Here is a 55,360-nt window from a genome sequence, read left to right on the forward strand (position 1 = left end):
CACCCGCCCCCACCCCGGCCCGCAAACCGGCCCGCAGGCCGAGGAGGAGAAATGACCCCCCGCCATGTCGCGGTGGTCGGCGCGGGGCCGGCCGGGCTGGCCGCAGCGCACGCCGCGTTGGCGGCAGGCGCCCGGGTGACGCTGATCGACTCCGCGGAGCAGCCCGGCGGCCAGTACCACCGCATGCTGCCCGACGCGTACGCCGCCGAGCGCCCCGGCGAACTCCAGCACGGCTGGGCGGCGTTCGAGCGGCGCCGCCACCAAGTGCTGACCCACCCGCGCTGCAGCTGGCTGCCGGAGACCTCGGTCTGGGCGCTGGAGCAACCCGAACAGGGCCAGGAACCGCTCGGCTCGCCGCCACGTGTGCATCTGCTGTGCGGCGGGCCCGTGGACGGCTCCGGCCGTACGCGGCGCACCCTCGACGCCGACGCACTGGTGCTGGCGACCGGCGCCCACGACCAGGTACTCCCTTTCCCCGGCTGGCAGTTGCCGGGCGTCTTCACCGCGGGAGCCGCTCAGGCGCTGGCGAAGGGTGAGCGGATGGTCGTAGGCGACCGGGTCGTGGTCGCGGGCAGCGGCCCGTTCCTGCTCCCCGTGGCGGCCTCCCTGCTGGAGGCGGGTTCCCGGGTGCTGGAGGTGCTGGAGGCCAACACCCCCGGCACCGTGGCGCGTGGCTGGGGCCGCCGCCCCGGGGAGCTGGCCGCGCAGCTGGGCAAGGCGGCCGAACTGGCCGACTGCACCGCCGCGCTGGCCCGGCACCGGGTCCGTTGTCGGCTGGGCCGCGCGGTCGTCGAGGCGCGGGGTGCGGGACGTCTGGAGGAGGTCGTCACCGCGCGGCTGCGCCCGGACTGGTCGGTGGTGCCGGGAACGGAGCACACCGTGCCGGTGGACGCGCTGTGCGTCAGCCACGGTTTCAGCCCCCAGTTGGAGCTCCCACTGGCTGCGGGGTGCGCCCTGCGCGGCGAACAACCCGGGGGGACGGGAGAGTTCGTGGCGGTCGACGGTGAGCAGCGCACCAGCGTGCCCGGCGTCTTCGCCGCCGGGGAGATCACCGGGATCGCCGGTGCGCCCGCCGCGCGTGCCGAGGGCGCTGTCGCCGGGTGGACGGCTGCCGGGGGTGACCGGTCCGCGCGGGCGCTGCGCGTACTGCGGCGCAGCCGGGACCAGGGGCGGGCGTTCGCGCGGCGGCTCGCACGGGCACACCCGATCGGTGCGGGCTGGCCCGGATGGCTGCGCACCGACACGCTCGTGTGCCGCTGCGAGGAGACCGACTACGGCGCGCTGTGTGCGGCGTTCGGCAGCGAGGCGGAGTCGGCGCCCCGCGTCGCGAAGCTGGGGACCCGGGCCGGGCTCGGTCCATGTCAGGCCCGGATCTGCGGCCCCACCGTCGCCGAGCTCCGCACACGGCTCGGCAACGGGTCCGCCGACGGGCCTGCCGACCGGTCCGCCGAGGGCCTGCCCGCCGCCAGTCCGCACCGCAGGCCGATCGCCCAGCCACTCCGGCTCGGCGAACTGGCCGCCTCCGCCCTCCCCCTCCCCGCTCCCTCCCCCGCTCCCGACGACCCCACCCACCCGACCGACCGTCCCGAGGAGAGCAGTTCATGAGCGACAACACTCCGCCCCCACACAAGCAACCCACCCATGGCCTCGAACAACCCGCCCACGGCCTCGGCGGCGTGGTCGTAGCAACAGCGCTGCCGTACTACGAGGACGCCGCTGCGCCCGCGGGGCTGGCCGTGGATCACGACCGCTACGCCGAGCACTGCCGCTGGCTGGTGGAGAGCGGCTGCGACGGTGTGGGGCCCAACGGCTCGCTGGGCGAGTACGCGTCGCTGACGGACGAGGAGCGCCGCACCGTGGCGCGTACGGCGATCGAGGCGGTGGGCGATGCGGGCAGCGTCGTCGTCGGTGTGCACGGCGTCGGCTCGCACCAGGCGCGGCACTGGGCCGAGGTGGCCGCCGAGGACGGTGCGGACGGAGTGCTGTGTCTGCCACCGACCATGTACCGCGCCAACCGGGGCGAAATACTGGCACATTTCGCGGCAGTGGCCTCGGTCGGTCTCCCGGTGATGGTCTACAACAATCCCATCGACACCAAGGTCGATCTGACGCCGGACCTGGTGGCGGAGATCGCGCAGATCGACAACGTCGTGGCGATCAAGGAGTTCTCCGGCGACGTACGCCGGGTGCTGGAGATCAAGGAGCGGACCGCCGGAACCGGTCTGGAGGTCATCAGCGGCGCCGACGACGTGGTGCTGGAGAGCCTGCTGATGGGGGCGAGCGGCTGGTTCGCCGGGTTCCCCAACGTCTTTCCCGCCGAGTCGGCGCTGCTGTTCGAGCTGGCCACGGCCGGGAAGCTGGACGAGGCGCGGGCACTGTACGAGCCGCTGGTGGCCGCCTTCCGCTGGGACTCGCGCACCGAGTTCGTCCAGGCGATCAAGCTGGGGATGGAACAGGTCGGCCGGTTCGGCGGCCCGTGCCGTCCGCCGCGCGGCCCGCTGACCCCGGCGATGCGGGAGCAGGTCGAGGCCGACATGGCGCGGGCGATCTCCGCGCTCGAAGAGCGGAGGGCTGCCTGATGAGGTCGGTCCGTTCGCTCAGCGCCGTCGATTCGCACACCGAGGGCATGCCGACCCGGGTCGTCACCGGCGGCGTGCCGCCGATCCCGGGCGGCACGATGGCCGAGCGCCGCCGCTACGCAGTCGAGCACCTGGACGAGCTACGCAGGTTCCTGGTGGACGAGCCGCGCGGGCACCCCGCGATGAGCGGGGCGCTGCTCCAGCCGCCGACCCGCCCGGACGCCGACTGGGGCGTGGTCTATGTCGAGGTCAGCGGCTTCCTGCCGATGTGCGGGCACGGCACCGTCGGGGTGGCGACCGTTCTGGTGGAGACGGGCATGGTCGAGGTCACCGAGCCGGAGACCGCGGTGCGGCTGGACACCCCGGCCGGGCTGGTGGAGGCCCGGGTCACCGTGCGGGACGGGGTGGCCGAAAAGGTCACCCTGCGGAACGTGGACGCGTTCGCGCTGGAGCTCGACGCCACCGTCCAGGTCCCCGGTCTGGGCGAGGTCGGCTACGACATGGCGTACGGCGGCAACTTCTACGCCGTCGTCGAACTCGACCAGCTGGGGCTGCCGTTCGACCGGGCCCGCAAGGACGACATCCTCGCCGCGGGCCTCGCGATCATGGATGCCGTCAACGAGCAGAACCGGCCGGCACATCCCGCCGACCCCGCGATCGGCGGCTGCAAGCATGTGCAGTTCGTGGCGCCGGGCTCGGACGGGCGGCACTCGCGGCACGCCATGGCGATCCACCCCGGCTGGTTCGACCGCTCCCCTTGCGGTACGGGCACCTGCGCGCGGATGGCGCAGCTGCACGCGCGGGGTGAACTGCCGCTGCGTACGGAGTTCGTGAACGAGTCGTTCATCGGAACCCGGTTCACCGGGCAGCTGCTGGAGACCACCGAAGTGGGCGGGCTGCCCGCGGTGGTGCCCGAGTTCTCCGGGCGCGCGTGGATCACCGGCATGGCCACCTATCTGTTGGATCCCCGGGACCCGTTCCCGCACGGCTTCGTTCTGTAGGCCGAGTTCCCGCGCCCAAAGGGGCGCGGGAAACTACGCACCCGGCGCAGTTCTCGCGGCGGCGCGACGTGCCGCCAGGGCCTTCCGGTCCACGGCGAGCGTTCCGGCGGCGTTGTCGTGCCAGCATTGCCGATACGGCTTGTCCCACAGGCAGGAGGCCACGTTGAGCAGGCCCACGACCGGGAGCACCGACATGAGCAGGTAGAACAGCTCCCGCCACAGCGCCTGGAAGAACCCTGGGTGCTTGCCCGTCCGCATCCGTACGATCTGCACTCCCACCAGCCGCTTGCCCAGGGTGAAGCCGAACCGGGAGAGGGGCAACGGGTACAGCAGCGTCCACAGCAGCGCACTGCCGCAGACGGAGGCGAGGGCACGGGCGTTTCCCTCTTCCGTGTTCGCCGTCACGAATGCGAAAACCGGAGTGCTGGCGACGGCCCAGATGATCAGGTCGACCAGGCGGGCCGCGAACCGGGCGGACCGGCCCGCGAGCACGAGCTCTCCGGGCTGCCGCGCGGTTTCCTGGACGCTGTCGATCGGCACGTGTCCCCCCGAGGTGTGATCGATCCGGAACCCGGTCACACTATTGGGCGCTACCAGCGGTCCGTCGGCCGCCCCCTACCCTGCGGACTCCTCCAGCAGCCGCAGGGCCAGCTCCTTCTGCTCGGGGGAAGCTTCCGCTGCGTTCCCCGCGTCGAACGGGGGCCGGGGGTCGTACTCCACCGCGAGTTGGACCGCCTTCGCGGTGCGCTCGCCCGCGATCAGCGACGCGAGGTAGAGGGCCATGTCCACTCCGGCCGAGACCCCGGCGGCGGTGACGATCTTCCCGGAGCGGACGTAGCGCTCCGGTACGTAGGTCACATCGAAGGTGGACTCCAGATAGTCGGCGGAGGCCCAATAGGTGGTCGCGCGCCGCCCGTCGAGGAGCCCGGCCGAGGCCAGGATCAGCGCTCCGGTGCAAACGGAGGTCGTCCAGCGGGTGTGCCGGTGGATACGGCGGATCCAGTCCAGGATCTGCGGGTTCTTCATCGCGGCGGTCGTGCCGCGGTTTCCCCCGCCCGGGACCAGCAGCACATCCAGCCGGTCGACCTCGTCGAGCGTCCGGTCCGCCATGACGGCCACATCACCGGTGTCGGTACGGACCGGACCACGCCGCTCCGCCACCATCGTCACCGCCGCGCCGGGCAGCCGGGACAGCACCTCGGCCGGCCCGGTGGGGTCCAGCAGGCTGTAGCCGTCGTACAGCAGGATGCCGATGTCGAGTTCGCGACGGCGCGGCTGTGCGGCATGCGCGGTACTCGCCTGTGCGGTACTCGTCTGCGCTGTACTCGTCTGTGCGGTACTCGCCTGCGCGGTACTCGCCTGTGCGGCGCCGACGGCGGCGAGCGCGGTGACCGCCGCCGCGCCGTGCAGCACCGTGCGGCGGGTCGCCGGGGCCGGGCCGGAGGAGGGCGAGGGCGAGGGGGAGGACGGCGTCGAAGGGGTGGCCGGGGTGGAAGGTTTCATGGCTCGGGATTCTGCGCATCCGCCACCGCGCGGGGCCGCGGCATGTCCGGCATCCTGCGAATCCTGTCCCCGCCGACGCCGTAGTGGTCCAGGAACGCCTGCCGCAGCGTCTGCGGCGAACGGAACCCGCAGCGGCGGGCGATCGCGGCCAGCGGCAGCGCGCTGGAGCGCACCAGATGTGCTGCCGCCTCGGTCCGGGCCGCCCGTACGGCGCGGCTCGGCGTGGTGCCCAGGTGGGTGCTGAACAGCCGGGTCAGATGCCGGGTGCTCACCCCGGCGCGGGCCGCCAGCGCACGGGGGCTGAGGTCCTCGGCCAGGTGCCCGGCCATATAGCCGGTCAGGTCCCGGACCAGCCGGTCACCTGGCGGCGGGGCGGCGAGGAACATGCTGATCTGCGCCTGGTCGGCGGGCCGGTGGAGGTAGGAGACGAGTTCCCGGGCCACTGCGCGGGCCAGCGTCGGCCCGTGGTCGTCCTCGATCAGCGACAGCGTCAGATCGAGGGCGCTGGTCACACCGGCGGAGGTGTAGATGTTGCCGTCCCGGATGTACAGCGGGCCCACATCCACGGCCACCCCGGGGTGCTGCGCGGCCAGCTGCTCGCCGTACCGCCAGTGGGTGGTCACCCGGCGGTTGTTGAGCAGTCCGGCCGCGGCCAGTACGTAGGTGCCGGTGCAGACCGAGGCGACGCGCCGGCTCTGCCGGGCCAGCCGGCGCACTTGTGCCAGCAGCCGCGCGTCCGCCGCCGCGTCCGCGTATCCGGCCCCGCCCACGACGACCAGGGTGTCCAGCCGCCCGGTGACCGTCTCCAGGTCGCAGCCGGCGCCGAGCAGGATCCCGGCCGAACTGCGCGCTGCGCACCGGCCGACGGTGCCCAGCTCGACGGTGTACGGCGGTGCGGCACCGTGCCGGTTGGCCAGATCGAGCGCGCCGCTGGGCGAGGCGATGTCGAGGATCTGCGCCTCGTCGTAGGCCACCAGGAGCATCCGCCGCCGTTCTTCCATGCTGCCGATCCCATCACGGCCGCCCTCCCTTCCCACTTCCCTGTCGTGCAGCCCGCCCCTGGTCCGGGAAGGGGTTGCCCCTTCTGCACGCCTGCAGACTGCGGGCGCGTCCTGGCTCCGCGCGCAGTTCCCCGCGCCCCCTTCGGGGCGTATCCCCCAAACTGCGGCAGCTCCGCTCGCAGCGGAATCGCCGTCAGCGGAATTCGGTCACCGTCGAGGCGTCGGGGGGCAGGCTCCCTCCTATGGAGATCTCCGAGTGCATCGGCGCCCTGCGAAGTGAAGGCAGCCTCTTTGCAGACGCCGTCGAACAGGCCGATCCCGCGGCGCCCGTCCCCGCCTGCCCCGACTGGACCGTACGCGATCTGGCCACCCACCTCGGTACGGTGCACCGCTGGGCTACGGGCTTCATACGGGAGGGCCGCGCGGAGCCGGTCCGGCCCACCGAGCCGCCCGGGGTTGCCGAGTTGCCCGACAAGGAGCTCGCGCCGTGGCTGCGGGAGGGGCACGGGCTGCTGGTCGAGGCGCTGAAGTCGGCGCCGGACGACCTGTCCTGCTGGACGTTCCTGGCCGCGCCCTCCCCGCTCGCCTTCTGGGCCCGGCGGCAGGCGCACGAGACGGCGGTGCACCGGGTGGACGCCGAGTCCGCGCTCGGCGCCCCGCTCTCCCCGGTGACCGCCGCGTTCGCCGCCGACGGGATCGACGAGCTGCTGTGCGGCTTCTATCCGCGCCGCGGCACCCCGGAGGGCTTCGCCGCCGAGCCCCGCACGGTGCACGTACGGTCCACGGACGTGCCCGGCGCGGCCTGGACGGTGTTCCTGGGCGACCCGGCGCGCGCTGAACGCGGCACCGAGCCGACCGCCGCGCCGGACTGTGTGTACGAGGGCACGGCCAGGGACCTGTATCTCGCGCTGTGGAACCGGCTCCCGCTGGCGGACCTCACCCTCTCCGGGGACGCGTCCGTGGCGCGCCGATGGCGTGAGTTGTTCCAGCCGTGACCGCCGAGTCGGTGCCCCGGCGGCGGATGGCGCCCCGGACCGCCACGGCCTGTGCCGTCCCGCCCGCCGCCAGGGCGAGCGCCACCAGCAGCGCGCTCACCCACAGGGGCGCGCGGTAGCCGAACCCCGCGCTGAGCGCGACGCCACCGGCCCACGGCCCCAGCGCGGCACCGACGTTGAGCGCCGCCGTGGCGAAGCCGCCCGCCAGGGTCGGCGCCTCGGTCGCCGCGTACAGGGCCTGCGAGATCAGTGTCGAGCCGACGGCGAACGACAGGGTCCCCTGGAGGAGCACGAGGACGACGGCCGCGGCCGGGCTGCCCGCCGTCAGTGCGAACAGCAGCCAGCCGGCGAGCAGCGCGCTCCCTCCCACGGCCAGCAACCGCAGCGGACGGGTGTCCGCGATCCGGCCGGCCGCGGTGACGCCGAGGAACGAGCCGAGCCCGAACAGCGCCAGCAGCCCCGGCACCCAGCCGTCGCCGAACCCCGCGACACCGGTGACCAGCGGGGCGAGGTAGGTGAACGTACAGAAAGTGGCGCCGTTGACCAGGGCGCCCAGCAGCAGTGTCACCAGCAGCCGCGGCCCGCGCAGCGCCCGCAACTCGCGGCGGACACCGAGGGGTTCCGCGTCCACCGGCTCCGCGTCGGCGCCCGGCAGCGACCGTACGAGGGCGAACACCGCCGGGGCCGCGATCAGCGCGACGGCCCAGAACGCCGAGCGCCACCCCCACATCTGCCCCAGCAGAGCTCCCGCGGGCACCCCGGCGACACAGGCGAGGGTGACCCCGCTCAACAGCACGGAGGTGGCCCGTCCCTTGGCGTCGGGCGGCACCATCCCGGCGGCGGCGGTCAGCGCGACGGCGAGGAACCCGGCGTTGGCCAGCGCACCCAGCACGCGGGTGGCGACCAGTACCGCGAAGCTCGTCGTCACCGCGCCCGCCACATGCACCAGCAGAAACGCGCACAGGAACCCGAGCAGCGCCCGCCGTCTGTCCCAGCGACGGCTCAGCACCGCCATCAGCGGCGCGCCCACGACCATCCCGACGGCGAACGCCGAGGTCAGCAACCCGGCTGCGGAGACGGACACTTCCAGGTCGGCGGCGAGGTCCGGGACGAGCCCGGACAGCATGAACTCCGACGTTCCCTGCGCGAACACCGCCAGCGCGAGAACGTACAACACAAATGGCATGAAAGACTCCGCAATCCCTTTCGGAAAGGACAGCGGCAGGCGCGAGCAGCACCCGGCAGCAGGGCATGCCTGAAGAAGCCTCGGGAGAAAGGCATGGCTCAGGAAGAGAATCCGTCCAGCCGGGCACACGGCAGCACTACCGCGAAACAGCCCGTGGCACGGCGATCCGATGGCGCTCGGCGCACACAGCGACAGCCACCGGACGACCGGTGGCTAGAGTCTGGAAGCCTCTGGGCTGGACATGCCCGCACCTTAACGGCGCCCCACCGCCAGGGTCCAAGCATTTATGGACGAGAACGAGGACAGGACGAGAACCATGCCGGACACCCGCCCCCTGTTCGACTTCATCGCCTACACCGCCCGGCTGCGGGAGGTCGAACGGCACAACCGGGCCACCGCCACCCGGCCCGAATCGGTGGCCGAGCACTCCTGGCATCTGGCGATGGTGTGCTGGGTGCTGCACGCCGAGTTCGAGCGGGAGAGCGGGCTGCGGCTCGATCTGGGCCGGATGCTGAAACTGTGCCTGATGCACGACGTGGTGGAGATCGACGCGGGTGACCCGTCGGCCTGGCACACGGCCGGCGAGGACGCCGCCGCGGACAAGGCGCGTACGGAGGAGGCGGTGGCGCGCGAACGGTTCGGCGCGCTGCCCGCACCGCTGGGTCCTGAACTGCTCGCGCTCTGGCGGGAGTACGAGGAGGGCGCCACCCCCGAGGCCCGGCTGGTGCGTGGCGTGGACCGCCTCAACCCGGCGCTGATGCGGCTGCTCACCGGCCAGGGCTGGTCCGACGTGGGCGCCGACGCCGCGGCCCTGGACAGCCTCCAACTCCCCCGGGTCAGCGTCAGCCCAACCCTGACGGCACTGTACGAGGAGGTACGGGAAGCCGCGGTCGCCTGCGGCCTGCTCCGCCGCTGACGCCGCGCGGCTGCCTCAGTCCGAGCCCAGCACCCGGGCGGTGAAGGCCGCGAGCCGGGCCCGCGCCTGTTCGCGGTCGACCTGTTCGTGGCGTACGAGATGTTCGACGAGGTCGGCGCGGGTGGCGGCGAGCAGCGCATGCGCGGTGAACCCGCCGTCGGTGAAGCCGGGGAGCTGCTCCAGCAGGTCCTGGAGTGTGCGGTGCCAGCGCGCGTAGTGCGCCGCCTGGTAGGGGCTGTCGCTGCCGGTGCCCTCCAGGGCCAGGGCGAGGTGGCGGTTGTCGAACTTGAAGCAGAGGACGGCGTCCAGCAGGGCCGGCACCCGTTCGTGGGGTGGGGCGGCCGGGCCCAGCGGCGGCTCCCCCTCCTCCACGGCGTTTCTGATCGGTTCGAGCCGTGCTTCGTACAGTGCGCGGATCAGGCCGGTGCGGTCGCCGAAGGCGCGGAACAGCGTCGCTTTGCCCACGCCGGCCGCTGCCGCGACGTCCGCCATGGTGATGGCCTCGGGGCTCTCGCAGTGGGCGAAGAGCTCGTCGGCTGCCGCGAGGACGGCCGCCCGGTTGCGGGCTGCGTCCTTGCGTGGTTTGCGCTCGGGCATGCGGTCTCCGTGCCACTCCGGTTGCAAAACGGACCCGGGGTCCGTATCGTCCAACGTGAAACGGACCCGAGGTCCACATCGTACGGGACAGGAGCATCCATGCCCACTCACCCGGCACCGGCGGACCTCTTCCGCCATGGCCTGCAACTGCTGCTGGAGAAGAACATCCCCGCCTGGGTCGAGCTGTGGGACGACGACGGGGTGTTCGAGTTCCCGTTCGCGCCCGATGGCCGGCCCCGGCAGCTGGCGGGCAAGGCCGCGGTCGCGGACTACATGCGCGGCTACCCTGACCACATCGACCTGCATGACTTCCCCGACCTGGAGATCCACCAGACCACCGACCCACGCACCATCGTGGTCGAGATGCGCGCAGTGGGCCGTCTGGTGCGGACCGGCAGCCCTTTCGAGATGACCTACATCGCTGTCGTGACCGTCGAGAAGGGCCTCATCACCCACTACCGCGACTACTGGAACCCGCTCACCCTCCTCCAGGACCCCGCGAGTGACTTCACCCGGAGCAGCCGATGACCACCACCGGCACCACTCTCGTCATCGGGGCGACCGGCACCACCGGCAGCCGCGTCGCCGCCCGGCTCGCCGCCGGAGGACACCGCGTCAAGGCCGCCTCCCGGCGCGCCACAGCGGTGCCCGGCACCCGCTCCGTCCGCTTCGACTGGGACGCTCCCGCATGCCACGGCGAGGCCCTGCACGGCGCGGACCGGGTCTATCTGATCCCGCCGCTCGGCGACCCGGAACCGACCGGCATCATGCTGCCCTTCCTCGAACAGGCCCGCGCGGCAGGGGTACGGCGCGCGGTGCTGCTCAGCTCCTCGGCGATCCCCGCGGGTGGCCCGGCCACCGGGCGGGTGCACCAGGCCCTGCCCGGCCTGTTCGAGGAGTGGTCGGTGCTGCGGCCCTCGTGGTTCATGCAGAACTTCACCGGCGACCACCCGCACGCCCAGACCATCCGGGCGGACGGGACCGTCCTGACCGCGACCGGCGAGGGACGTGTCGGGTTCGTGGACGCCGACGACATCGCGGCCGTCGCCGTACATGCGCTGACCGATGCCCTGGCCCCGAACACCGATCTGGTCATCACCGGCCCGCAGGCGCTGAGTTACGACGACGTCGCCGCTACCCTCACCCATGTCATGGGCCGCACCGTCACCCACCGGCGGCTGACCTACGAGCAGTTGCGCGACCGGCTGGCCCCCGTCCTGCCCGTGGAGTTCGCGGCGCTGCTGGCCGGGCTGGACCGGGCCATCGCCGAGGGCGCTGAGGACCGCACCACCGACACCGTCGAGCGCCTCACGGGGCGCCCGCCCCGCAGCTTCCGCGCGTTCGCCGAACGGGAACTGTCGCGGAGCGCTCGCGTTCCGGGGTGACGCTCAGCCTTCCGGGGTGACGCTCAGCCTTCCGGGGTGGCCCTCAGCTCCGGGTCCTCAGCTCATACCATCCGGTCGGTCTGCTGGGACGGATGCGGTGGCCAGGGGCCCAGTTCGGGGAGGCCGTCCGGGGAGTGGGGCGGACTGTCGGGCAGCCGCCCGGCCAGCCATGCCGCCAGGTCCCGTACGGAGCCGCGCACTTCGCGGTCCGGTGCGGTCTCGCCCCCGCCGGCGTGCCAGCGCCGGTCCAGATCCGTGGCGACCAGGCAGGTGCCGTGCGGCAGCCTGCCCAGCAGAAAGTCCAGGGCATGGCCCGCCAACTCCGTGGGCCAGGCTGCCGGGCCGACACCGAGGTCCAGATCGACCAGATGGATCCACACTTCGCGCCAGCGGGCGAACACCGTCGCGGCGATGTCGGCGTCCCGGAACGAGACGGGACGCCGCCAGTCCTCGGCCTTGGCCCGGGACCAGACCGACATCAGCGCCTGGGTGTGTCCGGCCAGCGCCGCCCGGTGCTCCGCGGCTGTACGCCCGGCCGTGGCCTCGATGATCGCGTCGCGTTCGGCCTGTCCCCCGTCGTAGGTGGGCACCCGCTCCCCGCGCAGCGCGTGCTCTGCGAGGCGGGCGAACATCCGGGCGTTGTCGGTCAGATGGGCCAGTACGTGTCCTCGGGACCAGCCGGACAGTGCGGAGGGCGCCCGGACCTGCGCGTCGTCCACGTCGGCGAGCAGGCCCCGGAGCACCCGCTGAGCTTCGGCCACTTCTGCAACAGGAGGTATCACAGGCACCGACCCTAGACCCTCGTCCCAGCCCCGTCCCTGGCTGCCGCCACCGGCTCCGCCTCGGCTTGCTCGAGGAGCTCCAGCAGGCGCGCCGTCAGCGCCGGGCCCGCGTCCAGGAGCGGGCCGCGTACCGGCCCCGCCGGCAAACCGCGCGCGTTGAGCAGGGCCTTCGCGGCGACCGTGCCGGGCTGGCCGGTCATCACCGCCTCGGTCAGCGGGGCGAGCGCGAGATGGCGACGCGCCGCCAGGGCGTGCTCCCCCGCGTCATAGGCGTCGAGCACCCCGCGCACCAGCGGCGCCGCGACATTGGCGACGGTGCTGATGCACCCCGCACCGCCGATCGCCCGCAACGGGAGCGCGAACTCGTCACAGCCCGCGTAGTACGCCAGCCCGGTGTCCGCCATCACCCGGGAGGACTTGATCAGGTCGTACGCGCAGTCCTTCACCCCCCTGATCCGCGGATGCTCCGCCAGCCGCAGCAGCGTGCCGGTGGTCAGCGCGGTTCCGGTGCGGCCCGGGATGTCGTAGAGCAGCACCGGCAGCCGGGTGGCGTCGGCCACGGTACGCAGATGGTGCGCGACGGCCTCCTGGGTGGGACGCGAGTAATACGGCGTCACCACCAGCAGCCCGTGTGCGCCTGCCGCTTCGGCGTCCCGGGCCAGCGCGACACTGTGGCGGGTGTCGCTGGAACCGACACCCGCCACGACGCTTGCCCGGTCCCCCACCTCCGCCACCACCGCGCGCACCAGCGCGGTCTTCTCGTCGTCCGAGGTGGTCGGCGCCTCCCCCGTCGTGCCGCTGAGCACAAGGGCTTCGCACCCTCCCTCGTCCACCAGGTGCACGGCGAGACGCCGGGCCCCCTCGACATCGAGCTCCCCCGCTGCGTCGAACGGGGTGACCATGGCTGCTGCGATACGGCCCAAGGGCCCTGCGGAGATCGGCATGGCCGGAGTGTGCGGCCGCGAGGGTCCGCGCACCATTTAATTGCCGTGAAGCCTGCGTATAAGCAGTGCTTCACGGTGCGGTGGCGGTCAACGGGTGCCGCGTTCCCCGCCGTTGACGTTGAGCACCTGTGCCGTGATGTCGCGTGCCGCGGGCGAGGCCAGGAAGGCGACGGCTCCCGCGATGTCCCCCGGAACGCCCGGGCGGCCCAGCGCGGTGGAGGCGATGAGATGGTCGCGCCGCTCGGGCGTGAGGTGATCGCGGAAGAACTCGGTGTCGGCGATGTAGCCGGGCGAGACGACGTTCGCGGTGATGCCGCGCCGCCCCAGCTCCTGTGCCAGGCCCAGGTTCCAGGAGGCGACGCCCGCCTTGGCCGCCCCGTAGGCCCCGGAGCCCTTGTCGGCCGCGATGGAGCCGATGCTGATGACAGCGCCGCCCTCCGCGAGCCGGTCCTCGACCGCCTTGGTCGTCAACGCCGCGCTGAGCAGATTGGCGTCCAGGTTGGCGCGGAAGCTCCGCGCGAACGCCGCCAGCGGGCTGATTCCGGGGGCCTCCGAGGCGTCGAAGTCGGTGTTGCCGCCCGCGTTGTTGACCAGTACGTCGAGCCGCTCGGGCAGCTGGGGCAGCAGCCGCTCCACCGCCTCCGGGTCGGTGTGGTCGCAGACCACGGCCCGCACGCCGATCTCCTCGGCAGCCGCCTCCAGTACCTCCTTCCGGCGCCCCGTGATGACGACCGTCTCCCCTTGCTCCGCGAAATGCCGCGCCACGGCCAGCCCGATGCCTGTCGCACCGCCGGTGACCAGGATGCCGCGTGCCATACAGTGTCCTCCACGCTTCGTTGAGATCTGAATTTAGACCTGAATTTAGCCCTGAACATAACATCGGAAGAAGGGGCCATGGCAAGCGATCACTCCCCGTCGGACGGCGCGGCCGACTACCCCGTGGCGGACATCGCCGCCGCATGGCAGCGCGAGCGCCCCGGCACACCCGTCTCCTCGATCGGCATCGTCACCCCGCTCTGGCGGCTGGCGAAGCTGCTCGGCGACGACCGCCGCCGGGTGCTCGCCCGCGCGGGCGTGGACACCGCCACGCTGGATCTGCTCAGCGTGCTGCGGCGCGCGGGTGAGCCGTACACGCTCACCACACGCGAACTATCCGCCCGCTCCATGATCACCGCGGGCGCCATCTCCCAGCGGGTGGCCCGCGCCGAACGCGAGGGCCTGGTCACCCGCCGCTCCGGCAGAGGCCGCCGCCGGTCCGTCCTGGTCGAACTGACCCCCGCCGGGCACCAGCTGGTCGAGTCCACCGTCGACCAGGTCCTCACCCGCGAGGCCGAGCTGCTGACAGGTCTCGACCCCGAGCAGCAGAACCAGCTCGCCGAACTCCTGCGTGTTCTCCTTCAGGACGTCCAACGACAGTTGAATGATCACCGATTGACGCATGTGGGCGAACTGGACTAACGACTGTTGGCCCACACGCCCCTGCTGTAACTTTTGAGCGACCGAACTGCGGGTGATTCGCACCGCCGTCGCCCACGGAGAGAGAGCTGAGAGAACTTGCGCATGAAAAAGCAGGCCAGCACAGCGATGTGGACCGCAGCAGCCCTCGCCGCGTCCCTCCTCCTGGGCGCGTGCGGGAGCGACGGCGAGTCGAAGGACAAGATCGACGGCGCCAAGGACGGGGGCAAGAAGGCTTCCAAGTCCGCCTCGCCGTCGAAGAGTTCGGGCGGAGCCGACAAGCAGCGGCCGCAGTACAAGCTGGCCAAGGACGCGAAGAACGTCTTCGAGGAGACGAAGACCGGTGACTCGAAGCAGGACGAGATCCTGGCGGACAACCAGCGCCGGATCAACCTGGTGGACCGGATTATCACCACCGGCAAGGATTCGGACGATCTGAAGCTGTACGCCTCCGGCGAAGCGTTTGTCAGCGCCAGCAAATACATCAAAGCTTACGCCGACGACAAGTACAGCTGGGCAGGCAAGACCCGTTACTACAAGCAGCAGGTCAAAATCCTCAACAGCAGTACCGCGACGGTCTCCTACTGCGTCGACGACTCGAAGGCGAACGACAAGAACCTCAAGACGGGCAAGCTCGACCACTACGAATCGGGCGACAAGAAGGACACGCTGGAAACCAACCGCATGCGGCGGAGCAAGAGCGGTATCTGGCAGTCATTCTTCAGCCAGACGAAACGGGGAGCAGAGGAATGCGAAAAGTAGCCAAGACGGGTGTCGCTCTTTCCTTGGTCGTCGGAGTTTCCCTCTCGATGGGCGCCCCGGCACACGCCGAGAAGAAGCGCGGGGACCGCGCCGCCGGCTCCACCGGCAACGGCAACGTGGCCGCCGAGGTCTCCCACGTGCAAATATCCGGCGGTGGCGGTGGCGGGAAGAACACCGTCAAGCTGAATCCCAAGGACCCCAACTGGGAGCCTCCGGCGTGCTGGTACGAGCCGAAGACGACTCCCAAGGAGCTCAAGAAGAAGATCGAGGACGCCAAGCCGGAGAAGAAGAAGCCGGAGAAGAAGAAGGATTCGGGCACGGTCTTCGACGATCTCAGCGAGAGCAACGAGGAGGCGTCGCGAGCGATCTCGAATCAGGTCGTCGGGCTCTACGAGAACTACTACCAGACCGACAAGTACGACGACTACAACGTCGACAAACAAGGCAAGGGCATGTTCTGGGAGGGCGTGCGGAATCCCAACAAGGCGGACGACCCCGAGGCGGACGCCTGTAGCGAGCACGCCATCTGGGTGCCGAAGGGCAAGCCGCCCAAGAGCATGCCGCTCGCGGTCACCCCGAAGATTCTCGCGCAGTACGCCTACGAGGAACTGCCCATTCCGGGGACCGAGATTTCGCTGAACCCGGAGGACAAGCAGACGGTCAATCTCGATACGTGGGTGTGGCTGGACAAGGGGAAGTTCAAGCCGGTGGACGTGACCGCCTCCCTCGATCTGGAAGACGGCACCCACCTCTCGGCGACCACCACCGCCAAGCCCTCCTCGCTCACCCTCGAACCCGGAACCGGCGACGCCAAGATGTACCCCGGCTCCGGAAAGTGCGAGGTCAAGAACGGCCAGCTCGGTGAGGAGTACTCGGCCGGGAAGAAGGACCGCACCCCGCCCTGCGGGATCAGGTATCTGCGGGCGAGCGGCAAGAACGGCTCCTACCCGCTGAAGGCGACCCTCACCTGGAACATCACCTGGAAGGGTTCCGACGGCACCGGCGGCGACCTGCCCGCCGGCACCTTCAGCACCACCAAGGACGTCACCGTGAAGGAGATCCAGTCCATCGTGCGTGACTGACACTTCGTGCGTACGCCGGACGGCGACACAGCGCGGCGCCTGCCATAACCCGGTCGGGGACTGGCAGGCGCCGCGTCGTCCGTACGCCCTTGTACGGAAGCTTCAGGGGTTACGCCGTCAGTGCGCGGTCCGTGGGGCGGATCGGCGCGTGCAGGGTGCTGGTTTCGCCGGTGAGGTAGCGGTCGACCGCCTTCGCGGCTGAGCGGCCCTCGGCGATGGCCCAGACGATCAACGACTGGCCGCGGCCCGCATCACCGGCGACGTAGACGCCGGGGACGTTGGTGGCGTAGTCGCCGTCCCGCGCGATGTTGCCCCGTGCGTCGAGCTCCACGCCGAACTGCTCGACCAGGCCGTTCTCACGGTCGACGCCGGTGAAGCCCATGGCGAGGGTGACCAATTGGGCGGGAATCTTCCGCTCCGTGCCGGGCTTGGGCTCCAGCTTGCCGTCCGCCATCTCGACCTCGACCAGGTGCAGCCACTGGACGTTGCCGTCCTCGTCACCCTCGAAGTGGGTCGTATTGACGGAGTAGACGCGCTCGCCGCCCTCCTCGTGCGCAGACGTCACCTTGTAGAGCATGGGGAAGGTCGGCCACGGCTGGCGAGCCGGGTCCCGCTCCTCGCCCGGCCTGGGCATGATCTCCAGCTGGGTGACGGAGGCCGCGCCCTGCCGGTGTGCGGTGCCCACGCAGTCGGCGCCGGTGTCGCCGCCGCCGATGACGACCACGTGCTTGCCCTCGGCGGTGATGGGGGGCGTCACGAAGTCGCCCTCCTGCACCTTGTTGGACAGCGGGAGGTACTCCATCGCCTGGTGGATGCCGTTCAGCTCGCGGCCGGGAACCGGCAGGTCACGCGCCGTGGTGGCGCCCGCCGCGATGACGACCGCGTCGTACCGCTTGCGCAGCTTCCGCGCGTCGATGTCGCGGCCGATCTCCACACCGGTGCGGAACTTGGTGCCCTCGGCGCGCATCTGCTCGATACGGCGGTTGATGTGCCGCTTCTCCATCTTGAACTCGGGGATGCCGTAACGGAGGAGACCTCCGATGCGGTCCGCGCGCTCGTAGACGGCGACCGTGTGCCCTGCGCGGGTCAGTTGCTGGGCGGCGGCCAGTCCTGCGGGGCCCGAGCCGATGACGGCGACGGTCTTGCCGCTCAGCCGCTCCGGGGGCTGCGGGGTGACGCCGCCGGTCTCCCACGCCTTGTCGATGATGGAGACCTCGACGTTCTTGATGGTGACCGCCGGCTGGTTGATGCCCAGCACGCACGCCGACTCGCACGGCGCCGGGCACAGCCGCCCGGTGAACTCGGGGAAGTTGTTCGTGGCGTGCAGCCGCTCGCTCGCGGCGTCCCAGTCGCCGCGGTAGGCGTAGTCGTTCCACTCGGGGATGAGGTTCCCCAGCGGACAGCCGTTGTGGCAGAAGGGGATGCCGCAGTCCATGCAGCGCCCGGCCTGCTTGCTGATGATGGGCAGCAGGGAGCCGGGTACGTAGACCTCGTTCCAGTCCTTGACCCGCTCTTCGACGGGGCGCGTCTCGGCGACCTCGCGGTCGGTGTTCAGGAAGCCCTTGGGGTCAGCCATTGGTCGCCGCCTCCATCATCTTCTCGTGGGTCTCGGACTCACTGAGCCCCGCTCGCTCGGCGGCGTCCTTGGCGGCGAGCACAGCCTTGTACGTGGCGGGCAGGACCTTGCTGAAGCGGCTGAGCGCTCCGTTCGGTCCGTCCCAGTCGGCGAGGAGCTTGGCGGCCACGGTCGAGCCGGTCTCCTCCTGATGGCGGCGCACGACCTCGTGCAGCCACGCCTTGTCGTCATCGGTCAGCTCCTCGACGGCGCCGCGCAGTCCGGCATTCACGTTCGCCAGGTCCAGGTCGATGACGTACGCCGTACCGCCGGACATGCCCGCGCCGAAGTTACGCCCTGTGCTGCCCAGGACGACGGCCGCGCCGCCGGTCATGTACTCGCAGCCATGGTCGCCCACGCCTTCGGAGACGACCAGGGCACCGGAGTTGCGGACGCAGAAGCGTTCGCCGACCCGGCCGCGCAGGAAGATCTCGCCGCCGGTGGCGCCGTAGGCGAGGGTGTTGCCCGCGATGGTGGAGTACTCGGCGAGGTGGTCGGCGCCCCGGTCGGGGCGGACGATCACTCGGCCGCCGGAGAGGCCCTTGCCGACGTAGTCGTTGGCGTCGCCCTCCAGCCGCAGCGTGACGCCGCGCGGGACGAAGGCGCCGAACGACTGGCCGGCGGAGCCGGTGAAGGTGATGTCGATGGTGTCGTCGGGCAGTCCGGCGCCGCCGAACTTCTTGGTGACCTCGTGTCCGAGCATCGTGCCGACGGTCCGGTTGACGTTGCGGATCGCGACCTGGGCGCGGACCGGCTCCGCCTGCTCGGCGGTGTCGGCATGCAGCGCGTCGGCCGCCAGCTTGACGAGCTGGTTGTCGAGCGCCTTCTCCAGGCCGTGGTCCTGGGCGACGGCCTGGTGCAGCACGGCGCCCTCGGGCAGTTCGGGGACGTGCAGCAGCGGCGCCAGGTCGAAGCCCTTGGCCTTCCAGTGGTCCACGGCGCGCGAGGTGTCGAGCAGTTCGGCGTGCCCGATGGCCTCGTCCAGGGTGCGGAAGCCCAGCTCGGCCAGGAGTTCGCGGACCTCTTCGGCGATGAACTCGAAGAAGTTGACGACGTACTCGGCCTTGCCGCTGTAGCGCTCGCGCAGCACCGGGTTCTGGGTGGCGATGCCGACCGGGCAGGTGTCCAGATGGCAGACACGCATCATGACGCAGCCGGAGACCACCAGCGGCGCGGTGGCGAAGCCGAACTCCTCGGCGCCCAGCAGCGCGGCGATGATCACGTCGCGGCCGGTCTTGAGCTGGCCGTCGGTCTGTACGACGATCCGGTCGCGCAGCCCGTTGAGCAGCAGTGTCTGCTGCGTCTCGGCCAGGCCCAGCTCCCAGGGGCCGCCCGCGTGCTTGAGCGAGGTGAGCGGGGAGGCGCCGGTGCCGCCGTCGTGGCCCGAGATGAGCACGACGTCGGCGTGGGCCTTGGAGACGCCCGCCGCGACCGTGCCGACGCCGACCTCGGAGACCAGCTTCACATGGACGCGGGCTGCCGGGTTGGCGTTCTTCAGGTCGTGGATGAGCTGGGCGAGGTCCTCGATGGAGTAGATGTCGTGGTGCGGCGGCGGCGAGATGAGGCCGACGCCGGGCGTGGAGTGCCGGGTCTTGGCAACCCACGGGTAGACCTTGTGGCCCGGCAGCTGGCCGCCCTCGCCGGGCTTGGCGCCCTGGGCCATCTTGATCTGGATGTCGTCGGCGTTGACGAGGTACTCGGAGGTGACGCCGAACCGGCCGGAGGCGACCTGCTTGATCGCGGAGCGCCGCGCCGGGTCGTAGAGCCGTTCGGGGTCCTCGCCGCCCTCCCCGGTGTTGGACTTGCCGCCGAGTTGGTTCATGGCGATGGCCAGCGTCTCGTGTGCCTCCTGCGAGATGGAGCCGTAGGACATGGCGCCGGTGGAGAACCGCTTGACGATCTCGCTCGCCGGCTCGACCTCCTCGACGGGGATCGAGGGCCGGTCGCTCTTGACGTTGAACAGGCCGCGCAGCGTCATCAGCCGCTCGGACTGCTCGTCCACCCGCCGGGTGTACTGCTTGAAGATGTCGTAGCGGCGCTGCCGGGTGGAGTGCTGGAGGCGGAAGACCGTCTCCGGGTCGAACAGATGCGGCTCGCCCTCGCGACGCCACTGGTACTCGCCGCCGATGTCCAGCAGCCGGTGCGCGGGCGCGATCCCGGAGGACGGGTACGCCTTGGCGTGCCGGGCCGCCACCTCCTTGGCGATGACGTCGATACCGGCGCCGCCGATCTTGGTGGTGGTGCCGTGGAAGTAGGTGTCGACGAACGACTCGTCCAGGCCGACGGCCTCGAAGACCTGCGCGCCGCGGTAGGAGGCGACGGTGGAGATGCCCATCTTGGACATCACCTTCAGCACGCCCTTGCCCAGCGCGTAGATCAGATTGCGGATCGCCTGCTCGGGCGGCAGCTCGTCGGCGCCGGGCAGGAACGTACCGGCCCGCACCAGGTCCTCGACGGACTCCATGGCCAGATACGGGTTGACCGCAGCGGCGCCGTAGCCGATGAGCAGCGCGACGTGGTGGACCTCGCGCACGTCACCGGCCTCGACCAGCAGCCCGACCTGGGTGCGCTGCTTGGTGCGGATGAGGTGGTGGTGCACGGCGGAGGTGAGCAGCAGCGACGGGATCGGTGCGTGCTCGGCGTCCGAGTGCCGGTCGGACAGCACGATGAGCCGGGCTCCCGACTCGATCGCCGCGTCGGCCTCCGCACAGATCTGCTTGATACGGGCCGCGAGGCCGTCCCCTCCTTCGGCGACGCGGTAGAGCCCGGAGAGCGTGGCGGACTTGAAGCCCGGCAGATCGCCGTCCGCGTTGATGTGGATGAGCTTGGCCAGCTCGTCGTTGTCGATGACGGGGAACGGCAGCGTCACACTGCGGCAGGAGGCGGCCGTCGGGTCCAGCAGGTTGCCCTGCGGGCCCAGCGACGAGTACAGCGAGGTGACCAGCTCCTCGCGGATCGCGTCCAGCGGCGGGTTGGTGACCTGCGCGAACAGCTGGGTGAAGTAGTCGAAGATCAGCCGAGGCCGCTCGGAGAGCGCCGCGATGGGCGAGTCGGTGCCCATGGAACCGATCGGCTCGGCACCGCTGCGGGCCATCGGGGCGAGCAGGACGCGCAGCTCCTCCTCGGTGTAGCCGAAGGTCTGCTGGCGGCGGGTGACCGAGGCGTGGGTGTGCACGATGTGCTCACGCTCGGGCAGATCGGCCAGCTCGATGAGCCCGGCGTCCAGCCACTCCTGGTACGGGTGCTCGGACGCCAGCTGCGCCTTGATCTCGTCGTCCTCGATGATGCGCTTCTCGGCGGTGTCCACCAGGAACATCCGGCCGGGCTGGAGACGGCCCTTGCGCACGACCTTTGCCGGGTCGATGTCGAGCACGCCGACCTCGGAGGCGAGGACGACGAGCCCGTCGTCGGTGACCCAGTACCGGCCCGGACGCAGTCCGTTGCGGTCGAGAACGGCGCCGACCTGGGTGCCGTCGGTGAAGGTGACACAGGCGGGGCCGTCCCAGGGCTCCATCATTGTGGAGTGGTACTGGTAGAAGGCGCGCCGCGCGGGGTCCATCGAGTCCTGCGACTCGGCGCTCTCCCACGCCTCGGGCACCATCATCAGCACCGAGTGCGGCAGCGAACGGCCACCCAGGTGCAGCAGCTCCAGCACCTCGTCGAAGGTCGCCGAGTCGGAGGCGCCCGGGGTGTTGATCGGGAAGATCCGCTCCAGCGTCTCCTGGTCACCGCTGTGCTTATGGTCGGCAGAGCCGAACAGCTCCGAGTCGAGCTGCGACTCGCGGGCCCGCATCCAGTTGCGGTTGCCCTGCACGGTGTTGATCTCACCGTTGTGCGCGACGAACCGGTACGGGTGGGCCAGCGGCCAGCTCGGGAAGGTGTTGGTGGAGAAACGCGAGTGCACCAGCGCGATGGCGGTGGCGAAGCGGCGGTCCGACAGGTCCGGGAAGAACGGCTCCAGCTGCCCGGTGGTCAGCATGCCCTTGTAGACCAGGGTGCGGGCCGAGAGCGACGGGAAGTACACGCCCGCCTCGCGCTCGGCGCGCTTGCGCAGCGCGAAGGCCAGCCGGTCGAGGGCGACGTCGCTGCGCTGACCCGCTGAGTCGGCGACGAACAGCTGGCGGAAGGTGGGCATGGTGGCGCGGGCGCCGGGGCCCAGCAGCTCGGGCGCCACGGGCACCTCGCGCCAGCCGAGCACCGTCAGCCCCTCCTCGGACGCCAGCGTCTCGATGTGCGAGACGGCCGCCGAAGTGGCCGAAGTGTCCCCGGAGGTCTCCTCCTCGCGGGGCAGGAAGGCGATGCCCACCGCGTAGGAGCCCTGCTCGGGCAGCGCGAACGGGACGTTCTCCCGGAGGAAGGCGTCGGGGACCTGCAGCAGGATGCCGGCGCCGTCACCGGTGTCCGGGTCCGACCCGGTGGCGCCCCGGTGCTCGAGGTTGCGGAGCACGGTCAGAGCCTGCTCGACCAGCTCATGGCTGGGCTCACCGGTCAGGGTCGCCACGAAGCCGACACCGCAGGCGTCGTGCTCGTACCGGGGGTCGTACATCCCCTGCTTGGCAGGGTGGTGGGCGGCCCAATCCGCTGTCGGCGCAGCACGCATCGGCTCTCCCGTCGTCTCGTGGCAGTGGTACGTACCGAGGGACGACGTTGGCCCTCATGATGCAGAAAGTGGTGCAGAAATTTTCGTGCAGGTTACATGGTGGCCGACTTCCCGGAAAGTGGAAGACGCATCTCACCATACGAACGCGGGCGCAGCTGTATAAGCGTGCCGACGCGGAGTGGCCCTTATGGGGCCTGGAGGAACCTGCACAGAGGGTTCGGGGTGGGTGGCCCCGGGTGAACGAGCGGCTTTCTCTCGCACGCAGGCGTCGTTGCCGGCGGCGTTACGGACTACTGCCCAGCGCCACACAAGCTGAAACCGCCGGGTAACACAAGGATCCTGCGACCCTTTCCGCCGCGCGCGCCATGAACCTGATCACAAGTGTGCGTGCCCCGCATGGTGGCTGCGCTTGCCAGCCCTGCGCCTGGGGGTACCCCCTGCTCGAAGAGCTTGGGGGAGCAGACCTCCCAAGCGCAGCGCAGGGGAGACGCGCCCCGTCAGGGGCGCGGGGAACTGCTCCCCCAGCCTTCGGCCGGGAGGTGCCCCCAGCAACCACGGAGGACCCGCACCCCGCAGCCGACGACCAGGGGCACCCCGAACGCGCGCTAGCGCAACCGCACCGGCAGCGACTCCAGCTCGTTCTGCGTCAGCACCGGCCGATTGCGGATCTCCGTGACAGGGACGGCCAGCGACAGCGCGGGGAAGCGCTCGAACAACGCAGGCAGCGCGACCGACGCCTCCAGCCGGGACAGCGCGGCGCCGGGGCAGATGTGCGGCCCGTGACCGAAGGAGAGGTGCCGAATGGGGGTGGCCCTGCGGACGTCGAAGCAATCGGCGTCCGCCCCGTGCTGGGCGCGGTCCCGCCCGATGGCGCGGTAGGACATGACCACCCCCTCCCCCTCGCCTACCACGACGTCACCGACCTCGATGTCCGAGGTCGCGAACCGCATCAGCAGGTGGGTGGAGGGTGACTCCCAGCGCAGCGTCTCCTCGATGACCGCGTCCCAGCCGACCTGGCCGTCGAGCACGAGGCGCAGCTGGTCCGGATGGGTGAGCAGTGCCCGGACCGCGCACAGGATCAGGGTCACGGTGGTCTCGTGGCCGGCGGCGACCATGGCCTCCAGATTGCCGCGCACCTCCTCGGCGGTCAGCGGTTCGCCGCCCTCGTCGGCGAGGATGAGGGCGCTGGTGAGGTCGTCGCCGGGGGACGCGGTCTTGTCCCGGACCATCTCGGCGTAGAGATCGTCCAGCTCCTTGATGACGGCGAGCCGCTCGTCCTGCGGCGTCAGCATCGAGAAGAACGCCTCGTACAGCCGGTGCAGCCGCGGCTCCAGCTCGGGTTCGACGCCCATCAGGGAGCAGACCACCGACATCGGCAGCGGCTGCGCGAAGGCCGGCTTCAGATCGAGGGGCGCGTCGGGGGCTTCCGCTGCCCGTGCCGCCATCGCGTCCAGCAGCCGGCCGGTGATCCGTTCGACGACGGGCCGGATCGCCTCCAGCCGGCGCGGGGTGAGGGCCTGCGCCGTCTTGACCCGCAGCCGTCGGTGCTCGGCTCCGTCGACGGTGAACATGGAGCGGCCCGCGTCGATCATGCCGATCAGCGGCCAGCTCTCGTCGACCTCACCACTGCGCCACAGGTTCCAGCGGGTGATGTCCTTGACCAGCCGGGTGTCGGTGAGCAGCTTGCGCGCTTCGGCGTGGGTGGTGACCGTCCACGCCTCGGCGCCCATCAGGTCGATCCGGGTGAGCGGCCCGGCGGTGCGCAGCGCCTCGGTCTCCTCGGCGAGGCGGCCGACGAGCGGGTCGAGGGAGAGCGGGTCGAGGGCGATCGGGCAGCCGCCGGAGCCGGACGCCGCTGCGCCGTCTGCTGGACAGCTCGCTGCTGCCGCCTCGCCGGTACGAGCCGCGCTCACCGCGGACTGTCCGTCGCCGTTCATCAGCGGCCTCCGTACGGGGGTGTGGTGGCGAACCGGACGGGGAGCACCGTCATACCGCGCAGGAAGGGCGAGGGGCGGCGGGCCAGGGTGCTGGGCGCGATGGCCAGTTCCAGGTCGGGCAGCCGGTCCAGCAGCACCTCGATGCCTGTTCTGGCGATGACCTCGGCGATCTCCTGCGCCGGGAAGGGGCACTGGTACTCGCCGTGGCTGAAGGCGAAGTGGGCGAAGTTGCTGTTGCGCAGGCCGTCCGCGCTGTGCTGCGTGTGTGCCGCCGGGTCGCCGTTGGCTCCGGCGAGGCCGAGCAGCAGCATGTCGCCCCGGGCGATGACCTGGCCGCCCAGCCGGGTGTCGCGCGCTGCCCAGCGCCCGGCGAGTATCTGGGTGGGGGTGTCCTCCCACAGCACCTCGTTCATGGCCTCCGGGATGCTGTGCCGGCCCCCGGTCAGCGAGGCGGCGAAGCGGTCGTCGGTGAGCATCAGCCGCACCGAGTTGCCGATCCAGTCGGCCGTCGGGAGGAACCCGGCGGAGGTGATGGCCATGAGGTTGAGGGCGTACGCCTCGTCGGTGAACTCGTCGGGGTGGGCCAGCATGGCGGAGAGCACATCGGCGCCCGGGGTGGCGTGTTTCCGGGTGATCAGCTGCTGCATGAGAGCCAGCGCCTGCTCGAATCCGGCCAGCGCGTCGGGGCCGCCGTCGCACATGTCCGTCAGGAAGCGGATCAGCTCGGGCCCGTCGGAGTCCGGGAAGCCCAGGATGCGGGCGAGGGTCAGCAGCGGCAGCGGTTTGGCGTAGGCGGAGACGATCTCGGACTCGCCCGCGCCGCAGAAGGCGTCGATGAGGCGGTCCGCCAGCTCCTCGGCGGTGCGGCGCAGTTCGATGTGGTCCACGCTCTCCAGCGCGGACTGGACCATGGCCAGATGGCGACGGTGCTCCTCGCCGACGGTGAAGTAGACCGAGGGCTGCCGGGTGCCGATCATCGGGCGCAGCGGCCAGTCCTCGGGGAGGGTGTCCCACTGGTTCCACAGCCCCTGGTCGCGGGGGAAGAGCACCGGGTCGGTGGTGACCTGGTAGAGCTCGCGGTAGCCGATGACGAGCCAGGCGGGCACGTCGCCGGGGAGGGTCACCGGGACGACGGGGCCGTGGTCGCGGCGCATGTCCCGGTAGACCGCCTCCAGATCGGTGTGGAAGCGGGGGCCCATGAGCGGGACCGGCCCTGGGGCGCTGCCGCCGCCCGCGTGGACCGGGCACCCCCGGCTCCCCGGGGGAGGGGTGCCCAAGGGTGGTGGGCCGTGCGCGGCTGCGGGCTCGTAGGGCTGGGGCTGACTGGTCACGGTCGTAACTCCCCTGTGGGCTGCGGCACTTGGTGTTCGCAGGTGTCACTTTGTGCACAGCCTAGGCAAGTTCACGATCAACGGGAGGCCGTTCTCGACGATCGGCGTTGCTTTGTCCGCCATGTAGCTGCCCGCAACCGTTCGCTCAACCATCCACGGTGCACGGACCCTTGACGCGCCGGTAAGTCGGCCGCACTATCTGTAAACGTTTTCAGTCGCTGTAACGGTTTACGGCCGACTGTGCCCACCATCGCGAAGGGGCGAGCAGTGATACCTGAGGACGGACCACCGACCGTCGTGTCGATCGCGGAACGGGCGGGCGTCTCGATCGCCTCGGTGTCCCGGGTCCTCAACGGGATGGGCGCCCGGCCGGAGACCGTACGGCGGGTCGAGCGCGCGGCGGCGGAGCTGGGCTATGTGCCCAACGCCGTGGCCCAGTCCCTCAAGGGCGGTCGCACCAAGCAGCTGACGTTCGCCATGCAGGACATCGGCAACCCCGTCTACGTCGCGATGGTCCGCCAGATCCAGGCCGTTGCCCGGGCGGCAGGCTACCGGCTGCTGCTGCACTCCACGGACGCCGTGCTGGAGGAGGAACTGGCCGTCGTCCGCAGCCTCGGTGACCGCACCAGCGACGGGCTGATCCTCTGCCCCATCCGCATCACCCCCGAGCACATCGACGTGCTGAAGGCCGCGGCGGGCCCGGTCGTCGTCATCGGATCGCTGCCCGGCGACGTGCCCGTGGACGCCGTGGCGGCCGACTCCGTCACCGGTGCCCGGCTGGCCGTCACCCACCTCGCGGAGACGGGCAGACAGCGCATCGCCTTCCTCAACGGGCCGCTGGACACGGTGCCGGGACACAACCGCCGCCAGGGCTACCTCAAGGCGCTCGCGGACCACGGCATCGTGCCGGAGCCTGCACTGGAGCGCGCCACCTCCTTCGGGCTGGCGGCCGGCCGCAACGCACTGCTCGACCTGCTCGACTCGGGGGCGGCCCCGGACGCCGTCTTCTGCGCCAACGACCAACTCGCGCTCGGTGCGGGACAGGCGGCGCACGAGCGGGGGCTGCGCATACCCGAGGACCTGGCCCTCGTCGGCATGGACGACAGCGAACTGGCCCGGGCCGGCTGGCCCCCGCTCACCAGCGTCGACCTGGGCTCCGAAGAACGCGGCAGGACGGCGGCCCGGATGCTGCTCGAACGGCTCGCGGAGGACGCCGGCGCGCGGTCGGTTGCCGACCGCGCTGGGAGGGGCGCCGCCACGGCAGCGCGCCGGATCACCACCGCTCCGCGGCTCAACGTCCGCGCGTCGTCCGCGCCTCGGTCCGCCTCATGAGCGGCGGTACCCGGCATGGGGGGCTGCGCTTGCCCACCCTGCGCCCCTGGCGCAGACTGCCCAAGCTCGCAGGGGAGACGCGCCCCGTAAGGGGCGCGGGGAACTGCGCGACAAGCCACGACGTGCCCGCAGCCCGCAGACGTCGGGAAGGGGCACCCCCTCGGCGGAAGCCGCCCCGCACACCCGCGGCCCGCAGGCGGTCGCTCGGGCTCGATCATGGGGCCTGGTTTCTGCTGCTGCCGGCGCTGATCCCGATCCTGGTGCTGAGCGCGGGGCCACTCTTGTACGCGGTGTCCCTCTCTTTCACCGATGCGCAAGCGGGCCGCACCGTGCGGACCGACTTCATCGGCGTCGACAACTTCGCCGACCTGCGGCTGGACTCGCTGTTCTGGGAGTCGTTCCGGATCGGTCTGGTGTGGGCCGTCTCGGTGACCACGCTGCAACTGCTGCTGGCACTCGGGCTCGCGCTGCTGCTCGACCAGAACCTGCGGTTCCGCTGGCTGGCCCGCACCCTCGCACTGGTGCCCTGGGCCATGCCGGAGGTCGTCGTCGGCGTCATGTGGCGGCTCGTCTACCACCAGGACGCGGGCATCCTCAACCAGACGCTGCGGCAGCTGGGGTTGCTCGGGGAGGGCTCCGGCAATATCGACTGGCTGACGAACCTCTCGCTCGCGCTGCCCGCCGTCATCCTCGTCGGCGTCTGGGCCGGCATGCCGCAGACCACCGTGGTGCTGCTGGCCGGGCTGCAGAACGTACCCCGCGAACTGACCGAGGCCGCACAGCTGGACGGATGCGGAGTGTGGCGGCGGTTCGCCACGGTGACCTGGCCCGCGCTCAAGCCGGTGGCCCTCGCCATCACCGCGCTCAACTTCATCTGGAACTTCAATTCCTTCGGCCTGGTCTATGTGCTCACCCAGGGCGGCCCCGGCGGTCAGACGCGGCTGCCGATGCTGTTCGCCTACGAAGAGGCTTTCACCTACGGCCAGTTCGGCTACGCCGCCGCGATGGGCGTCGTGATGATCGCCGTCGTCGCCGTGTTCCTCACGGTGTTCCTGCGCAAGCGCCTGAAGGGCTCCGAGGAGGGCACAGTATGAGCGCGCCGGCCACCACCGCCACCCGCGGTTCCGCCCCGTCGGCCCGGCGCCGGGCGCGGCGGATCGCGGGCCGTACGGCACAGTACGCGGGGCTGCTGGGCTATCTGGTCTTCCTCGCGTTTCCGCTGGTGTGGCTGCTGTCCACATCGTTCAAGTCGCCGGCGGAGCTGGGGAAGATCGACCCGACGTGGATTCCGCAGCATCCCACCCTGGAGAACTTCCGCTCCGCCTTCGAGGCGCAGCCGCTGGCCCGCTCGGCGCTCAACAGCCTGATCGTGGCGGGCGGCGCGACCCTCGTCTCCGTCGCGATCGCGGTGCCCGCCGCCTATGTGCTGGCCCGCCATCGCTCCAAGGTGAGCGGTGCCGCGAACGGCTGGGTGCTGGTCAGCCAGATGTTCCCGTTCGTGCTGGTGATCATCCCGCTGTTCCTCGTCCTGAAGAACCTCCAGCTGATCGACTCGGTGGGCGGGCTGATCATCGTGTACGTCGTCTGGAACCTGCCGTTCTCGCTGTGGATGCTGCAGAGCTATGTGCGTGCGGTGCCCGTCTCGCTGGAGGAGGCCGCCGCGGTGGACGGGGCGAGCCGGCTGCGCATTCTGCGGAGTGTCGTGCTGCCGCTGCTGGCGCCGGGACTGGTGGCGACGCTGATGTTCTCCTTCGTCACCGCCTGGAACGAGTTCTTCTTCGCCCTCGTGCTGCTCAAGTCGCCGGAGAACCAGACGATGTCCGTCATCCTGACCCGCTTCCTCGGCGCCGAGGGCGTCGCCGACCTGGGCCCGCTGGCCGCCGCCTCGGTGCTGGCGACCGTCCCGAGCCTGCTGTTCTTCGCGCTGCTCCAGCGGCGGCTCGTCGCGGGGATGCTGGCAGGGGCGGTGAAGGGCTGATGCGCCGCGTCGCACTCCTGGGCCGTCGGGCCGCCGCGACCCTGCTGGCCTGCACGCTGCTCGCCTCCTGCGGGGGCGGCGGCGAGGGGGACGGGGACGGCACCGTCACCCTCGACTACTACAGCCTGGCCTGGCAGAAGGAGTCGATCACGGCCAACAAGAAGCTGGTCGCGCAGTGGAACAGGACGCACAAGAAGGTCAAGGTGCGCTATGTGCAGGGCGCCTGGGAGAGCGTCCACGACCAGTTGCTGACCTCCTTCGAGGGCGGCGAGGCGCCCGACATCATCCATGACGACGCCAGCGATCTGACCGACTTCGCCTACGGCGGCTACCTCGCCGATCTGCGCCCGTATCTGCCGAAGGCCACCCGCGCCGCCATCCCGCGGCAGAGCTGGGACTCCGTGACGATGAACGGCGGCCGTGTCTACGGGGTGCCGTTCCTCCAGGAGCCCCGGGTGATCATCGCCAACCGGAAGCTGCTGGAGCGGTCAGGGGTGCGGATCCCCACGGCGGAGAAGCCGTGGACATGGCGCGAGTTCGAGCGGGTCTCGAAGAAGCTGACCCGCGACAAGGACCACAACGGCAAGCCCGAGCGGTACGGCACCGTGTGGACGATGAAGGAGCCGGTCAAACAGACGGTCAACCTGGCGCTGTCCACCGGCGGGAAGGTCTTCACCAAGAAGCGGACGGACGACGGCACCAAGAACGCCGTCCGCTTCGACGCACGGGACTCGGCAATCAGCCGGCTGATCCACCGGCAGGTCGACGAGGACCGGACGGCACCCAGGAGCGGGCTCGGCATGGGCGGTTCCGACGCACTGCCCGGCTTCTTCGCGGGCCGCTACGCGATGGCCCCGCTCAACTTCTCCTACCGGCAGCAGGTGCAGCAGCAGGCCCCGAAGGGGTTCGAGTGGACCGTACTGCCGCTGCCCCGGGGTGAACGCCCCGGCGAGAACGCCCAGGGCGTCGTCCCGCAGACCCTCTCGGTGGCGCAGGAGAGCGGGCACAAGCAGGCCGCCGCCGACTTCGTCGCGTATATGACCACGCCTGAGCACCAGGCCGAGCTCGCCAGGGGCGACTGGCTGCTGCCCACTGCCACCGAGGCGCTGAAGGACCCCGCCGTCAACCGGCGGAAGGACGGCTGGCGGACGGGCGCGCAGACAGCGCGCACCCTGCTGCCGTCACCGACGCTCGGCGTACGGGGTTACGCGGAGTGGTCCGACAAGGTCGCCACACCCGCCTTCCAGCGCTACTACAACGGCGACACCGACCTGGGGACGCTGCGCGACTCACTCGTCGGCGACGGCAACCTCATACTCAACCGCTACCAGCGCTAGGGCACGCACGGAACGCACAGAAAGAGCAGCGCATGAGCGCCGAGCACTCGGCCGCAGCACCGACCGCACCACCGCCCTCCCCCGCCTCGCGCCCCGCACCCGCACCCGCACCCGCACCCGCACCCGCACCCATACTCACCGCTCCCGCCGCGCTCGCCCCCTCTCCCGCCGACCGTGCCCGCGGCGCCATGGTCGGGCTCGCCGTCGGTGACGCCCTCGGGGCGCCGGCCGAGAACATGAAGCCCTCGCAGATCCGCGAACGCTGGGGCCGTATCGAGGGGTTCGTCTGCGACGACCCGGCGGGTACGGACGACACCGAGTACGCCATCTTCTCCGGGCTGTTACTGGCCGAGCACGGCTCGGCTCTCTCGGTCACACATGTGGAAGCCGCCTGGCACCGCTGGATCGCCGATCTGGAAGGGGACGGGACAGGCTCCTTCCGCGGTGCGGGCTTCAGCGAGCGCGGCACGCTGGAGAATCTGCGCCGGGGCCTGGCGGCGCCCATCTCCGCACAGCACCGGCACGCCTGGAGCGACGGACTGGCCATGCGTGCCGCGCCGTTCGGCGTCTTCGCCGCGGGCCGGCCGGCCGAGGCCGCGCGACTGGTCTCCATCGACGGCACCGTGAGCCACGAGGGCGAGGGCATCTACGGCGGGCGCGCCGTCGCGGCCGGGGTGGCCGCCGCCATGGTGAGCGACAACCCGGGCGCCGTCGTCCAGGCCGCGCTGTCGGTCATCCCCGAGGACGCCTGGACCTCCCGGTCCCTCCAGCGCGCCGTCTCGGCGGCGCGGCGTGCGCCGCTGCGGCCGAACGCCACCCGGCTGAGCGTCGAGCGGGCCGTACGCTCGTCCGTCGTCATCGGCGGCTATCCGTGGACGGACCTGGCGCCGGAGGCCATCGGGCTGGCGTTCGGCGCGTTCACCGCCGCGCGCGGCGACTTCACCGGCTCGGTGCTCACCGCCGTCAACATGGGCCGCGACGCCGACACCACGGCCGCCGTCGCCGGGGCGCTGGCGGGCGCGCTCCGCGGCGAGTTGGCCATTCCGGCCCAGTGGGCCGCCGCGATCCGGCCGGCCCGCGGCAGCTGTCTGCCCGCCATGGCCGGACGGCACATCCGTGACATCGCCGACCGGCTGGCACCGGCGCACGGCGCCCAGGCACCCCGCCACGGCGCACCGGCACCGCGCCGCGAAGCACCAGCTCCGGCACCAACACCAGCACCAACTCCGGCACCGGCACCGGGCCGTGAACTCCTGGCGCCCGCCCACGGTGCACGGGATGCCGCATGCCGCGACGCGCGGGACGCCTCATGAGCTGCGTCACCGCCGTGCCACGTCCCACTCCCTCGCCGGGCGGCGACGGGGCCGCGCGTATCGAGGGGCTGCTGCTGGGGCTGGCCGCCGGGGACGCGGCGGGCTGGCCCTCCGGGCGGCACCGCGCAGCCCGGCTGCCGGACTGGACGCGCAGGCTGACCCGCGAACTCGACACGTTCGCCGAGCAGAACGCCACCACGACGCTGCCGGTGCCCATCGCGCTCAACCAGCCGCCCGAACCGCTGCGGCTGGGCCCGTCCGACGACGCGGAATGGGCGGCCTTCACCGCGCACGCCATCCTGTCGGCCGCCGTCGCCGGCCACAGCGACCTCACCCCCGACCAGCGCGTTCGCGCGGCGTTGACCCTGGCGTGGAACGCGCTGGCCGACGAGGTCGCGGCAGCCGCCGAGCAGGCCGAGGAGATCGAGTCGGCGCAGATCCCGCTGCGCGCCCGGATCTCCGTACGCGCGGGACTGGGCAACCTCGCCGCGGGGCTCCGGCCGCCGGCCACCGGGCACGACAACCCGCACTACTTCGACGACGCCGCCTGCGTACGCGCCGCCGTACTGGCCGTCGTGCACCCCGGCGATCCCGTCTCCGCCGCTGCGCTCGCGGAGTTCGACGCCCGCTACTCGCAGGACGACGACGGGGTGCACGGCGCGCGTGCGATGGCCGCGGCCGTCGCGGTCGCGCTGGCGGGCGGCGACACCGGTGCCTGTGTGGAAGCAGCGCTCGGCCAGCTGCCCGAGGGCACCGAGATCCGCCGCAACACACTGCATGCCGTACGGCTGGCGCGCGGCGCGCTGCGGGACAGCGCCTCGGGGCCCGGCAGTGCGTTCGCGCTCGTCCCCGTGCTGGAGCACGAGATCGTCGACCACGTCTACAGCTACGGCATCGCCGCCGCCGAGACCGTGCCCGTCGCGCTCGCCGTGGCGACCGCCGCACAGGGCTCGCTCAGCGCCGCCGTACCCGCCGCCGCCTGTCTGTCCCGGGTGGCCGACTCGGCACCCGCGCTGACCGGGGCGCTGGCCGGCGCCCTCGGCGGCTCCGGAGCGGTGCCCGCCTCCTGGCGGGAGAGCTGCCGGGAGCTGTCCGGCTGCGCCCTGCCGCAGTTCGCCGGCTCCGATCTCGTGGAGACCGCCCGGCGGCTGGCCGCGCACCATCTGCTCACGCTCCCGGCCGACGCACCACCGACCGCTGCCAAGACCCTCGCCCCGGAAGGACCCCCGGAATCATGAGTTCCTCCCCCGCACCCGACCGTGCGCTCTCCTCACTGGAGGACCGCACCGTGGGCTGCCTGGTCGGCGCCGCTGTCGGCGACGCGCTGGGCGGCCCGGTCGAAGGCTGGACCCCGGAAGCCATCGCCGAGCGGCACGGCGGCCGGGTCCGGGGCATCGTCGAACCGTTCCACAAGGACCGGTGGCGCACGGCCCGGCCCATCGCGCCATACCACAAGGGCGACGGACATGTCACCGACGACACCCTCATGACGCACGCCCTGGTCCGCGTCTACGAGACGGTACGCGACCATCTGGATGCGTACGCGGTCGCCGACCATCTGGTGCCCGACCTGATCGGCACCCCCCGCTGGGTCCCCGAACTGGAGGCGGAGGCCCTGCTGTTGCAGCGGATCTTCCTCGCCGAGAAGTGGCTGGTGGCCCGGCTGCACTACGGGCATGTGGACCCGCGCGAGGCGGGGACGGGCAACATCGTCAACTGCGGGGCCGCGATGTACATGGCGCCGGTCGGCGTCGTCAACGCGGGCAACCCGGACGCCGCCTACGCGGAGGCGCTGGATGTGGCGGGCGCCCACCAGTCCTCGTACGGCCGGGAGGCGGCCGGGGTGTTCGCCGCCGCCGTGGCCGCGGCGCACCGGCCGGGCGCCACGCCCGGGTCGGTCGTCGAGGAGGCGCTGCGGCTCGCCAAGGACGGTACCCGCGCCGCCATGACGGAGGTCTGTGAGACGGCCGCGCGGTACGACGACTGGGAGGCCGCGCTGGCCCCGTTGCGGGAGGCCGTCGCGCCCTTCGACACCGTGGGCCCCGACTACCGCAACCCGTCGCTGAGTGCCCGCCGGCCCTCCCGGCTGCACGCCATCGAGGAGTTGCCGATAGCCCTCGGCATGCTGCTGGTCGGCGCCGGCGACTACCGCGCCACCGTCCTCGGCTCCGTCAACTACGGGCGGGACTGCGACTCCATCGCCTCCATGAGCGGAGCCCTCGCCGGTGCCCTGCACGGCGAGGCCGCCGTCCCGGCCGAGTGGAGCGAACAGGTCGCCGCCGCCAGCAAACTGGACCTGCACGCCCCCGCGGTGTCGCTGGCCGCGGTCGCCCGCGAGGTCTTCGCCCGCGATGTGGCACGCAGGCGCGCCCACGAGGCGGCCTTCGAGGCGCTGGGAGAGCCGCGATGAGCGAGGGCACGGCAGGCGCCGCCGGGCTGCGTCTCACCTGGGTGCAGCCCGAGGATCTGGTCGGGCACGAGCTGCGGCAGGCTGCCGAGGACGGGCGGGACCCCTCGGCGGTCGAGCGGCGGTGGCTGGCCGCCGGGGGCCGTCCGGCGCCGGAGCGGGCCGGTGCGTCGGGCGGCCCGGCCGACCCCCGACTGCGTTCGCTCGCCGAGGAGTTGCTGGACGAACTGGCACAGCTGGCGGTGCCCTCGGCCGCGGACGAGCCGACCGGTCTGGACGCGATCCGCGCCCGCTGCCCGGACTGGCCCGCCACCCGCCACCGGGTGCGGCCCGGACTCGAAGAGCGGCTGCACGCCGCCTGGTCGGGCCGGGCCGCCGGATGCGTGCTGGGCAGACCGGTGGAGAAGCTGCCGCTGGAGGGCATCCGGGCGCTGGCCCGTGCCACCGGCAACTGGCCGTTGACCACCTGGTTCACCGCACGCGGCCTCGATCCGGAGACCGCCGCAGCACATCCCTGGAACCGCCACTCCGCGGCGAACTCGCTCGCCGAGAACATCGACGGGGCACCCGAGGACGACGACCTCAACTACCCGCTGCTCGGCATCCTGTTGCTGGAGCGGTACGGCCACGGGTTCGGCACCGCCGACGTGGCACGGCTGTGGCTGGACGAGCTGCCGGCCGGCCGTACGTTCACCGCCGAGCGCGTGGCCTACCGGAACCTGCTGGCCGGGGTGGAGCCGCCGCGTACGGGGACATACCGGAACCCGTTCCGCGAGTGGATCGGCGCCCAGATCCGCGCCGACATCTTCGGCTGGACCCACCCGGGCGACCCGGCGGCAGCGGCCGAGGCCGCCTGGCGGGACGCGGTGCTCACCCATACGGCGAACGGCGTCTACGGCGCGATGTTCGTCGCGGCGGCACTGGCCCGTGCGGCGGGCGGCGGCGCGGACGCCGATGTGGACGCCTGTCTGGCGGCGGGGCTGTCCGTCGTACCGCCCGCCTCCCGGTACGCCGCTGCCGTCCGCACCGGCATCGCCGCTGCGCGTGCGGCCCGGGACGGCAGCGTGGCGGGGTTCGAGCCGGTGGTCGACAGGCTGCACGCGGCGTACGGCAGCCACCACTGGGTCCATGTACTGCCCAACGCGGCGCTGGTGGCCGCGGCCCTGACCCATGCGCGCGGCGACTTCGACGGCGCCGTCCGCCGGGCGGTCTCGGGCGGTTGGGACACCGACTCGAACGGGGCGACGGCCGGTTCCCTCACCGGCCTGCTGGCGGGCTCCCCCGCCGCTCTCCCCGCCCGCTGGACGGCTCCGCTGCACAACAGGCTGGCGACCAGCGTGGGCGCCCTGAACGGTACGGGTTTCGACGCGCTCGCTGCACGGACGTTCGCGCTGAGCACCGTCGCAGCGCGCGGGCCGGATCGGCCCTCCCTGCCGCCCCTGGCGGCAGACAGCCCCAATCCTTCGACGTCGCAGGAGGCCCCGCACCATGAGTGAACCCCCTCTCAAAGATCTCCGCGTCCTCGACCTGGCCACTCTCTTCGCGGGCCCGCTCGCGGCCACCATGCTCGGTGACTTCGGCGCCGAGGTCATCAAGGTCGAACACCCGCGCAAGCCCGACCCGTCCAGGGGGCACGGCCCCGGCAAGGACGGGGTCGGCCTGTGGTGGAAGCTGCTGGGCCGCAACAAGAAGACCATCACCCTGGACCTCTCCTCCCCCGACGGCCGCGACGTACTGCTACAGCTCGCCGCGGGAGCCGATGTCGTCGTGGAGAACTTCCGCCCCGGCACCCTGGAGCGGTGGGGGCTGGGCTGGGACGAGCTGTCCGAGGCCAACCCGCGGCTCGTGCTGGCCCGGGTGACCGGCTTCGGCCAGCTCGGCCCGTATGCGCGCCGCCCCGGGTTCGGCACTCTCGCCGAGGCGATGAGCGGTTTCGCGGCGCTCACCGGCGAACCGGACGGGCCCCCGACCCTGCCGCCGTTCGGTCTCGCGGACTCGATCGCGGCGCTGTCCACGGCGTACGCCGTCATGACCGCACTGGCCGGGCGCGACCGCACCGGGCGGGGCCAGGTGGTGGACATGGCGATCATCGAGCCGATGCTGACCGTACTGGGCCCGCAGCCCACCTGGTACGACCAGCTCGGCTACGTCCAACCGCGCACCGGCAACCGGTCGGCCAACAACGCGCCCCGCAACACCTACCGCACGGCGGACGGGCGTTGGGTGGCCGTCTCCACGTCCGCGCAGTCCGTAGCCGAGCGCGTACTGCGGCTGGTGGGGCACCCCGAGTTCCTGGCCGAGCCGTGGTTCGCGACCGGCGCGGGCCGCGCCGCGCACGCGGCGGAGCTGGACGAGGCGGTCGGCGGCTGGATATCCCGCCACGACCACGACGAGGTGCTCCGCGCCTTCGAGGAGGCCCAGGCCGCCATCGCGCCGGTCTACGACGTCCGCGACGTGCTGGCCGACGAGCAGTACCGCGCCCTCGGTTCGATCACCGAGGTGGAGGATGACGAACTCGGCACGGTGAAGATGCAGAACGTCCTCTTCCGGCTCTCCGAGACGCCCGGCTCCATCCGCTGGGCAGGCCGCCGGCACGGCGCCGACACCGACGAGGTGCTCTCGGGCCTCGGCCTGACGGAAGAGCAGATCGGCAAGCTGCGGGAGGGAGGTGTGGTGCGGTGAGGGCCTCACCGGCGGCACCAGCCCCGCACTCAACCGGCCCTGCCGCTGCCGAAACCTGTCTGACCTGGCTCTACGCCCCCGGGGACCGGCCCGATGTGGTCGCCAAGGCACTGCGCTCGGGCACCGATGTGGTGCTGGTCGACCTGGAGGACGCCGTCGCGCCCGAGCGCAAGGCGTATGCGCGTGCCTCCACGGCCGAGCTGCTGTCCGACGGCGCGCCCGGCCCGGTGCCCGTCCATGTACGGGTCAACGCCCTGGACGGTCCGCTCGCCGAGGACGACGTGCGTACCCTCGCGCCCCTGCCGGGCCTCGCCGGGCTGCGGCTGCCGAAGGTACCGGGCGTGGGCGAGCTGCGGCGCGCCGCCGGCTGGGTACCGCCGGGGAACGACGTACCGCCGCTGTACGCCCTGTTGGAGTCCGCGCTCGGGATAGAGCACGCCTTCGAGATCGCGACCGGACATCACGCCGTACGCGGTATCGCCCTGGGAGAGGCGGACCTGCGCGCCGACCTGGGAGTGTCGACCGGCGGCGGTCTGGAGTACGCGCGGGGGCGGGCGGTGGTCGCGGCGCGGGCCGCCGGGCTGGCACCCCCGCCCCAGTCGGTGTACCCGGACGTACGGGACGTCGAGGGGCTGGCCCTGGACTGCGCGGAGGGGCGGGCGCGGGGGTTCCTCGGGCGGACGGCCATCCATCCGCGGCAGCTCCCGGTGATCGAGGCGGCGTACCGGCCCAGTGCGGAGGAGGTCGCGGCGGCGGAGGAGATCGTGACGGCCGCCGGCACCGACGCGGGGGCGCTGGCGCTGGCGGACGGCCGCTTCGTCGACGCGGCCGTCGTCGCGGGGGCGCGCCGCACGCTGTCGCTGGCCCGCCGCCGCTGATCCGTCCGCTAGCCGACCGCGACCCCGAACAGGGCGCCCAGCCCGTAGGTGACCGCCGCAGCCGCCGCGCCGAGTGCCAGCTGGCGCGCTCCGCTGAACCACCACGTCCGGGCCGTGACCCGCGCGACGACAGCCCCGCAGACGAACAGCCCCAGCAGCGCGAGCAGCACGGCAGGCCACAGCGCGGTGGTGCCGAAGAGGTACGGCAGCACGGGCAGTACGGCGCCCAGTGCGAAGGACAGGAACGAGGAGACGGCCGCGACGGTCGGTGAGGGCAGGTCGGCCGGGTCGATGCCCAGCTCTTCCCTGGCGTGTATCTCCAGCGCCTGCTCCGGGTCGCGGTGCAGCTGCTGCGCGACCTTCATGGCCAGGTCGGGGTCGACGCCGCGCGACTCGTACAGCGCTGCCAGTTCCCTGACCTCCTCGCGCGGGCTGCGCCGCAGCTCGCGGCGTTCGATCTCCAGCTCGGCCTGGACGAGTTCGCGCTGCGAGGCGACGGAGGTGTACTCACCGGCGGCCATCGAGAAGGCGCCGGCCGCGAGCCCGGCGAGACCTGCGATGACGATGGTCTGGGAGGAGGCGGCGCTGCCCGCCACGCCGGTCATCAGACCGAGGTTGGAGACCAGCCCGTCCATCGCACCGAAGACGGCGGGCCGCAGCCAGCCGCCGTTGACGTCGCGGTGGGTGTGGTTGTCGCGGTGTGCGACGTGGGTCGGGTCGGTGACTCCGGCTTGGGACATGGCCCGTACGGCTCCTTCACTTCGAACAGCAGGCGCGGATGTGCGCCCACTGTTCGAATCGTAGGCACCAAGTCCCCTCCGCTGCCAGCAAGGAAGGCCGAACTTACCCCGCTGACCTGGGGTTTTCCTCCGGGCCCTGCTGATCCCGGGCGGCGGCCTCACGCAGCGCCGCCTCCAGTTCGTCGCGGACCAGGTCCTCGCGGTCCAGCCGGCCGGTCCGGTAGGCGGCGCGGCCCACCATGTGTGCGGCCACCGGTGAGGTCAGCAGCTGGAAGAGGCCCACCAGCAGCAGGGTGCACAGGTCGATGGGGCTGCGCAACCACAGCCCGGCGCCGATCAGCACGAGCAGCAGACCGAACGACTGCGGCTTGGTCGCGGCGTGCATCCGGGTCAGTACGTCCGGCAGCCGCAGCAGCCCGATCCCGGCCAGCAGACACAGCAGGGCGCCCGCCAGCATGCACATGGCGCCCGCCGCATCGGCCACGACGATCCAGCTCATGGGGCATCCTCCGGTGTGCGGCTCATCGCGGCTCTCCCTGCCAGGGCATTCCGGCTCATCGCGGCTCTCCCTGTCCGGCTGCTCATCGCGATGCCTCCTCGTCGTCCTCGCCGGTCGCTCCCTCGCCGGTGCCCTCGCTCTCGTCCACGTCCTCGGTCCCGGCCTCGTCGCGCAGCGCCATGAAGCGGGCGACGCCGACCGAGCCGGTGAAGCCGAGGAAGGAGAGGACGAGGAGAACGGGCAGGTAGAAGGCGATGCCCGCGATCGCGGACTGGAGTCCGATACCGGCCATCACCACGGCGACCAGCGCGTCGAGGGCGACAGCGCGGTCCAGCGTCGAGGGCCCGCGCACCAGCCGCAGGGTGACCATCAGCCCGGCCGCCAGCAGCAGCCCGGCGATCACCGACGAGGTCACCTCGAAGGCCGCCGCATCGGGAGCCGCTGTCACCGCCACCGGCCGAACACCTCCTCGGCCGCCTCGGAGGCACGGATCGCCGTGACGTCGGCGGCGGTGCCGAAAGCCTCCACGACGCGGGTCTCCAGGCGCAGCGCGTCCCGCCGGGCGCGCGCCTGCTCCTCCTCCCGTTCACCGCCGAGCACATGCAGATAGAGGGTGCCCGAGCGGCGGTCGACCTCCAGGACGGTGCTGCCGGGCACGGCGGTGACGGCGACGGCCGTGAAGGTGAGCATCAGATCGCCGGGGCAACGCATCTTCACCGCGAGCACGGCACAGCGCGGGCGGGTGGGCGCGAGGATGAAACGGTTGATCCGCCAGCTGGAGACGACCATGTCCAGCGCGAACCGCACGACGAACCGCAGGATGCCGAGCGGATGCAGGCGGGCCTGCTTCTCGATGGGCGGCAGCGGGAAGACGAGCACCACCAGCAGCGCGACCAGTACTCCGGTCACGATGTTGGCCGGGGTGGGGGTTCCCCACAGCAGCAGCCACAGCAGGGTGAGACCGAGCACCATGGGCCACTGGGTGGCGCGCAGCCGACTGGTCTCGGGGAGCCGTTGAGGGGCCGTCATCTCTTCAGCACCGCCTCCACATAGGGGCTGCGCGCCAGCAGTTCGCCGGCCGCGCGGTCGGTCAGTCCGAACAGCGGGCCCGCGAGCACGGTGAAGGCCAGCCCGAACGCCACGAGGGCCGCGGTGGCGCCGGCCATGCTGACGGGGAGTGAGCTGCTGGTGGTGATCTCCTGGCCGCCGAAGGTGGCCGTCACTCGCCGTGGCACCAGCACTCTGAGTCCCCCGGGCCAGTCGACGGCACCGCCGGGCGGCGTCGACCGGGCGGCAGGCTCAGCCCGTCCGGAGGGCTCCTCTTCCTCCTCCGTCGATTCCAGCACCGTCCCCGTCGCGCACATCTCGGGCGTGGGGGCGCGCCAGAAGGCCACGTTCCACGCCTTGGACAGCGCGTACAGGGTGAGGAGGCTGGTGACCGTGCCGCCCGCCACCAGTACGTAGGCGAGTACCCCGCCGTCGTCCACGCCGGCCCGCAGCAGCCCGAGCTTGCCGAGAAAGCCGGAGAGCGGCGGGATGCCGGCGAGGTTCAGGGCGGGGACGAAGAACAGCACGGCCAGCAGCGGGGAGAGACGCGCCAGACCCCCGAGGCTCTGCAGGTCGGTCGTACCGCTGCGGCGCTCGATCAGCCCGGCGACGAGGAAGAGGGTCGTCTGCACGGTGATGTGGTGGGCGACATAGAACACCGCACCGGAGATACCGCCGGGGCTGCCCAGTCCGATCCCGAAGATCATGTACCCCATGTGACTGACGAGGGTGAAGGAGAGCAGCCGCTTCAGGTCGGTCTGTGAGACGGCACCGAGGATGCCCACGAGCAGCGACAGCAGCGCCAGGACCATCAGGACGGTGCCGATCCGGGGCCCGGGGAAGAGCAGCGTCTGCGTACGGAGCATGGCGTAGATGCCGACCTTGGTCAGCAGCCCCGCGAAGACAGCAGTCACCGGCGCCGGAGCCGTGGGATAGGAGTCGGGCAGCCAGGCGGCGAGCGGGAAGACGGCCGCCTTGATGGCGAAGACGCCGAGCAACGCGATCTGGATGACCATGGCGACGCTGGTCGGCAACGCGTCGAGCCGGGCGGGCAGTTGCGCCATGGTGACGGTGCCGGCCGCGGCGTACACCATGGCGACGGCGGCCAGGAACAGCATGGACGACAGCAGTGAGACGACCGCGTAGGTGGCTCCCGCCCGGATCCGCGCCAGGGTGCCGCCGATGGTCATCAGCACATAACTGGCCGTCAGCATCAGCTCGAAGCCGACGTAGAGATTGAACAGGTCCCCCGCCAAGAAGGTGTCCGAGACCCCCGCGACCAGCACCAGATAGGAGGGATGGAAGACGGACATCGGGGTGGTCTCGTCGTTGTCCGCCATGCCCTGGCCCACCGAGTAGACGAGCACGCACAGCGTCACGGACGAGGAGATCACCAGCATCAGCGCCGAGAGCCTGTCGGCGACCAGCACGATTCCCACCGGCGGCGCCCACCCCCCGGCGTCCATCACCTGCGGCCCGTGCCGATCCGCTGCGATCAGCAGCAGCAGCGAGACGACGAGCACGGCCAGCAGCACGGCAGCACTGATGACGCGCTGCAGGCGTTCCAGTCTGGCGCCGATCGCCAGTTTCAACCCCGCGGCGCAGAGGGGGAGGATCACCGGCAGAGGTACCAATAGCGAGGGCCCGTTCATCGCCGCCCTCCCCGCGCGGCCCACGATCCGGCACGCCGCATCGCCTTTCCCCGCCGGGCCACCCTTCCCCGCGGGGCCACCTCTTCCCGCGGCGCCGGACAAGGAGTCCGCGGCGGGCACAAGGTGCTCGGCGGACACAAAGGGCTCGGCGTCATCGGTCCGCGCCCAGGATGGTCTGCCATGGGTCGTCCTCCCCTACGATCTCCTCCGCGCTCTCCTCGGCCCGCGCCTGGCGGGCGCGGAAGGCCCGCGCGTCGGCGCGAGCGCGCCGACGCAGCTCGCGGTACCGGTCGCGGGCCGTGCCCAGCCGCTCGTAGGCGGTGTACTCCCGGGCCTCGCGCTCCTCCTCGTCGCGGGCCAGGGCCCGGTACTCCAGGCGCCGCTTGCGGTAGGCGGCGCGCAGCCGTTCGCGCTCCTCGGCGTAGGTGGCGCGGCGGACGACGCGGATGTCCTCGATGTCGTCGGGTACGTCGTCGTTGCCGGAGTGCTGCCAGGAGCGGTAGGCCATGGTCGCCAGGAACGCGGTCAGCGCGAGGGTGATGACGATGGCGGTGAGGATGAACGCCTGCGGCAGCGGGTCGGCCATCGTCCTCCGCGCCGAGCCCGGGTAGAGCAGCGCGGCGTTGCCGTCGGGTCCGGAGGTGGCGAGCACCAGGATGTTGACGCCGTTGCCGATCAGGACGGCGCCCAGCAGGATGCGGGTCAGCGGACGGGCCAGCAGCAGTGCCGTACCGGCGGCGAACAGCACTCCGCCGCAGGCCACCAGGACAACGGTTCCCGTCACGCGGCCCCCTCTTCCGTACTGCCGGAGGCATCCGCGCTGCGGGCACGCTCGCGTTCCAGGCGCCGGTCGATCTCCGAGCCGAGGCTGCGCAGCACATCGAGGACGACGCCGAGTACGAGCAGATAGACGCCGGTGTCGAAGAGCACGGGGCTGGCCGCGTGGAACGGCCCGACGAGCCAGAAGTCGCCGGTGACCTTGCCGGCGGCCAGCACGCTGCCGCCCAGCCAGAGCCCGCCGAGTCCGGTGCCGGTGATGATCAGCAGGCCCAGGCCGAGCAGGAAGCCGGCGTCCACGGGCGCTGCCGCCGCCAGCTCCAGCCGACCGCCCGCCAGATAGCGCACGGCCAGCGCGAGTCCGGCGACCAGGCCCGCGGTGAACCCGCCGCCGGGCTGGTTCTCGGCGGAGAAGAGCAGATAGAGGGAGAGCACCACGATCGGGTGGAAGACCAGCCGGGCCATCACCTCGAACATCACCGAGCGCCCCTCGGGGGCGAGCGAGGAGCTGGCGGCCAGCCAGGTGCGGCGCGGTGCGACAGGGGAGCCGCGCGGCGGCGGGCGTACCGGCAGCTTCCAGGCGTCCCTGCGCCCCGCGGGAAGGCGGTGCGGCCCGGTCTCGGCGGACTCGGCCCGGCGGTCGAGGGCGACGCTCGCCGAGCCGGGCGCGGTGGCGGGCGGTGTCCCGGGCCCCGCGACGGGCGCCGTCGGCGGCGGGCCTGAGGGGTCCTCCTCTCGCGGTACCGGCTGGGCGACCGGCACCCGGGTCCGGCGGCGCAGATAGACGAGGCTGGTGACGCCGACTGCGGCGACGGCGAGCACCGCGGACTCGCCCATGGTGTCCCAGGCGCGCAGGTCCACGAGGGTGGTGGCCACCACGTTCCGGACGCCTTCGTGTTCCGTCGCGGAGAGCAGCTCGGGTCCGGAGGGAGGGGCGGTGCGGGCGGCGAGGGCGACGTACAGGAGCCCGGCGATCAGCGCCCCGGCCGCGACCGAGAAGACGAGCTGCACGCTCCGCCGCGTCCGCCACATCCGGCTGCCGTCCGGAAAGCGCGCCGGGAGCCTGCGCAGTACGAGGACGAAGACGGTCAGCGAGACGGTCTCCACCGCGAACTGCGTCAGCGCCAGATCGGGTGCGCCGTGCAGTACGTAGAGGAGTCCGGCGCCGTATCCGGTGATACCGGCGAGGACGGCCGCCTTCAGCCGCTGCTGTGCCGCCACACACAGCACGCCGACCCCCGCCACCCCGGCCGCGACGACGAGCTGGGGGACCGAGTCGTACCAGCGTGCCGGGCCCAGGTCCGGCCAGGGGTGACCGGCCACCAGCTGCGCCGTCTCGAAGCCGAACAGCACGACGAGGGCCGTGCCCAGGTAGACGGGCAGCGAGCCGCGCTGCACGGCGCCGGTGACCTGGAGCGAGAGCCGCTCCAGCGCCCACAGCGAGCGGGCGAACACCTGGTCGCCGTCGAACTGGGAGAGCCGCTCGCCCAGCGCGGCGAGCGGCCGTGCGGCGAGGAAGAGCGCGGCACCCAGCACCCAGGAGACGACCGCGAGCCCCAGCGCCACGCCCCAGCCGTGCCACAGCGCCAGGTGGTAGGGGGCGCCCTCGACGGGGAACGCGTCGGCGTACCGGCCCAGCAGCGGGTCGAGCCACACCACGCCGGGGCCCAGCGCGAGCCCGGCCAGCGCACACAGCAGCGGCGGCCCCAGCAGCAGCGTCCCGGTCCGAGCACCCTCCGGACAGGTCACCGGGTTCAGCGGTGGGGCGCCGCCCTTGGTGGCGAAGGCCCCCCACAGGAAGCGCAGGGTGTACGCGGCGGTGAGTGCCGACCCCGCGACGACGGCCGCCAGCGTCCACGCCTCGGCCGTCCCGGCGCCCAGCAGCGCCGCGACGGCCGCCTCCTTGCCGGCGAACCCGAGCAGCGGAGGCAACCCCACCATCGACAGCCCGGCGAGTACGGCGACACCGCACAGTGCGGGCAGCGCCCGGCCGACGCCGGAGAGCCGTTCGAGGTCGCGGCTCCCGGTCAGCCGGTCGATGGCGCCGACGACGAGGAAGAGCGGCGCCTTGAACAGCGCGTGCGCCAGGAGCACATCGGCCCCGGCCAGCGCCGCGTCCCGGGTGCCGTCGCCGACCAGCACGGTGAGGAAGCCGAGCTGGCTGACCGTACCGAAGGCGAGCAGCAGCTTCAGATCCGTCTCGCGCAGCGCCCGCCAGCCGCCCAGCAGCATCGTCACGCTGCCCAGCACCAGCACCAGCGCCTTCCAGGGCACCACCTCGGCGAAGCCGGGCGCGAGCCGCGCGATGAGATAGACCCCGGCCTTGACCATGGCGGCGGCGTGCAGATACGCGGAGACCGGGGTGGCGGCGGCCATCGCCCCCGGCAGCCAGAAGCTGAACGGCCATACGGCGGACTTGGACAGCGCCCCGACCAGCACCAGCACCACGCCGCCCGCCACCAGCGCTCCCCCACCGGGCGGGTCGGCGAGCAGCTGTGAGATCCGGAAGGTGCCGGCGGCCTGCGCCAGCATCAGGAAGCCGACGAGCATCACCAGCCCGCCGAGCGTGGTGACCAGCAGCGCCTGGAGCGCGGCCCGCCGGTTGGTCCGGTGTTCGGAGCTGTGCCCGATGAGCAGGAACGAGAAGACCGTGGTCAGTTCCCACAGCACGTACAGCACGATCAGATCGTCGGCCAGGACCAGGCCGAGCATCGCCCCGGCGAACGCGGTCAACGACCCGGCGAAAGCGCCCAGCCGTGGTGTGTCGCGGTCGAAGTAGGCCGCGCAGTAGATCATCACCAGCGCACCGATGCCGCCGGCGATCAGCACTATCACCAGCGCGAGGGCGTCACACCGCAGCGCGATCCCGACGCCGAGCGCCGGAATCCAGGCGGTGTGCTCGGTGAGCACTTCGCCGTCCGCGACCTGGGCAAAGTGTGCCGCCGCCCATGCGGCGGCGCCGGCCGGCACCGCCGCGAGCAGCACAAACGCGCGCGTACCGAGCCACTGCACCAGTGGCCCGGCGCAGCACGCGGCCGCGAAGTGGGCGACGATCAACCACAGCACTCACCGAGAATTGCATACATAGCTATGCAATTCGGATAGGCGGCTCGCGTCCTGATAAGGGGGTGCCCCTGGCTGTCACCCGCAGCCTGCGGGTATGTCGTGGCTAGTGGGGGCACCTCCCGGCCGGAGGCTGGGGGAGCAGTTCCCCGCGCCCCTGACGGGGCGCAGCCCCCGCTAGGTGGCGGACTTCTCCGCGGAGACCCCCTCATTCGCGGCCTCGGCACCATCGGCGTCAGCGTGCGGCTCGACAACATCCTCGCGGCCGGGCCGCTTCCTCGCGGAGACGACGATGTAGACGACCGCCGCCAAAAAGACGACCAGCGCCGTCCAGTTGTTCAACCGCATGCCGAGCACATGGTGCGCGTCGTCCACCCGCAGGTACTCGGTCCAGAAGCGCCCCACCGTGTATCCGGCCACATAGACCGCGAACGCCCGGCCGTGCCCGAGCCGGAATCGCCGGTCCGCCCAGATCACCAGCAGCGCGACGCCGAGGCACCACAGCGACTCGTACAGGAAGGTCGGGTGGTACGTCGCCAGATCAGGGGTGTCGACCGGCCGGTGCTCCGGGTCGATCTTGAGGGCCCACGGCAGATCGGTGGGCCGCCCGTACAGCTCCTGGTTGAACCAGTTGCCCCACCGGCCCAGCGCCTGCGCCAGCACGATGCCCGGCGCCACCGCGTCCGCGTAGGCGGGCAGCGCGATGCCACGACGGCGGCAGCCGATCCAGGCACCGAGGGCGCCGAGCGCGATGGCGCCCCAGATGCCCAGCCCGCCGTCCCAGATCCGGAGGGCGTCGACGGGGTTGCGGCCCTCACCGAAGTAGAGCTGATAGTCGGTGATGACGTGGTACAGCCGGCCACCGACGAGGCCGAACGGTACGGCCCACACGGCGATGTCGGCGACCGTACCCGGCCGCCCGCCCCGCGCGACCCACCGGCGCCCGCCGAGCCAGACCGCGGCGAAGACGCCGAGGATGATGCAGAGCGCGTAACCGCGCAGCGGGAGCGGCCCGAGGTGAATCTCACCGGCCGATGGACTGGGGATAAAGGCAAGGGTCTCCATGGCGAACCCGACGCTACCGTGCCCGGCGCCACGCCGAACAATCAGCCCGCACAACGGCTGGATAACGCCTGATCCCCGCGCCCCGTCAGGGGCGCGGGGAACTGCTCCCCCAGCCTCCGGCCGGGAGGTGCCCCCACAAGCCACAACCCACCCGCAGCCCGCAACCGGCGACCAGGGGCACCCCCTCACCCGGCACCGGGGAGAGAGGGCTAACTCTTCGCGGCGACCAGCTTCCGCAGCCTCTCCGGGGTCAACGGGTTCGCCTGGTCGCTGAAGATGTCCTTGCCGTCCAGCAGAACGGTCGGCGTCCCCTGGTGTCCGGACTTACGGAACTCCGCGTCGGAGCGCTTCACCCAGTCGTCGTGCCGACCGCTGGTCACGCACTCCTTGAACCCGGCATCCGCCAACCCGTCCACCTTCCCGGCCAGTTCGATCAGCCGCCCGGTGTCGGCGAACGCGTCCTTCTCCTCGCCGGGCTGGTTGCGGTACAGCACATCGTGGTAATCGGCGAACTTCCCCTTGTCCCTGGCGCACGCCGCCGCGTTGGCCGCCTCGCGGGAGCCCCGGCCGCCCATGTTGCCGTCGATGAGCGTCACCAGGTGGTACTCGGCCTTGAGCTTGCCCGCCCGCTGCAGGCTCTTGATCGTGCTCCGGAATCCGTTCTCGAACTGGCCGCACGCCGGGCAGCGGAAGTCCTCGTAGACCGTGAGCTTGGCCGGGGCGCTGCGCTGCCCCACCGTGACCGGCTTCGCCGACTGGCTGCCCGCCTCGTCGCCGCTCTGGCCGGCCACGGTGGCGCCGATGCCGGTGGCCACGGCCAGTACGCCGACGACCAGCGCGCCCATCTTGAGCGAGCGCCGCCTGCGCTCGGCCGCCTTGTCCCGCTCCCGCTCGGCCCGCAGGCGCTCGCGGGCAGAGCGCTTGCCGCCGTCATTGCTGTTCTGGCTCATCACGTCCGACCCAACGAGAGGGCTCCGTCTCGATGAGCTCACAGCACTCTTTTTCCCCCAAAAGGGATGGCCCCCCGGACGTTGCCGGGGGGCCGTAACCGCTACCGGCGGACGCCCTCCGCGAGGACCGCGGCGAGCTCCCGTACGCCGTCGAGGCCCGCCTCGAGACTGTCCGCGGCAAGCAGCCGCTTGACGAACGCCGAGCCGACGATCACCCCGTCCGCGAAGGCGGCGACCTCAGCGGCCTGCGCAGGGTTGGACACCCCGAGCCCGACACACACGGGCAGCGAGGTGGTGGACCGCACCCGGCCCACCAGTTCCCGGGCCTCGTTGCCCACCGACTCCCGGGTTCCGGTGACCCCCATCAGCGAGGCGGCGTACACGAAGCCGCTGCCGGCGGCGGTGATCCGGGCGAGCCGTGCGTCCTGGCTGCTGGGCGCGACGACGAAGACCGTGCCGAGCCCCGCCTGCTCGGCCGCCTTCCGCCAGCCCTCCGACTCCTCGACCGGCAGGTCGGGCAGGATGCACCCGGCACCGCCGGCCGCCGCCAGCTCCTCGGCGAAGCGCTCGGCGCCGTACCGGTCGACGGGGTTCCAGTACGTCATGACCAGTACCGGCTTTCCGGTGGCGGCGTGCGCCTCGCGGACCGTACGCAGTACGTCCGCGATCCGCACTCCGCCCTCCAGCGCGATGGTGTCCGCAGTCTGGATGACCGGCCCGTCCATCACCGGGTCGCTGTGCGGGAGCCCGACCTCGACCACGTCGCAGCCGCTCTCCAGCATTGCCGTGCAGGCGGCGATGCCGCCCTCGACGGTGGGGAACCCGGCCGGGAGATAGCCGACGAGCGCGGCCCGGTTCTCGGCCTTGGCCCGCGCCAGGGTCTCCTGAAGCAGTGCGATGTTGCCGCCCGTGCCGCTCATGCGTGCTCCCCCTCGGCCTTCTCGTCCGTCCCGTCCAGCAGGCCGAAGTACCGCGCGGCCGTGTCCATGTCCTTGTCGCCGCGGCCCGAGAGGTTCACCAGCACGATGCCCTCCTCGCCCAGCTCCTTGCCCAGGTCGAGGGCGCCCGCCAGCGCGTGCGCGCTCTCGATGGCCGGGATGATGCCCTCGGTCCGGGAGAGCAGCCGCAGCGCCCGCATCGCCTGGTCGTCGGTGACGGGGCGGTACTCGCCGCGTCCGCTGTCCTTGAGGAAGGCGTGCTCGGGGCCGATGCCCGGGTAGTCCAGCCCGGCCGAGATCGAGTACGGCTCGGTGATCTGGCCCTCGTCGTCCTGCAGGACGTAGCTGCGCGACCCGTGCAGGATGCCCGGCTCGCCCGCGGTCAGCGTGGCCGCGTGCTCACCGGACTCCACGCCGTGCCCCGCCGCCTCGAAGCCGACCAGCCGCACGCCGGTGTCCGGCAGGAAGGCGTGGAAGAGCCCGATCGCGTTGGAGCCGCCGCCCACGCAGGCGGCGACGGCGTCCGGCAGCCGCCCGGTGCGCTCCAGGATCTGCCGCCGCGCCTCGACGCCGATCACGCGGTGGAAGTCGCGGACGATCTGCGGGAAGGGATGCGGCCCGGCGACCGTGCCGAACAGGTAGTGGGTGGTCTCGACGTTGGCGACCCAGTCGCGGAACGCCTCGTTGATGGCGTCCTTGAGCGTGCGGCTGCCCGAGGCGACCGGGACGACCTCGGCGCCGAGCATCCGCATACGGGCGACGTTCAGCGCCTGCCGCTCGGTGTCGAGCTCGCCCATGTAGATGGTGCACTCGAGGCCGAAGAGGGCGCACGCGGTGGCGGTGGCCACACCGTGCTGGCCCGCGCCGGTCTCGGCGATGACGCGGGGCTTGCCCATGCGCTTGGTGAGCAGGGCCTGGCCCAGCACGTTGTTGATCTTGTGCGAGCCGGTGTGGTTGAGGTCCTCGCGCTTGAGGAAGACGCGGGCGCCGCCCGCGTGCTCGGCGAACCGCTGCACCTCGGTGAGGGCGCTGGGCCGGCCGGTGTAGTTGACGAGCAGCTCGTCGAGCTCGGCGGCGAAGGCGGGGTCCGCCTTCGCCTTCTCGTACTCGGCGGCCACCTCGTCGACCGCGGCGACCAGCGCCTCGGGGATGAACTTGCCGCCGAACGCGCCGAAATATCCGGCAGCGCTGGGGCTTTGACCCTCCGGGTCGGGAATGAAGTAGTCGGACATACCGACAGTGCTCCTTGGCTATGGGCTGACGTGACGGCTCTGTCCCCGGCTCGCAGCCCGCCCCTGGTCGGAGGCGCCCCCTCGGTGGAGACAGGGGTGCCCCCTCAGTCGGGCACGGGAGCGAGGGGGAAGGTCAGCGCCATCGACGGCCGCGGATCACACCCGGCTCGCACCCGATGTGATACCGGACCGACCGTCCCCGCACGCGCCGCGCGGGCGCCCGGCACCCACGCGGCCGGCACCCACGCGCCAGCGCGAGGGAGCACAGGGAGACGACGGTGGCGGCCATGGAGCGTCAGCCCCTCCCGCCGTGCCGCAGCGCCGGGTGGGCGCCCGCGGCGACGAGATCGGAGACCGCGGTCTTCGGGTCCTTGCCGGTGACCAGCGACTCCCCCACCAGAACGGCGTCGGCCCCCTCGTTCGCGTACGCGATCAGATCGTGCGGGCCGCGGACGCCGGACTCGGCGATCTTGACGACGTGGTCGGGGATCTCGGGGGCGATCCGGGTGAAGTTGCTCCGGTCCACCTCGAGGGTCTTCAGGTTCCGCGCGTTGACGCCGATGATCTTCGCCCCGGCCTCCAGCGCCCGCTCGGCCTCCTCCTCGTCGTGCACCTCGACCAGCGGGGTGAGTCCGATGGACTCGGCGCGCTCGATCAGGGAGACGAGCGCCTCCTGCTCCAGCGCGGCGACGATCAGCAGCACGAGGTCGGCGCCGTGCGCGCGGGCCTCCCACAGCTGGTAGGAGGAGAAGATGAAGTCCTTGCGCAGGACGGGGATGTCGACGCGGGCGCGTACGGCCTCGAGGTCGGCCAGCGAGCCGCCGAAGCGGCGGCGTTCGGTGAGGACGGAGATCACGGCGGCGCCGCCCGCCTCGTAGTCGGCGGCGAGCCCGGCCGGGTCGGCGATGGCCGCCAGCGCGCCCTTCGACGGGCTGGAGCGCTTGACCTCGCAGATCACCCGCACTCCGGCCGTACTGTCGCCCTTGAGCGCCGCGAGCCCGTCCTTGACCTGGGGCGCCTGGGCCGCGCGCTCCTTGAGCTCCTCGAGGCTGACGCGCGCCTGCCGCTCGGCGAGGTCCTCACGCACGCCTTCGATGATCTCGTCGAGCACACTCACCGAGCGGCCTCCTTGCTGGCTGGGGTGGGGCACTGTGATGGTATCCGCCGCGGCGCGGAGGTCTCGCATCCGGTTGCACACGGTCCCATATAGCGGACAAATCACCGCCCCGGTGGCCGTCCGGGCGGGACCGGTCAGGGAGTCAGCCCGCTGCCGAGGGGCGTATTCCGGACAACCGTGAAGAGCACCAGCAGCGCCCCGGCGGCCCACCCGTGCCAGGCCCGGAGGCGTACCGGGAGGGAGTACGCGCGGGCCCGTACCGCGCGGGCGCTCCAGTGGAGCCAGCCCAGCGCGAGGCCAGCGAAGAGCAGAACGGCGAGCGCGTTGGCGCCCAGCGCCGTGACCAGGTCCCCGTGGGCGACGGCGTGCGCACTGCGCAGCCCGCCACAGCCGGGGCAGTACAGCCCGGTGACAGTCAGAAAGGGGCAGGCCGGGTAGTGGCCCGGCTGATTGGGGTCGACGGCGGCCACATAGCCGAAGGCCGCGCCCGCCACGGCGAGGGTGCCGAGGGGCGCGGCCAGCCGCGGCACCACGCCGAGGAGGCGGTGCCGCACCGTCGCGGCGTTCTGCCGTCGGTTCAGGAGTGCGCCTCGGCGCGGCTCTGCTGGTGCCCCTGCTCGTGCGCCAGCTTGTGGGCCCGCGCCTGCTCGGCCGTCATGCCCTTGGACTTCGACTGGCCGAGCCCCGCCGCCCGCATGATGCCGCCGATCACAGCGCCCGCCCCGATGACGACCAGCCCTCCGACCACGCCGACGGGCTGCGCCAGCACCGTGAAGGCGGAGGCGACGCAGAAACCGACGAAGGAGATGATCGAGCCGGTCCAGGCGGCCGGGGTGTGTCCGTGGCTGTGCGCCATGAATGCTCCTTGAGTCACAACATGAGGTGGGGCCACCCGGCCCGTTCGCCGCCTATTCTCCCCCTTCCACGGCTGCCCGCTACCGCGGGGGTCAGGCGCGGCTCAGGGGAGGCGCCCCGAAGGGGCGCGAGGAACTGCGCGCCCAGCCACAGCACACCCGCAGCCCGCGCACCACAGCCAGGGACCCCCTCACCGGAAAGCCAAACGCCCTCAGGCCGTGCCGCGAGTGGGGTCCTCCCCCCGGTCCAGCGCCTTCCACAAATCCTCGGGCCGATCGGGATCAATCCGCTCCGCGCGGGCGGCACGCTTCCGCAACGGAGTGCGCTCGTACCGCGCGCTGCCGGACATCGATGGCCACCCACTCCCATAGCGCAGCGCCAACAGCCCCGCAATCAGCAGCAACGCGCCGCCCGCCGCCGAGACGTACGGCCACGCAGTGACGGAGACGGCACCGATACCACTGTCCGCAAGCCCACTGGTCCTGGCAGCCTCGGCGGCGAGCGCCCCGGTGTCGTCGGCCCCGAGCAGCGCGGAGGCCAGCACGGCGGCACCGCACAGGGTGAGCAGCCCTGCGACGACACGGCGCCCGGCGCGGCGTACGGCGAAGACGGCGACGAGTGCAGCGAGGCCGACCAGGGCCAGTGCGCTGGGCAGACCGGTGACATCGCCGCCCTCGGCGCTGACCGGCACCTCGCCCTGGGCGAACTTCGCCGTGGACTCGCTCCACGTCTGCCCTGCGGAGACCAGCGCGAGGGCCGCGCCCACCGCGCCGCTCAGCAGTGCGACGGCCAGCGCGGCGCGAGCGGGGGTTCGAGAAGTCACGCCTCCACGCTACCCCCGAGCCGCTCGGCGGTACGGACCGCCCTCAGTACCGCAGCGGCCTTGTTGGCGCACTCGGTGTCCTCGGCCGCCGGGTCGGAGTCGGCGACGACACCGGCACCGGCCTGGACGTACGCGGTCCCGTCGCGCAGCAGCGCGGTGCGGATCGCGATGGCGGTGTCGGAGTCGCCCGCGAAGTCGAGATATCCGACACAGCCGCCGTAGACCCCGCGCTTGGTGGGCTCGAGCTCCTCGATGATCTGGAGTGCGCGCGGCTTGGGCGCTCCGGACAGGGTGCCGGCCGGGAAGCAGGCGGTGAGCGCGTCGAACGCCGTACGGTCCTCGGCCAGTTGACCTGTGACGGTCGAGACGATGTGCATCACATGGCTGTAGCGCTCGATCGACATGAAGTCGACGACCTCGACGCTGCCCGGCTCGCAGACCCGTCCCAGGTCGTTGCGGCCCAGGTCCACCAGCATCAGATGCTCGGCCCGCTCCTTGGGGTCGGCCAGCAGCTCCTCGGCCAGCGCGGTGTCCTCGCCCGGGGTGGCGCCGCGCGGCCGGGTACCGGCGATGGGGTGCATCATCGCGCGGCCGTCCTCCACCTTGACCAGCGCCTCGGGGCTGGAGCCGACGATGTCGAAGCCCTCGAAGCGCAGCAGATACATGTACGGGCTCGGATTGGTGGCCCGCAGCACCCGGTAGACGTCCAGCGCGCTCGCCTCGCAGCGGGCCTCGAACCGCTGCGAGGGCACCACCTGGAACGCCTCGCCCCCGCGGATCCGCTCCTTGATGTCCTCGACCCAGTCCTGGTACGTGGCGCCGCCCGACCTGGCCTCGAACACGGGCAGTTCGGACGGCGGCAGCGCCACCGGCTCGACGGGCGCGGGGCGCGCGAGGTCGGCGGCCATCGCGTCCAGCCGCCGTACGGCGTCGGCGTGCGCCTCGTCGACGCCGGTGTCCAGGTCGTTGTGGTTGATCGCGTTGGCGATGAGCAGCACCGTGCCGTCACGGTGGTCGAGGACGGCGAGGTCGGAGGTGAGCAGCATCGTCAGCTCCGGCAGCCCGAGATCGTCCACCGTGCCCGGGTGGTGGCCGACCTTCTCCAGCCGCTGGACGATGTCGTACCCGAGGTAGCCGACCATGCCGCCGGTGAACGGCGGCAGATCGCTGCCCTGGTGCAGGTCGCGCGGGGTGTGCAGGGCTTCGACCGTCTCGCGGAGCGCGGCGAGCGGGTCGCCGTCGGTGGGTACGCCGACGGGCGGGGTGCCCTGCCAGTGCGCCTGGCCGTCGCGCACGGTCAGCGCGGCGTCGCTGCGTACGCCGATGAAGGAGTACCGCGACCAGGTACGGCCGTTCTCCGCGGACTCCAGCAGGAAGGTGCCGGGGCGCTCCCGAGCGAGCTTGCGGTACAGGGCGATGGGGGTGTCGCCGTCCGCCAGCAGGCGGCGGGTCACCGGGATGACCCGCCGGTCCTTGGCGAGCGTGCGGAAAGTTGCGAGGTCAGGCGCCGTCATGGGCCCTCACCCTACTGGTCCGCCGGCAGCAGCACGTCGGCGTCGAAGCAGGTCCGCCTGCCCGTGTGACAGGCGGCGCCGATCTGGTCGACCTTCACCAGCACCGTGTCCGCGTCGCAGTCGAGCGCCACGGACTTGACCCACTGCACATGCCCGGAGGTGTCGCCTTTGACCCAGTACTCGCCGCGGCTCCGGCTCCAGTAGGTGGCCCGCCCGGAGGTGAGCGTGCGGCGCAGCGCCTCGTCGTCCATCCATCCCAGCATCAGCACCTCCCCGGTGTCGTACTGCTGGGCGACGGCGGGCACCAGCCCGTCCGCGTTGCGCTTGAGCCGGGCGGCGACGGCAGGGTCGAGAGTGGTCTCCTGGGACATGGCTCCATTGTCCCGCACCGCCACGCCTCTCCCTACGACGCCGCATGCCCGTACAGGCCGCCGGACACGCCGCGCACACGCCCGCACACCCACAGCGCCCCGCTGTCCTCGTGCCCGCCGTACGCTTGCAGGCATGTCGACCCATGCGAAGCGTGAACGCCTGTTGCTCGCCGATCTCTTGGAGACGCACGGCCCCGAGGCCCCCACCCTGTGCGAGGGGTGGAAGACCCGGGACCTGGCCGCGCACATCGTCGTACGGGAGCGCCGCAGCGACGCGGCGGGCGGCCTGCTGATCAAGCAGCTGGCGGCCCGGCTGGAGCGGGTTCAGGGCGAGTTCGCGGCCAAGCCGTACGACGAACTCGTCCAGCTCATCCGTTCCGGACCGCCGCGGATGTCGCCCTTCGCGCTCAAGCAGGTGGACGAGGCGGCCAACACGGTGGAGTTCTTCGTCCACGCCGAGGACGTACGCCGCGCGCAGCCCGACTGGACCCCGCGCGAGCTGGACCCCGTCTTCGAGGACGCGCTGTGGCGGCGCCTGGAGACCGCGGCCCGGATGTACGGCCGCAAGTCGCCGGTCGGCCTGGTGCTGCGGCGGCCCAACGGGCAGACGGCCGTCGCCAACCGCGGCACGCCTGTCGTCACCGCCGTCGGCGCCCCCTCGGAGCTGCTGCTGTTCGCCTTCGGCCGGCAGGAGCACGCCGATGTGGAGCTGGACGGTGACAAGGATGCCCTCGCCCGTCTGACCCAGGCGAATCTGGGCCTGTAGCTGTTTTTGGGGCGTGAGCCCCCACTTGGCGCCCGGGCGGCGCCCCCGGGACGGGGCAGGGACCGGTAAGGGGACGGGTCAGGGTGTTCCCGGATGGAGGGAAGGCGCCGGGCCGCGAAGGTGGAGTCATGACTTCCTTACCGCTCTCCCCCAGCCGTAAGTCCACCCCCCACGCCCCCTCCCGCCGGACCCTACTGGCGGGGGTGCTCTCCGGCGCGGCGGTCGCCACCCTCGGTACACCGGTGCCGGTCGCGGTCGCCGACAGCGAAGGCCGGGCCGGGCGCCCCACGCTGCCTCCGCCCGACGCCCGCGCGCTGCGCGCTGCCATCGACGATCTGGCCCACCCTCGCGCC

52 protein-coding genes (1 of these 52 cut by a window edge) are annotated in these 55,360 nt (G+C 72.0%); 22 read left to right on the top strand and 30 right to left on the bottom strand.

Annotation, left to right across the window (positions count from 1 at the left end):
- Window positions 1-51: 51 nt before the first annotated feature.
- Genes ACTWP9_RS32465 through ACTWP9_RS32475 form a run of 3 tightly spaced genes read left to right on the top strand, consistent with a single transcriptional unit; the run spans window position 52 to window position 3,580 of the window.
- Entirely contained in the window at window positions 52-1,605 is a 1,554-nt protein-coding gene (locus ACTWP9_RS32465; protein WP_443249909.1) for an FAD-dependent oxidoreductase, read from the top strand.
- The gene (locus ACTWP9_RS32470) at window positions 1,602-2,579 is read left to right on the top strand and encodes a dihydrodipicolinate synthase family protein (protein WP_443249910.1); all 978 of its coding nucleotides are present in this window, start codon (window positions 1,602-1,604) and stop codon (window positions 2,577-2,579) included. Before ACTWP9_RS32465 ends, ACTWP9_RS32470 begins: the two co-directional genes overlap by 4 nt.
- Complete coding sequence (locus ACTWP9_RS32475) at window positions 2,579-3,580, top strand: proline racemase family protein (protein WP_443249911.1); 1,002 nt, start codon at window positions 2,579-2,581, stop codon at window positions 3,578-3,580. The genes ACTWP9_RS32470 and ACTWP9_RS32475 overlap by 1 nt, the downstream gene beginning before the upstream one ends.
- A gap of 33 nt (window positions 3,581-3,613) precedes the next feature.
- On the opposite strand, the gene ACTWP9_RS32480 is transcribed toward ACTWP9_RS32475, so the two are convergent.
- The 3 genes from ACTWP9_RS32480 to ACTWP9_RS32490 all read right to left on the bottom strand — a co-directional run bounded on the left by ACTWP9_RS32480 (window position 3,614) and on the right by ACTWP9_RS32490 (window position 6,066).
- The gene (locus tag ACTWP9_RS32480; protein WP_443249912.1) at window positions 3,614-4,120 is read right to left on the bottom strand and encodes an RDD family protein; all 507 of its coding nucleotides are present in this window, start codon (window positions 4,118-4,120) and stop codon (window positions 3,614-3,616) included.
- Between the two features lie 75 nt (window positions 4,121-4,195).
- Window positions 4,196-5,083, bottom strand: a complete 888-nt coding sequence (locus tag ACTWP9_RS32485) for a DJ-1/PfpI family protein (RefSeq protein ID WP_443249913.1) — start codon at window positions 5,081-5,083, stop codon at window positions 4,196-4,198.
- A complete protein-coding gene (locus ACTWP9_RS32490) occupies window positions 5,080-6,066 on the bottom strand; it encodes a GlxA family transcriptional regulator (RefSeq protein ID WP_443249987.1) in 987 nt (328 codons plus the stop codon). Before ACTWP9_RS32490 ends, ACTWP9_RS32485 begins: the two co-directional genes overlap by 4 nt.
- Before the next feature lie 260 nt (window positions 6,067-6,326).
- Here ACTWP9_RS32490 and ACTWP9_RS32495 point away from each other — a divergent pair, with 260 nt between their 5' ends.
- Entirely contained in the window at window positions 6,327-7,079 is a 753-nt protein-coding gene (locus tag ACTWP9_RS32495) for a maleylpyruvate isomerase family mycothiol-dependent enzyme (RefSeq protein WP_443249914.1), read from the top strand.
- Here the strand turns inward: ACTWP9_RS32495 and ACTWP9_RS32500 are convergent.
- The gene (locus ACTWP9_RS32500; protein ID WP_443249915.1) at window positions 7,021-8,265 is read right to left on the bottom strand and encodes a Cmx/CmrA family chloramphenicol efflux MFS transporter; all 1,245 of its coding nucleotides are present in this window, start codon (window positions 8,263-8,265) and stop codon (window positions 7,021-7,023) included. The two genes, ACTWP9_RS32495 and ACTWP9_RS32500, sit on opposite strands and share 59 nt — an antisense overlap.
- Before the next feature lie 316 nt (window positions 8,266-8,581).
- Here ACTWP9_RS32500 and ACTWP9_RS32505 point away from each other — a divergent pair, with 316 nt between their 5' ends.
- On the top strand, window positions 8,582-9,181 hold the full coding sequence (locus ACTWP9_RS32505; RefSeq protein WP_443249916.1) for an HD domain-containing protein: 600 nt from the start codon (window positions 8,582-8,584) through the stop codon (window positions 9,179-9,181).
- A 15-nt stretch (window positions 9,182-9,196) separates the two neighbouring features.
- On the opposite strand, the gene ACTWP9_RS32510 is transcribed toward ACTWP9_RS32505, so the two are convergent.
- Window positions 9,197-9,778 (bottom strand): TetR/AcrR family transcriptional regulator, encoded by a 582-nt coding sequence (locus tag ACTWP9_RS32510; protein WP_443249917.1) that lies wholly within the window; start codon window positions 9,776-9,778, stop codon window positions 9,197-9,199.
- A gap of 99 nt (window positions 9,779-9,877) precedes the next feature.
- On the opposite strand from ACTWP9_RS32510, the gene ACTWP9_RS32515 reads away from it, so the two are divergent.
- Window positions 9,878-10,306, top strand: a complete 429-nt coding sequence (locus ACTWP9_RS32515; protein ID WP_443249918.1) for a nuclear transport factor 2 family protein — start codon at window positions 9,878-9,880, stop codon at window positions 10,304-10,306.
- Complete coding sequence (locus ACTWP9_RS32520) at window positions 10,303-11,163, top strand: NAD(P)H-binding protein (RefSeq protein WP_443249919.1); 861 nt, start codon at window positions 10,303-10,305, stop codon at window positions 11,161-11,163. The genes ACTWP9_RS32515 and ACTWP9_RS32520 overlap by 4 nt, the downstream gene beginning before the upstream one ends.
- A 62-nt stretch (window positions 11,164-11,225) precedes the next feature.
- Here ACTWP9_RS32520 and ACTWP9_RS32525 read toward each other — a convergent pair whose 3' ends face one another.
- The 3 genes from ACTWP9_RS32525 to ACTWP9_RS32535 form a co-directional block, all read right to left on the bottom strand.
- Window positions 11,226-11,924 (bottom strand): maleylpyruvate isomerase family mycothiol-dependent enzyme, encoded by a 699-nt coding sequence (locus ACTWP9_RS32525; protein ID WP_443249920.1) that lies wholly within the window; start codon window positions 11,922-11,924, stop codon window positions 11,226-11,228.
- A 32-nt stretch (window positions 11,925-11,956) separates the two neighbouring features.
- Entirely contained in the window at window positions 11,957-12,889 is a 933-nt protein-coding gene (gene dapA / locus ACTWP9_RS32530; RefSeq protein WP_443249921.1) for a 4-hydroxy-tetrahydrodipicolinate synthase, read from the bottom strand.
- An 87-nt stretch (window positions 12,890-12,976) separates the two neighbouring features.
- Entirely contained in the window at window positions 12,977-13,705 is a 729-nt protein-coding gene (locus ACTWP9_RS32535; protein WP_443249922.1) for an SDR family NAD(P)-dependent oxidoreductase, read from the bottom strand.
- Between the two features lie 78 nt (window positions 13,706-13,783).
- Between ACTWP9_RS32535 and ACTWP9_RS32540 the strand changes: the two genes are divergently transcribed.
- From ACTWP9_RS32540 to ACTWP9_RS32550, 3 genes are all read left to right on the top strand, one after another.
- On the top strand, window positions 13,784-14,347 hold the full coding sequence (locus ACTWP9_RS32540; protein ID WP_443249923.1) for a MarR family winged helix-turn-helix transcriptional regulator: 564 nt from the start codon (window positions 13,784-13,786) through the stop codon (window positions 14,345-14,347).
- A 102-nt stretch (window positions 14,348-14,449) separates the two neighbouring features.
- Window positions 14,450-15,106 (top strand): hypothetical protein, encoded by a 657-nt coding sequence (locus tag ACTWP9_RS32545; RefSeq protein ID WP_443249924.1) that lies wholly within the window; start codon window positions 14,450-14,452, stop codon window positions 15,104-15,106.
- Window positions 15,094-16,188: a hypothetical protein gene (locus ACTWP9_RS32550; protein ID WP_443249925.1), complete on the top strand. Its 1,095-nt coding sequence runs from the start codon at window positions 15,094-15,096 to the stop codon at window positions 16,186-16,188. The genes ACTWP9_RS32545 and ACTWP9_RS32550 overlap by 13 nt, the downstream gene beginning before the upstream one ends.
- A gap of 109 nt (window positions 16,189-16,297) precedes the next feature.
- Here ACTWP9_RS32550 and ACTWP9_RS32555 read toward each other — a convergent pair whose 3' ends face one another.
- From ACTWP9_RS32555 to ACTWP9_RS32570, 4 genes are all read right to left on the bottom strand, one after another.
- Window positions 16,298-17,764, bottom strand: a complete 1,467-nt coding sequence (locus ACTWP9_RS32555; protein ID WP_443249926.1) for a glutamate synthase subunit beta — start codon at window positions 17,762-17,764, stop codon at window positions 16,298-16,300.
- Window positions 17,757-22,403 (bottom strand): glutamate synthase large subunit, encoded by a 4,647-nt coding sequence (gltB, locus tag ACTWP9_RS32560; RefSeq protein ID WP_443249927.1) that lies wholly within the window; start codon window positions 22,401-22,403, stop codon window positions 17,757-17,759. The genes ACTWP9_RS32555 and gltB overlap by 8 nt, the downstream gene beginning before the upstream one ends.
- A 605-nt stretch (window positions 22,404-23,008) precedes the next feature.
- Window positions 23,009-24,340 carry a cytochrome P450 family protein gene (locus ACTWP9_RS32565; protein ID WP_443249928.1) on the bottom strand — a complete coding sequence of 444 codons (1,332 nt, stop codon included), beginning with the start codon at window positions 24,338-24,340 and terminating at the stop codon, window positions 23,009-23,011.
- The gene (locus tag ACTWP9_RS32570; protein ID WP_443249988.1) at window positions 24,340-25,539 is read right to left on the bottom strand and encodes a cytochrome P450; all 1,200 of its coding nucleotides are present in this window, start codon (window positions 25,537-25,539) and stop codon (window positions 24,340-24,342) included. The genes ACTWP9_RS32565 and ACTWP9_RS32570 overlap by 1 nt, the downstream gene beginning before the upstream one ends.
- 399 nt (window positions 25,540-25,938) lie before the next feature.
- Here ACTWP9_RS32570 and ACTWP9_RS32575 point away from each other — a divergent pair, with 399 nt between their 5' ends.
- The 10 genes from ACTWP9_RS32575 (at window position 25,939) to ACTWP9_RS32620 (ending at window position 37,598) form a co-directional block, all read left to right on the top strand.
- Window positions 25,939-27,003, top strand: coding sequence for a LacI family DNA-binding transcriptional regulator (locus ACTWP9_RS32575; RefSeq protein ID WP_443249929.1), 1,065 nt, complete (start codon window positions 25,939-25,941; stop codon window positions 27,001-27,003).
- Window positions 27,004-27,125: 122 nt separating this feature from the next.
- A complete protein-coding gene (locus ACTWP9_RS32580; RefSeq protein WP_443249989.1) occupies window positions 27,126-28,097 on the top strand; it encodes a carbohydrate ABC transporter permease in 972 nt (323 codons plus the stop codon).
- Window positions 28,094-28,981: a carbohydrate ABC transporter permease gene (locus ACTWP9_RS32585; RefSeq protein ID WP_443249930.1), complete on the top strand. Its 888-nt coding sequence runs from the start codon at window positions 28,094-28,096 to the stop codon at window positions 28,979-28,981. The genes ACTWP9_RS32580 and ACTWP9_RS32585 overlap by 4 nt, the downstream gene beginning before the upstream one ends.
- A complete protein-coding gene (locus ACTWP9_RS32590) occupies window positions 28,981-30,318 on the top strand; it encodes an ABC transporter substrate-binding protein (RefSeq protein WP_443249931.1) in 1,338 nt (445 codons plus the stop codon). Before ACTWP9_RS32585 ends, ACTWP9_RS32590 begins: the two co-directional genes overlap by 1 nt.
- A gap of 188 nt (window positions 30,319-30,506) precedes the next feature.
- On the top strand, window positions 30,507-31,631 hold the full coding sequence (locus ACTWP9_RS32595) for an ADP-ribosylglycohydrolase family protein (RefSeq protein ID WP_443249990.1): 1,125 nt from the start codon (window positions 30,507-30,509) through the stop codon (window positions 31,629-31,631).
- Window positions 31,628-32,869 carry an ADP-ribosylglycohydrolase family protein gene (locus ACTWP9_RS32600; RefSeq protein WP_443249932.1) on the top strand — a complete coding sequence of 414 codons (1,242 nt, stop codon included), beginning with the start codon at window positions 31,628-31,630 and terminating at the stop codon, window positions 32,867-32,869. Before ACTWP9_RS32595 ends, ACTWP9_RS32600 begins: the two co-directional genes overlap by 4 nt.
- Entirely contained in the window at window positions 32,866-34,041 is a 1,176-nt protein-coding gene (locus ACTWP9_RS32605; RefSeq protein ID WP_443249933.1) for an ADP-ribosylglycohydrolase family protein, read from the top strand. Before ACTWP9_RS32600 ends, ACTWP9_RS32605 begins: the two co-directional genes overlap by 4 nt.
- Window positions 34,038-35,534 (top strand): ADP-ribosylglycohydrolase family protein, encoded by a 1,497-nt coding sequence (locus tag ACTWP9_RS32610; RefSeq protein WP_443249934.1) that lies wholly within the window; start codon window positions 34,038-34,040, stop codon window positions 35,532-35,534. The genes ACTWP9_RS32605 and ACTWP9_RS32610 overlap by 4 nt, the downstream gene beginning before the upstream one ends.
- Window positions 35,527-36,720 (top strand): CaiB/BaiF CoA transferase family protein, encoded by a 1,194-nt coding sequence (locus ACTWP9_RS32615; protein WP_443249935.1) that lies wholly within the window; start codon window positions 35,527-35,529, stop codon window positions 36,718-36,720. The genes ACTWP9_RS32610 and ACTWP9_RS32615 overlap by 8 nt, the downstream gene beginning before the upstream one ends.
- On the top strand, window positions 36,717-37,598 hold the full coding sequence (locus ACTWP9_RS32620; RefSeq protein WP_443249936.1) for an HpcH/HpaI aldolase/citrate lyase family protein: 882 nt from the start codon (window positions 36,717-36,719) through the stop codon (window positions 37,596-37,598). The genes ACTWP9_RS32615 and ACTWP9_RS32620 overlap by 4 nt, the downstream gene beginning before the upstream one ends.
- Before the next feature lie 8 nt (window positions 37,599-37,606).
- Here the strand turns inward: ACTWP9_RS32620 and ACTWP9_RS32625 are convergent, their stop codons facing one another.
- The 18 genes from ACTWP9_RS32625 to hisI form a co-directional block, all read right to left on the bottom strand.
- Window positions 37,607-38,338 (bottom strand): VIT1/CCC1 transporter family protein, encoded by a 732-nt coding sequence (locus ACTWP9_RS32625; RefSeq protein WP_443249937.1) that lies wholly within the window; start codon window positions 38,336-38,338, stop codon window positions 37,607-37,609.
- Between the two features lie 103 nt (window positions 38,339-38,441).
- Entirely contained in the window at window positions 38,442-38,837 is a 396-nt protein-coding gene (gene mnhG / locus ACTWP9_RS32630) for a monovalent cation/H(+) antiporter subunit G (protein ID WP_443249938.1), read from the bottom strand.
- An 82-nt stretch (window positions 38,838-38,919) separates the two neighbouring features.
- A complete protein-coding gene (locus ACTWP9_RS32635; RefSeq protein WP_443249939.1) occupies window positions 38,920-39,291 on the bottom strand; it encodes a monovalent cation/H+ antiporter complex subunit F in 372 nt (123 codons plus the stop codon).
- The gene (locus ACTWP9_RS32640) at window positions 39,282-39,866 is read right to left on the bottom strand and encodes a Na+/H+ antiporter subunit E (RefSeq protein WP_443249940.1); all 585 of its coding nucleotides are present in this window, start codon (window positions 39,864-39,866) and stop codon (window positions 39,282-39,284) included. The genes ACTWP9_RS32635 and ACTWP9_RS32640 overlap by 10 nt, the downstream gene beginning before the upstream one ends.
- Entirely contained in the window at window positions 39,863-41,536 is a 1,674-nt protein-coding gene (locus tag ACTWP9_RS32645) for a Na+/H+ antiporter subunit D (RefSeq protein ID WP_443249941.1), read from the bottom strand. The genes ACTWP9_RS32640 and ACTWP9_RS32645 overlap by 4 nt, the downstream gene beginning before the upstream one ends.
- 151 nt (window positions 41,537-41,687) lie before the next feature.
- Window positions 41,688-42,320, bottom strand: coding sequence for a Na(+)/H(+) antiporter subunit C (locus tag ACTWP9_RS32650; RefSeq protein ID WP_443249942.1), 633 nt, complete (start codon window positions 42,318-42,320; stop codon window positions 41,688-41,690).
- Window positions 42,317-45,379 carry a Na+/H+ antiporter subunit A gene (locus ACTWP9_RS32655; RefSeq protein ID WP_443249943.1) on the bottom strand — a complete coding sequence of 1,021 codons (3,063 nt, stop codon included), beginning with the start codon at window positions 45,377-45,379 and terminating at the stop codon, window positions 42,317-42,319. Before ACTWP9_RS32655 ends, ACTWP9_RS32650 begins: the two co-directional genes overlap by 4 nt.
- A gap of 174 nt (window positions 45,380-45,553) precedes the next feature.
- Window positions 45,554-46,441 (bottom strand): prolipoprotein diacylglyceryl transferase, encoded by an 888-nt coding sequence (lgt, locus tag ACTWP9_RS32660; protein ID WP_443249944.1) that lies wholly within the window; start codon window positions 46,439-46,441, stop codon window positions 45,554-45,556.
- A 209-nt stretch (window positions 46,442-46,650) separates the two neighbouring features.
- Window positions 46,651-47,391, bottom strand: a complete 741-nt coding sequence (locus ACTWP9_RS32665) for a DsbA family protein (protein ID WP_443249945.1) — start codon at window positions 47,389-47,391, stop codon at window positions 46,651-46,653.
- Between the two features lie 101 nt (window positions 47,392-47,492).
- A complete protein-coding gene (gene trpA, locus ACTWP9_RS32670; RefSeq protein WP_443249946.1) occupies window positions 47,493-48,311 on the bottom strand; it encodes a tryptophan synthase subunit alpha in 819 nt (272 codons plus the stop codon).
- Complete coding sequence (trpB, locus tag ACTWP9_RS32675; RefSeq protein ID WP_443249947.1) at window positions 48,308-49,561, bottom strand: tryptophan synthase subunit beta; 1,254 nt, start codon at window positions 49,559-49,561, stop codon at window positions 48,308-48,310. The genes trpA and trpB overlap by 4 nt, the downstream gene beginning before the upstream one ends.
- A 133-nt stretch (window positions 49,562-49,694) precedes the next feature.
- Window positions 49,695-49,850 (bottom strand): tryptophan biosynthesis modulator TrpM, encoded by a 156-nt coding sequence (gene trpM / locus ACTWP9_RS32680; RefSeq protein WP_443249948.1) that lies wholly within the window; start codon window positions 49,848-49,850, stop codon window positions 49,695-49,697.
- Window positions 49,851-49,856: 6 nt separating this feature from the next.
- Window positions 49,857-50,678 carry an indole-3-glycerol phosphate synthase TrpC gene (gene trpC / locus ACTWP9_RS32685; protein WP_443249949.1) on the bottom strand — a complete coding sequence of 274 codons (822 nt, stop codon included), beginning with the start codon at window positions 50,676-50,678 and terminating at the stop codon, window positions 49,857-49,859.
- Between the two features lie 134 nt (window positions 50,679-50,812).
- Window positions 50,813-51,232: a DUF2752 domain-containing protein gene (locus tag ACTWP9_RS32690; protein ID WP_443249950.1), complete on the bottom strand. Its 420-nt coding sequence runs from the start codon at window positions 51,230-51,232 to the stop codon at window positions 50,813-50,815.
- Window positions 51,233-51,255: 23 nt separating this feature from the next.
- Window positions 51,256-51,534: an HGxxPAAW family protein gene (locus ACTWP9_RS32695; RefSeq protein ID WP_443249951.1), complete on the bottom strand. Its 279-nt coding sequence runs from the start codon at window positions 51,532-51,534 to the stop codon at window positions 51,256-51,258.
- A gap of 210 nt (window positions 51,535-51,744) precedes the next feature.
- Complete coding sequence (locus ACTWP9_RS32700; protein ID WP_443249952.1) at window positions 51,745-52,356, bottom strand: TIGR02234 family membrane protein; 612 nt, start codon at window positions 52,354-52,356, stop codon at window positions 51,745-51,747.
- The gene (locus tag ACTWP9_RS32705; RefSeq protein WP_443249953.1) at window positions 52,353-53,870 is read right to left on the bottom strand and encodes an anthranilate synthase component I; all 1,518 of its coding nucleotides are present in this window, start codon (window positions 53,868-53,870) and stop codon (window positions 52,353-52,355) included. The genes ACTWP9_RS32700 and ACTWP9_RS32705 overlap by 4 nt, the downstream gene beginning before the upstream one ends.
- Before the next feature lie 11 nt (window positions 53,871-53,881).
- Window positions 53,882-54,241, bottom strand: a complete 360-nt coding sequence (gene hisI / locus ACTWP9_RS32710; protein WP_443249954.1) for a phosphoribosyl-AMP cyclohydrolase — start codon at window positions 54,239-54,241, stop codon at window positions 53,882-53,884.
- A gap of 133 nt (window positions 54,242-54,374) precedes the next feature.
- On the opposite strand from hisI, the gene ACTWP9_RS32715 reads away from it, so the two are divergent.
- Together ACTWP9_RS32715 and ACTWP9_RS32720 are read left to right on the top strand one after the other, a co-directional pair.
- On the top strand, window positions 54,375-55,007 hold the full coding sequence (locus ACTWP9_RS32715; RefSeq protein ID WP_443249955.1) for a TIGR03085 family metal-binding protein: 633 nt from the start codon (window positions 54,375-54,377) through the stop codon (window positions 55,005-55,007).
- A 128-nt stretch (window positions 55,008-55,135) separates the two neighbouring features.
- Window positions 55,136-55,360, top strand: the 5' portion of a protein-coding gene (locus ACTWP9_RS32720) for a serine hydrolase domain-containing protein (RefSeq protein WP_443249956.1). Its footprint extends 999 nt past the window's final position; only the first 225 of its 1,224 coding nucleotides appear in the window; it begins with the start codon at window positions 55,136-55,138; its stop codon lies off the right edge, out of view.

It is taken from the genome of Streptomyces sp. 3N207, from assembly GCF_052246355.1.
In the GTDB taxonomy this organism is placed as follows: domain Bacteria; phylum Actinomycetota; class Actinomycetes; order Streptomycetales; family Streptomycetaceae; genus Streptomyces.

What these genes read in the sequence shown, in the direction of transcription:
- dapA (WP_443249921.1), bottom strand. Translation starts at nt 12,889, where the DNA reads ATGCCGATCTCCGCAGGGCCCTTGGGCCGTATCGCAGCAGCCATGGTC.
- ACTWP9_RS32500 (WP_443249915.1), bottom strand. Translation starts at nt 8,265, where the DNA reads ATGCCATTTGTGTTGTACGTTCTCGCGCTGGCGGTGTTCGCGCAGGGA.
- mnhG (WP_443249938.1), bottom strand. Translation starts at nt 38,837, where the DNA reads ATGAGCTGGATCGTCGTGGCCGATGCGGCGGGCGCCATGTGCATGCTG.
- ACTWP9_RS32515 (WP_443249918.1), top strand. Translation starts at nt 9,878, where the DNA reads ATGCCCACTCACCCGGCACCGGCGGACCTCTTCCGCCATGGCCTGCAA.
- ACTWP9_RS32615 (WP_443249935.1), top strand. Translation starts at nt 35,527, where the DNA reads ATGAGTGAACCCCCTCTCAAAGATCTCCGCGTCCTCGACCTGGCCACT.
- ACTWP9_RS32645 (WP_443249941.1), bottom strand. Translation starts at nt 41,536, where the DNA reads ATGAACGGGCCCTCGCTATTGGTACCTCTGCCGGTGATCCTCCCCCTC.
- ACTWP9_RS32715 (WP_443249955.1), top strand. Translation starts at nt 54,375, where the DNA reads ATGTCGACCCATGCGAAGCGTGAACGCCTGTTGCTCGCCGATCTCTTG.
- ACTWP9_RS32495 (WP_443249914.1), top strand. Translation starts at nt 6,327, where the DNA reads ATGGAGATCTCCGAGTGCATCGGCGCCCTGCGAAGTGAAGGCAGCCTC.
- ACTWP9_RS32640 (WP_443249940.1), bottom strand. Translation starts at nt 39,866, where the DNA reads ATGACGGCCCCTCAACGGCTCCCCGAGACCAGTCGGCTGCGCGCCACC.
- ACTWP9_RS32600 (WP_443249932.1), top strand. Translation starts at nt 31,628, where the DNA reads ATGAGCTGCGTCACCGCCGTGCCACGTCCCACTCCCTCGCCGGGCGGC.
- ACTWP9_RS32705 (WP_443249953.1), bottom strand. Translation starts at nt 53,870, where the DNA reads ATGACGGCGCCTGACCTCGCAACTTTCCGCACGCTCGCCAAGGACCGG.
- ACTWP9_RS32535 (WP_443249922.1), bottom strand. Translation starts at nt 13,705, where the DNA reads ATGGCACGCGGCATCCTGGTCACCGGCGGTGCGACAGGCATCGGGCTG.
- ACTWP9_RS32490 (WP_443249987.1), bottom strand. Translation starts at nt 6,066, where the DNA reads ATGCTCCTGGTGGCCTACGACGAGGCGCAGATCCTCGACATCGCCTCG.
- gltB (WP_443249927.1), bottom strand. Translation starts at nt 22,403, where the DNA reads ATGCGTGCTGCGCCGACAGCGGATTGGGCCGCCCACCACCCTGCCAAG.
- ACTWP9_RS32475 (WP_443249911.1), top strand. Translation starts at nt 2,579, where the DNA reads ATGAGGTCGGTCCGTTCGCTCAGCGCCGTCGATTCGCACACCGAGGGC.
- trpM (WP_443249948.1), bottom strand. Translation starts at nt 49,850, where the DNA reads ATGGCCGCCACCGTCGTCTCCCTGTGCTCCCTCGCGCTGGCGCGTGGG.
- ACTWP9_RS32555 (WP_443249926.1), bottom strand. Translation starts at nt 17,764, where the DNA reads ATGGCTGACCCCAAGGGCTTCCTGAACACCGACCGCGAGGTCGCCGAG.
- ACTWP9_RS32570 (WP_443249988.1), bottom strand. Translation starts at nt 25,539, where the DNA reads ATGGGCCCCCGCTTCCACACCGATCTGGAGGCGGTCTACCGGGACATG.
- ACTWP9_RS32665 (WP_443249945.1), bottom strand. Translation starts at nt 47,391, where the DNA reads ATGAGCCAGAACAGCAATGACGGCGGCAAGCGCTCTGCCCGCGAGCGC.
- ACTWP9_RS32520 (WP_443249919.1), top strand. Translation starts at nt 10,303, where the DNA reads ATGACCACCACCGGCACCACTCTCGTCATCGGGGCGACCGGCACCACC.
- ACTWP9_RS32465 (WP_443249909.1), top strand. Translation starts at nt 52, where the DNA reads ATGACCCCCCGCCATGTCGCGGTGGTCGGCGCGGGGCCGGCCGGGCTG.
- trpB (WP_443249947.1), bottom strand. Translation starts at nt 49,561, where the DNA reads ATGTCCGACTACTTCATTCCCGACCCGGAGGGTCAAAGCCCCAGCGCT.
- ACTWP9_RS32505 (WP_443249916.1), top strand. Translation starts at nt 8,582, where the DNA reads ATGCCGGACACCCGCCCCCTGTTCGACTTCATCGCCTACACCGCCCGG.
- ACTWP9_RS32625 (WP_443249937.1), bottom strand. Translation starts at nt 38,338, where the DNA reads ATGTCCCAAGCCGGAGTCACCGACCCGACCCACGTCGCACACCGCGAC.
- ACTWP9_RS32565 (WP_443249928.1), bottom strand. Translation starts at nt 24,340, where the DNA reads ATGAACGGCGACGGACAGTCCGCGGTGAGCGCGGCTCGTACCGGCGAG.
- ACTWP9_RS32590 (WP_443249931.1), top strand. Translation starts at nt 28,981, where the DNA reads ATGCGCCGCGTCGCACTCCTGGGCCGTCGGGCCGCCGCGACCCTGCTG.
- ACTWP9_RS32470 (WP_443249910.1), top strand. Translation starts at nt 1,602, where the DNA reads ATGAGCGACAACACTCCGCCCCCACACAAGCAACCCACCCATGGCCTC.
- lgt (WP_443249944.1), bottom strand. Translation starts at nt 46,441, where the DNA reads ATGGAGACCCTTGCCTTTATCCCCAGTCCATCGGCCGGTGAGATTCAC.
- ACTWP9_RS32510 (WP_443249917.1), bottom strand. Translation starts at nt 9,778, where the DNA reads ATGCCCGAGCGCAAACCACGCAAGGACGCAGCCCGCAACCGGGCGGCC.
- ACTWP9_RS32550 (WP_443249925.1), top strand. Translation starts at nt 15,094, where the DNA reads ATGCGAAAAGTAGCCAAGACGGGTGTCGCTCTTTCCTTGGTCGTCGGA.
- trpA (WP_443249946.1), bottom strand. Translation starts at nt 48,311, where the DNA reads ATGAGCGGCACGGGCGGCAACATCGCACTGCTTCAGGAGACCCTGGCG.
- hisI (WP_443249954.1), bottom strand. Translation starts at nt 54,241, where the DNA reads ATGTCCCAGGAGACCACTCTCGACCCTGCCGTCGCCGCCCGGCTCAAG.
- ACTWP9_RS32540 (WP_443249923.1), top strand. Translation starts at nt 13,784, where the DNA reads ATGGCAAGCGATCACTCCCCGTCGGACGGCGCGGCCGACTACCCCGTG.
- ACTWP9_RS32695 (WP_443249951.1), bottom strand. Translation starts at nt 51,534, where the DNA reads ATGGCGCACAGCCACGGACACACCCCGGCCGCCTGGACCGGCTCGATC.
- ACTWP9_RS32595 (WP_443249990.1), top strand. Translation starts at nt 30,507, where the DNA reads ATGGTCGGGCTCGCCGTCGGTGACGCCCTCGGGGCGCCGGCCGAGAAC.
- ACTWP9_RS32545 (WP_443249924.1), top strand. Translation starts at nt 14,450, where the DNA reads ATGAAAAAGCAGGCCAGCACAGCGATGTGGACCGCAGCAGCCCTCGCC.
- ACTWP9_RS32610 (WP_443249934.1), top strand. Translation starts at nt 34,038, where the DNA reads ATGAGCGAGGGCACGGCAGGCGCCGCCGGGCTGCGTCTCACCTGGGTG.
- ACTWP9_RS32605 (WP_443249933.1), top strand. Translation starts at nt 32,866, where the DNA reads ATGAGTTCCTCCCCCGCACCCGACCGTGCGCTCTCCTCACTGGAGGAC.
- ACTWP9_RS32585 (WP_443249930.1), top strand. Translation starts at nt 28,094, where the DNA reads ATGAGCGCGCCGGCCACCACCGCCACCCGCGGTTCCGCCCCGTCGGCC.
- ACTWP9_RS32485 (WP_443249913.1), bottom strand. Translation starts at nt 5,083, where the DNA reads ATGAAACCTTCCACCCCGGCCACCCCTTCGACGCCGTCCTCCCCCTCG.